Here is a 57,671-nt window from a genome sequence, read left to right as displayed (position 1 = left end):
GCTCCCCGACCCTCCGCCGAGTCACTGGAGCCTGACCGCGGTGCCGTACGACCCGGTCGCCCATCTCGATGTCGAGGGGCCGATCACCACGTTTGAGCCGACTCCCGAGTCCCCTGAATTGCCCTGACCATGGAGCCGAGTCGTGGATCACGCCCCTGACGACTGCCCCCGCTCTGGCGATCGCCGGAAACGACCGACACGCCCCTGGGATGCCTTCCGATCGCCGGCCCGACGACAACGGCATCGACGGGAAGCGGATCTCGGTCCCTTTTCCTTCGTCGATCGCTACGACAAATCGCTGGGAATCATGATCCTCTCGCTCTTGATCCTGACACTCACCGACGGCGTGCTGACGATGATTCTCATCGACCTCTTTTGTGAAGAGGCCAACCCGCTCATGGCGGTCCTGATCGAGCACGGGCCGATGACCTTCGTCCTGGGCAAGTACCTGATGACCGCCGTCTGCCTGCCCATCTTGCTGATCTTTCAGCATCACCGGATGTTCGGCACGCGATTCCGGGTCCGACACTTCTTTCCCATCTTCATCGCGCTCTATCTTTCACTGCTTGCCTATCAGCTTTTTCTGCTGCGGAAAACCTCTGAGGCCATTCATCGGCGTTCCCCTCCAAGCTTTGCGACCGATGCGGACCGGTTCTCCTGCCCGAACCTGATGACCCGATCGTGTTGAGTGTTCTGCGGGGAAGGGAGCGGGATTCGGCAGTGTTTTGCGAGCTGCGCGTCCCGGCTTCCCGGGGTCGGACCAGAACCCTCGCCCCTCCTCGTCCGGCTGGCGCGAATCGCCCCGAGGGAGTGGTCGTGCCGGATGATCCTTGAGTCTTCGCCAGGAGCGGTTCGACTCGGGTGGCGCGTGGCGATCACCCAGGCCGATAGGAGCTTTCGGTACGCCCCCGTCGTCCGGCGGACGCCAGGTCTCGGCGCGCGCAACGTCTCGTCGCCAACGGCCCGTCGAACCGAGGAGGGCCCGTCGAACTCAGGAGGGCCAATCGCCGATGAGCACGCCGCGACGATCTCGATTCCGTCCCGGGACCTGGGATGCGCTGGAAGAACGCATCGTTCTCTCCTCGATTGGCTTCCGAGAGCCCCTGGCGCGCCCTGCGCTGCGAGACTGGGCCCAATCCCTCGCCGCGATCCGAGCGGCCAACCGACCGACCCCGCCATCACCCCGCGTCCTTCAGGCTCCGAGGATCGCGCGGTTGCCTCAGACGCCGATGGCCGCGCGAGTGCCTCAGGCACCAATGGCCCGGACCCTTCAGACACCGTCGGTCGTCATCAACGAGCAATACGACCGCTTCCGGGCCGACCTTGCCGGGGCGATCAACCAGTACCTCCGGACCTTCGACGTCGAGCCTTCCCAGACGGTTCAGCTGACCCTGGTCGACGGCTACGAGCCCGGCAACGGCCTGTTCTCGGTGCCCAGCGGGATCAGCCTGCCCCCGGCCAGCGCCGAGGCGCCGCTGGAGGTCGCGGCCCGGGCCCCGGGCGAGACTCCGCGACTCTACCAGATCACCGGCACCGCCTCGGGCCTGCTGACCGGCGTCCAGGCGTACAATCCCCTGTCCGGCGGCTTCGGCAGCATCATTACCGCGGAAGGGACCATCATTCCCGCTCCCGACGCCCCCCTGCCGGCCGGCTCGACGCTGGAGATTGTCCTGCTGACGCCGTCGCCGAACGTCGACAACCTGGCGAACCAGTACCTCAGTTTCGTCGCCGACCGGACCTCGAGGCTTTCTCAGGACCTCGTCACCTACTTCAACCGGCTGCCCATCCGCCTGCCTCGAATGCCCGGGGCGTACCACACGCCCCGGCCCGAGACGGCCATTCAGTTCTTGCTGGCCAACCAGATCGCCGGGCAGGGGCCGCAGTTGTTGCTCCAGCAACTTACCTCGCAACCCCTGCCGTCGGGCTCGGATGCCGCCGTGGAACTGTACCTGGCGACGATCGACACCATCGTCGAGAGCTCTCGGGAACAGATTCTCGAAGGAGTCCGCCTGCTCTTTGCCGGTCGGAGTGTGCTCGGCACCGGTCAGATCACGCCGGTGATCCCCGTTCAACCCTGACCAACCGCCCGGATCGCAAACGGAACCTCCTGACGGGAACGAAAAACGATCGGCGGGCGGAATCGGCCGATGGTTCGGCGTGATCCGACCCGCCGATCGTGATGGAGCATCCACTCCAGTCTCGGATCCAACGAGGGCTTACCGCGTTCCGAAGAACGGGAACCGGCGCCGGCGGTTCGGTTCGGCCGAGGCTGGAGCGACCGGCTCGGCCGGACTCTGCGTCCGGAGGGTCGTCTGCACCGCGTCGATGTAGACGCGTTCCAGCACCTCGGTCGGGGGAAGGATGAGCGTCATCCCCGGCTGCAATCCCTCGGGGGCCGGCGTGGTATGCCGGTTCACGGCCCAGAGCGCCGCATGCAGGGCCGGATTGCCGTAGTAGCGGTCGGCGATCGCCTGGAAATTCTCGCCAGGACCGACGACATGCTGCGCGATTCCCACCGCCGTGACCGAGGCGTCCCTGGCCGGGCTCGCCGCCGGAGCGGCCACCGGAGCGGCCGGCCCCGCGGATTGCGAGGAAACCTGGACCCGCGACGGGGCGGGACCTTGCATCGTGGGCGAAGGGGAATCCGGCTGCTTGCGCCGCTGAGCGATGCGGGAGAACATGGCCCGGGTCAGGTCCCCCGGTCGATACCCCCGTTCCGTCTCGTCCGCCGGGCTTGCCTCGGGGGTGGTCGGTGAGGGCGAGGGGTCCTTGGGCGTGTCGTGCGTCACCTTGGTCGGGGCCGAGCGGCGCGGATCCCACCACGGCCGGTCGTCTTGAGCCGGTTGTTCCGCCTCTGGCGGTTCGGTCGAAGCGTCCCGAGCCGCGGTCATCTGAGCCGCCTGGAGCATCTCGTCGACCGACGAGGGGGCGGCGCTCCCGAAATCGTTGCTGATCAGCTCACGCAGTCCCGAGGCCGCTCCGAGGGTTTGCTGAGACGATCGCCGCATCAGGACATCCGGATCGAGCAGAGTCGGCGCCAGGACGGGCATCTCGCACCCGGCCTCGACAAAGTAAGGTTGCCCCGGCATCGGCCCCGAGTTCGGCACGCCCGAGGGTCCCACGGGAGGACTGCCCGGGACCGGTTTGGGGAGGCCGCCGTCTCGGTTGATGATCCGAGGAGTGAGCAAGACCAGAAGCTCTTGCTTTCTTGCCTGCATTGTTCGGGTCCGGAACAAGGGGCCGACAAAGGGCAACCGGTTCAGGCCGAGGACCCCGTCTTCCCGGATCTCGTCGGTGTTGTCGATCAGGCCACCGATGACGATGGTCGCGCCATCAGGGGCCATGATGTTCGTGGTCAGCTCCGAGGTCGTGAGCTGAGGGATCCCGTTGGCGTCGATGAATCCGGAGCTTCGTTCCGGATGGATTTCCAGCCGAATCATCCCTTCCTGCGAGACAAAGGGACGAATCGACAGCAAGGTCCCGATCGGGATGAACTGGACCTGCTCCGAGGCGGTCGTCAGGTTCGTGAAGGTGGTCGCATAACCCAGTCGCTGACCGAGCTGGATTTCGGCCAGTTGCTTGTTCAACACCAGGAGCCGAGGGCTGGCAAGAATGTTGATCTTGTTGAGTGTTTCCAGGGCCCGAATGAACCCGGCCACACTGTTGCTGACAAAGCCGTATTTCAGGCCTTGATCGGCCAGGTAGGCCGGCAGCAACTGGCCGGGGCGATCGCCGAGATATGCTCCCAGCTGCGGAGGAGCCGGAGGAGATGCGGCGGCGGAGAGGACCTGAGCCGGGCTAAACCCGCCGGCCAGGTTAATGGCCGTTCCGCTTCCCGAAACGATCGCCTCGGTCGCCAGCTTGTCGACCACGGCAAAGTTCACCCCGAGCTCCTGGCCATCGCGTAACTCGACGCTGATAATCACCGCCTCGATGAGAACCTGTAACGGCTCGACGTCGAGTCGCGCGACGATTTCATCGATGACCTTGACATTCTCCGGGAAGTCTCGCACCACAACCATGTCGTGCATGGCGAAGGAATCGCCTCCGGTCGAACGGCCGCCACCGACCGGGCCGGGGAATCCCCCGCCTGCCATGTTCCCGCCGAGGGCCATGCCGCCGGCGGTTCCGCCGGCACCGGCGCCTCCCGGGCCGACCAGTCCACCACCACCGCCGACCAGCCCCACGCCTCCGGCACCGCCCACGATGCCGCCGGTCGATCCCCCAAAGGCTCCCGCTCCCCCTGCGCCCGTAATGCCCTGGGCGCTGGGAGGCGTCAAGGAAATGGTTCCCTGAGGGCTCAGGAAGGGGCTAATCATGGCGAAGATGTCAAACGCTCGAACATAATTGAGATGATAGACCCGAACGATCGGCTCGTTTTCTCGGAGACGCAAGTCCTCCGCCTCGGCCGCCGTGTAGACGAAGATCAGGTTCCCCTCGCGCCGTGCTTCCAGGTCGGCGATTCTCAGCAGAATGTCCAGCGCGCGATCAAACGTCACGTCTTCCAGCGTAATGCTGACCGAACCGCTGACCCCCTGAGACGGGATGATATTGACCCCGGCCTGAGCCGCCAGGAGTTCCAGCGCCTGACGAATGTCCTGGTTGTTCACCCGAAGCGAGAGCGTGGGTTGGTCCGCGTCGGGGAGCGCTTCCGGCAGTCCACCTCCCCCTCGTGGCTCCGTCCTCGGCACCCACTGGGGTTGCGGAGGATACTGCGGCGGAACTTGAAGGGGATACTGCGGTTGCGGCGGAATCGGCCCGACGTTTGACGGCGGATTCGGGAACCCCTCCGGCAAGGGGAGTTGCCCCGGGACAAACTGAACGGTCAGCTCCGACGTCACGGTGGCCGGCTCGGGACCGGGGGGGGGGGGGATGGGACCACCGGGCGCCGAATTCCCTTCGATCAGCGGCAGTTCCGGGGCGACCTCAGCCCCTTCGCTGGCGGTTGCAAAGGGGTCGGAGGTGATGGCCGCGGGCGAGGAGTCGGGCATCACAACGCCGGCGGGACGCGACGGTTCCTCACCGACCTGCTCGACGGATGGCACTTCGGGAGGCGAATCGGGCAGAGCCGGAATCTCCTCGGTCAAGGGATCGGCGGCGATCGGGCCAAGCTCCATCACGGGGATGGCGTCCTGATCCTGTTCCACCGCCTGAATGGTGCTCGCTTGCGAAGGTTCCAGAGCGGCCATCCCAAGCAGGAGAGTCGCGGCCATGCCGAGTCCTGCGAGGCCGAGCCGCCGGCCTCGACCCCTCGGTCGATTCGATTGATCCATTCGACACCATCCTCGGGGCAGCAAGAACACGATCAAGACCGTGCCCGGGCCGCATTCCTTGCAACCGGCCACGGTCGGCTCACCCCAAGAATCGGAAGCGTTTCGTGCGCACCTTGAGCAAGAGCGCGATTCGAACGGTCTTTCCGGTCAAAATGATCTTGACGCCCCGCGCAAAGCCTTCCCAGCCGTCAAACTCGACCGAGTCGGCCGTTGGCCAAGGCCCTTACCACCCGTGTCGAGGGCCGCGAGGGAGCCGATGTCCGAACCAGCGGCCCATCCCATGAACGGGACGCTGATCGGTCCAGGCACTGGGATACATGCCCAGGCCGTAGCCGGGGCTGCCCAGCATGCCATAGCCCCGAAACCCCGGCTGCAAGGCCGCGCCCCCGAGATTGATCAACGGACCTCGCCCGTAGGCGAAATCCTGATAGCCATACACCGAACTCTTGGTGTGGTAGGGTTTCGCGTACCAGGCTCCCTTGCCGTACCCCCTGCCGGCCAACCCTTCCGGCCCGTAGCCAATCGCCTCATGCCCGACCGGAGGATCGTAATCGGCCCGAGCTTCGCTCCAGGGGCTAATCCAGGCCAATGCGGCCACGATCCCGACGCCGAGCCAGGCGATCACCGACCTCATTTGCCGTTTCCATTCCGTTCGCATGGCGTGCTCCCTGCCTCGATTCGATCAATCGCGATGGGAAAGTCTACCATGCGAATCCAGGCTCCGAGGGGTCGGACGACTTGCCGAGCCTCCGGAAGCCCCGCGGTCTGCCCAGCATTTTCCGAACAATTGCATGCACGTGCAATTCTCCGAAGATGGCCCCGAGCGCGTTACGGGATGCGGAGGGCTCGACAGGTGTCCTCGTAGCTTCCTTCCAGGTCGAGCGGCACGGCCAGATCGGGGGCCAGCCAGAGGGGCAGGGTCGGCAACTCCTTGTCAAGTTCCAGCGGGTAGGCCCACGACTCAAGAATTCGGGCGTCGCCGCGCCGCATCCAGCGGCATGAGGCGGCCGAGATCACGGGGGGATCGTGCCCGAGCATGGGGTCGGCATGGCCGATCATCGCCAGCAGCTCGCCGTACAGGTTGACCGCCCGGGTCGTGACCACATCGACGATCGCCACACAAACGCCTTCGGCGAGCATCGCGGCGCACTGGATCACAAACGCCCGGCGATGTTCAGGACGGTCCTCGTTCGAGGGGCTCACGAACTCCACCGCCGCCACCAGCCGACGCCCCCGCCTGGTGTCGTAGACCCGCACCTCGTACTCGTCGGCCTTCGGCACGTCGGCCCTGATCGCCAGGGTCGGCTTCGGCGGTGCCCAGGTTGCGGTCATCGTTGCCGTGGCCGTCGCCGTCCCCCCCCCTTCGTCCGATCCGGCGAAGGGCTCCGGCTGTTCCTCAGGTCGATCGAAGGTCGCGACGTCCACCTCGATTGACGATCCCAGGTGAATATGAGGCGCGGCGAGATAGCCGTTCGGCAATCGAGCTGAGAGCGCCAGGACGATCATCGCGGGCCATTGACCGTGGACCCCGTCCCACGACATGAACTGATCCATCGGCGGACGGAAATGATCGCGGAGCGGCATGATGGAAATCCTCCCATCCTTCATTCTAGCGGATCGCGTCCCGCTGTCTGCCTGATGCCTTCCGGCATGCCACGCGTCCGGAGGGGCCGCGCCAATGGCCTGCACCCTTGCCTTTGAGCCATTCCGAGACTCTTTCCAGACCCGGTGGCCTCTGACATTCGGGAGGCGATTCGACCCGTTCGCGCTCCCTGGACTCCGGATCGACCACGCCAAAGGCTTGACGGACCGGGATGGGTCGGGAACGATCGGATATTGAGCAATCGTGTTTGATGAGGGTTCGGGTCGGGTGGGTCGATCTTCGATCCTTGAAGCCGGGGGAGTGTGCGGAATGCGCCTTGCTCTGATCGTCGCGGCGACCCTGTTGTATGGCCCAGTGGCGATCGGCCAGCCGGATGCCCCACCGGCGTTCGAATTCGATCAATCGGTGGCCCCAATCCTGGCCGCGCGATGCCTCGACTGCCATTCCGGCCCGGATCCGAAAGGCGGGCTTGATCTGTCACGCCAGGCAGGAGCCCTCAAGGGGGGCCACGGCGGCGCGGCGGTCACGCCGGGGAACCTCGATGAGAGCCTCCTCTGGATCGCGGTTGAGGACGGTCTCATGCCGCCGGACCACCCCTTGCCGGAGGACGAGGCTGAGCAGCTTCGTTCCTGGATTGAACGCGGAGCGCCGTGGGGCTCGGACCCGATTGACCCCTTCGCCGCCTCGACCGATCGCAGGGCCGGGCGCGACTGGTGGTCGCTGGCACCGCTCCGACGACCGGATCTCCCGGGGTTGGCGCTCGCGGAGGAGTCAACGCCGATCGATGTGATGATTCGCCACCGCCTTGACCAGCAAGGGCTTCAACCGCTCGGAATGGCGGATCGTCGTACGCTCATTCGTCGGGTGACCTTTGATCTGACCGGCCTGCCTCCCGATCCGGACGCGGTCGAAGCGTTCGTGGCCGACGACCGGCCCGACGCCTACGAGCGGCTGGTCGATCGTCTGCTGGCGTCTCCGCAGTACGGGGTCCGATGGGCCCGAGCCTGGCTCGACCTGGCCCGCTTTGGCGAGAGCAACGGCTTCGAACACGACGAATTCCGGCCCGACGCCTGGCGCTACCGCGACTGGGTCGTGCAAGCGCTCAACGCCGACATGCCGTATGACACCTTCGCCCGCCTCCAGATCGCCGGCGACCTGCTGGCCCCCGACGATCCGAGCGCGATCGAGGCGACCGGCTTCCTGGTGGCCGGTTCCTACGACTCCGTCGGCCAGGGGCAGCAGAGCGAGGCCATGCGGAAGGTGGTGCGTCAGGACGAGCTGGAAGACCTGGTCAGCACCGTCTCGCAGACCTTCCTCGGCCTCACGGTCCACTGCGCCCGCTGCCACGACCACAAGTTCGACCCGATTCCCCAGACGGATTACTACCGGATGGCCGCGGCGCTCGACGGGGTCCGCCACGGGGTGCGCGACCTCTCGGCGATCGACCCGGACACCCTGGCGGCCCGTCGCCGATTCGCGGCACTTTCCGATCGCCTGCGCGCCCTCGAGCAGCCCGTGCGCGAACAGTTGCGCACGCGATGCAGTCCGGAATCCCTCAATGCGGTTCCGATCCCCACGCTTCGATGGGAGTTCGATCGCGGCCCGACCGACCTCCAGGGCGGTCTGCCCGGCACGCTTCGAGGCGGTGCGCGCCTCGACCCCGAGAGCCTGATCGTCGATGGCTCCTCGGGGTTTCTCGCCTCGGCGCCGTTGACGGAGGATCTCGGAGTCAAAACGCTGGAAGCCTGGGTCCGGCTCGATGACCTCACCCAGCGCGGCGGCGGGGTGGTGAGCGTGCAGACGCTCGACGGCCAGACGTTCGATGCCATCGTCTTCGGTGAACAGGAGGCGGGGCACTGGATGGCCGGCAGCGATGGCTTTTCCCGGACGAAATCGTTCCAGGGGCCTCCCGAAGACGAGGCCGACCGCCGCTTCGTTCACCTCGCCCTCGTCTACGAGGCCGATGGCACGATCACCGCCTATCGCGACGGCCAACCGTATGGCTCTCCCTACCGATCGGCCGGTTTGAAGACGTTCGAGGCCGGCCAGGCCCAGGTCGTCTTCGGCCTGCGGCACGGCGAACCGGGGGGGAACCGGATGCTCGCCGGCCGGATCGCCCGGGCCGCGGTCCATGATCGGGCCCTGACCGCCGAGGACGTCGCCGCCTCGTTTCAACACGGGGCCCCGATCGACCCGCAGGCAATCGCCGAGGCTCTGCCCGCCGACCTTCGCCGTGATCGTGACCGCCTCCTGGCCGAACGGGACCGGGTCCAGGATCGACTCGCGTCGACGCGCACCGCCTACGCGGTTTCGCCCCGAGAGCCGGGGACCTCGCATCGCTTGATCCGGGGTGATCCCGCGACCCCGGCCGAGGTGGTTGCTCCCGGTGGTCTTTCGGCAATCGATGCCACGATCCCCAGCGCGTTCGGGCTCGATCCTGAGGCTCCCGATGCGGAGCGCAGGACCCGCCTGGCCGCCTGGATCAGCCACCCGGAGAACCCCCTGTTTGCCCGGGTGATCGTCAACCGGATCTGGCAAGCATCCTTTGGCACTGGGCTGGTCGCGACTCCCAGCGATTTCGGCTTCAACGGGGGCGATCCCTCGCATCCTGACGTGCTCGACTGGCTCGCGCGTGATCTGATCGAGCACCACTGGAGCCTCAAGCACCTGCACCGCCGCATCCTCACGTCCTCCGCCTACCGGCGGTCGTCGCGCTTCGACCCCGAATCGGCTCAAATCGATGCCGACAACCGCCTCCTCTGGCGCAACCCTCCGAAGCGGCTGGACGCCGAGATGGTCCGCGATGCGATGCTCGCCGTCGCCGGAGCGCTCGATCCGGCGATCGGTGGTCCGGGGTTCCGCGATTTCGCGATCGTCCGGGCCGAAGGGACGATTACCACCCATTACCAGCCGACCGATCCGACCGGGCCGGGCTCGCAGCGCCGGACCCTGTTCCGCACCTGGGCGCGGGGGGGACGCAGCAGTTTCCTCGACGCCCTCGACTGCCCCGACCCCTCGACGACTGCCCCGGTCCGCACCGTGACCAACACGCCGCTGCAGGCTTTGGCGATGCTGAACAACGCCATGGTCCTGGACCTGTCCGCGCGCTTCGCCGATCGCCTGGAGTCCGAGGCGGGGCCGGGCCTCGAGGCCCGGATCGACCGGGCCTACCTGCTCGCCCTCGGCCGCGGTCCTTCTAAGGCCGAACGATCCCGAGCGGTCCAGGTCGCCAGGGACCACGGCCTGGCCACCGTTTGCCGGGCCCTGTTCAACAGCAACGAATTCCTGTTCATCGATTGACTCATTCCTCGATTCGTCGGCAGATCGCCGGGGCAGGCAAGATGGACCGTCGCGACTTCCTCAACTGGGCCCGCAATGGCCTGGCCTCCGCGGCCTCGGCCTCGCTCCTGCTCCGCGATGGGGCGCTCCGGGCCGGGACGCCGGACGAGCCCGGCGCGTCCGGGGTGATCCCCCCGCATTTCTCCCCCCGGGCGAGCCGGGCCATCCACATTTGCCTCTGCGGGGCAATGAGTCATGTCGACTCGTTTGACCACAAACCGGAGCTGATCCGCGCGCACGGCCAGTCCCTCGTCTCCGACGAGCGTCCCGACGTCTTCTTCGGGCAGGTCGGCCGCCTGCGGGCGCCGGACTGGACGTTCCGGCCGCGTGGTCAGAGCGGACTCATGATCTCCGAGCTCTTCCCCGAACTCGCCGAGCTGGCCGACGAGCTGACGATCATCCGTTCGATGTATGCCGAAACGTCGAACCACACCCCCGCCATGTTCCAGGAGAACAGCGGATTTCGGCTCAACGGCTTCCCCGCGCTCGGCTCGTGGCTCTCCTACGGGCTCGGGTCCGAGGCCGACGACCTGCCCGCGTTTGTCGTCATCCCCGACGCCCGGGAACTGCCCGCCGGCGGCGCGATCCACTGGTCCAACGGCTTCCTGCCGGCCCAGCACCAAGGGGTGATGATCCGCTCCGAAGGGGCACCGATTGAGGATCTCTTTCCTGATCGCCCCGTGGATCCCGGCGCCGAGGCCGCCTCCCGATCCCTCCTCGAGGCCATGAACCGCGACCACCTTGCCTCCCGATCCGGTGATGACGCCTTCGCCGCGCGGATCCAGGCCTACGAGCTGGCCGCCCGCATGCAAGCCGCCGTCCCCGAGGTCGCAAGCCTCGCGGCCGAAGGTCCCGAGACCCTGGCCCTCTACGGCATCGACCGCCCCGAATCGGCCCCGTTTGGCCGCTCCTGCCTGCTCGCCCGACGACTCCTGGAACGCGGCGTTCGGTTTGTGCAGCTTTTCTCCGGCGGTACCTTCGGCAGCCCCCGCCGCAACTGGGATGGTCACGAAGACGTTCGCCAGAACCACGGCCAGGAAGCCGCGCGGATCGATCGGCCCGTCGCCGGCTTGCTCCGCGACCTCCGCCGCCGCGGCCTGCTCGACGACACGATCGTCCTGTTCACGACCGAGTTCGGCCGCACCCCCTTCACCCAGTCCGCCGCCGATGTCGTCGGCACCGGCCGCGATCACAACCAGTACGGCTTCTCCGTCTGGCTCGCCGGCGCCGGGCTGAAGCCCGGCATCGCCTACGGATCGACCGACGAACTCGGCTGGAAGGCCGTCGAGTCCCCCGTCCACTGGAACGACTTTCACGCCACCGTGCTGCACCTGCTCGGGCTCGACCACGAACGCTTGACCTTCTATCACAACGGCATTCAGCGCCGTCTGACCAACGTCCACGGTCGGGTCCTCCGCGACCTTCTGGCGTGAACGCTCACACCATTGTTTAAGACGAGCCATTCTCCCTCGAACTCCTTCTGATCGCCCCAGAAGGAACCTCGGCAGATCGGATGCGCAGGGAGGTCCGCCTCATCCGGGTGAGAGGGGTGTCACATTTGACCAGTCATCCTCGTTTTCCCTGAAACCCTGCGTCCCTGATCCTGGTTCTCAGACGGTACGACTCTTGGACCAGGCACGCTTTGCAACCGTTTGGTTTTGAATCACTTGTGACGACTTGCTCGAAGGATTCGCTCCGCTGACCTTGATTCGCATCGCCGCATCACAAGGGGAAGAATCGAGCGTTTTCGCACTCCAGCGTGAACGATTCACGCAGTCCGCCTGTTCGGTTTGACCTCGGCCAAAGCAAACGGCCGGTCCCTGATGAAGCTGGACAATCCCGGTTCGTGTGATTTGCAAGTGCATGCCATCCGCCTTCTGTTCTGAGTGTTGAGGATCATGAAGACGAACGAGAATCAGGCAACCTGCTCTCAGGCAGAAATCCACCCATTGCGGCTTGGGCAGACGATCGCAACACAGCATTCGAGAACCCGAACAGTCGTGACACGGTCACCCGAGCAAACCGAGCCCGCTCCGCTTTCGTTCGTCCAAGAGCGCCTCTGGCTTCTTGAGCAACTTTCGATCCCACCAACCACCTTTCAGAAGACGCGAGTGCTCCGAATCGTCGGACCACTCGATGCGAACCGACTTCGTGGTGCCTGGCTCGAACTGCTTCGACGTCACGAGGTGCTCCGGTCACGGATCCAAACCGTGGAGGGAGTCCCCGGTGCCGTCGTGGTTGACGTCGATGACTGCCCCTCGCTCAGTGTTCATGATCAGAGCGGTTGGCCCGACGCGGGCCCTGAGGCTGATCGCCTGATCATGGAACAGGCGCGCCATCCGTTCGATCTGGCGGCGGAATTGCCCATCCGGGCCACGCTCATCCGCGTCTCCAGCGAAGACCACCTTCTTGTCCTGTCCTTCCACCGAATCGCGGTGGATCCCTTCTCTGAAGACCTCATCTTGCGGGACCTTGGGACCCGTTATCGCGCTCTCGACGACGCCCAAGCGCTCTGCGGCTTCACCTCGTTCCCACGGCAATACCGCGCCTATGCCACCTGGCAACGGTCTCCGGCTCAGGAGGAGACGCGGCGGCGAGCCCTTGCGTTTTGGACCAACCACCTGGCGAATGCGCCTGATCCGCTCGAACTGCCGTTCGACCGGCCCCGACAGGTTGATCCGGGAACGACCACGGCTCGGCTCGCGTGGTCGCTCGCTGGGTCAAGGCTCAATGACCTGCGAGCGCTTGGCGATGCGGAAGGAGTTCCGATCGCCACCGTGATCCTGGCGGGGTTTGAGATCCTCCTGGCTCGGATGGCGGGGAGCGAGGAGCTGGTTGTCGGCTACCCTGACGATGGGCGTCAGCATCCGGATCTGCAGGACCTGGTCGGACCGGTGACCAACGTGCTTCCGCTCCGTGCCAATCTCTCCGGCAGCCCGACCTTTCGGGAACTCGTGGCCAGGAATCACGGCTGGATTCACGAAGCACGGGCCCATCACCTGCTTCCCTCGGAAATCCTCGTCGAAACGATTCGGCCGGTACGATCGCCAGCCCATCATTCCCTCGTTTCGGTTCAATTTGCGGTCGAACCCCAGAGCGATCTTGAGCCGTCCTGGTCGGGATTCTCCCTGGTTCAACGCGAGATTCAATCAAGTCCGACCGGGCTCGAACTGAGTTTGAAGCTGACCGACGCCGGTGACACTCTGTTGGGTGTTCTCGAGTACGACACCGGCCTGTTCGATCCCGAAACCGCGGATCGCGTTCTCGGTCGGCTCCAGATCATCCTCGATGGCGCCGTGGCCGATCCCGATCAGACCATCGATCGCCTCCCAATTTTAAGCAAATCCGAATTGGATCGTGTGGTCCATGAATGGAACGCCACGCAGCGTGACCTCCCCATCGAAACCACCCTCCATCACCTGATCGAGGACCAGGTCCAAAAGACCCCGACTCAGGTGGCGGTGCTGTTCCCTGATGTGGACGACGACGGTGGGGTCATTCCCGCCGCACTGACCTTCGCGGAATTAAACCAACGAGCGAACCGCCTGGCGCATCACCTGCGATCGCTCGGGGTCGGCGCGGAAACCACAGTCGCGGTGGTCGCGGAACGGTCTCCTGAACTGGTGATCGCCTTGCTCGGGGTCCTCAAGGCGGGAGCGGCCTATCTTCCGCTCGACCCGTCCGCTCCCGCGTCCTACCTCAAAGGGTTACTGGACGATGCTCAGCCGAACGCCATCGTCACGCAACCGTCCTTGATGGAAACCGTGATGACCCTGGGTCAACCTGCTCCGCTTGTGGAGTTGAGGTTTCCTGACATCGAACCACCGGGATCCGACGAGAACCCCGAGCCGATCAACACCCCGAATCATGCAGCGTATCTGATTTACACCTCGGGCTCGACCGGCCTTCCCAAGGGTGTGATCAACGAGCACCGGGCCATCTGCAACCGATTGCTCTGGGGCCAGCTCACGTTCCCGATTGGCCCGGGAGACCGGGTCCTGCAAAAGACACCGTACACCTTCGATGTCTCGGTCTGGGAGTTCTTTTGGCCCTTGATGACCGGCGCCTGTCTGGTCCTCGCTCGGCCGGATGGACATCGCGATCCCTCTTACATTGCTCGACTCATCACGCGAGCCCAGGTCACGCACTGCCACTTCGTCCCCTCCATGTTGGGTCCCTTCCTGGACGATCCCGGCGCCCCAGGCTGTCTCTCAACACTCCGCCACGTCTTTTCGAGTGGTGAGGCCCTCACGGCGGACCTCCGCGATCGGTTCTTCGAGCGGCTTGGCTCCAGCGTGGAGCTGCACAATCTCTACGGGCCAACCGAAGCCGCGGTGGAAGTGACCTACCACCATTGCCATCCTGACGACCGCCCAGGACCCGTTCCGATTGGCCGACCCATCGCCAACGCACGGACGTACATTCTCGACCCCCACGGGCAACCGCAACCGATTGGCGTGGCGGGGGAGCTGTTTCTGGGGGGACTCTGCGTCGCCCGGGGATACCTCAATCGTCCTGAGCTGACCATCGAACGATTCCTCGTCGATCCCTTCGAACCGGCAGCCAACGCGCGGCTCTATCGCACGGGCGATCGGGCCCGCTGGTTACCGGATGGATCGATTGAGTACCTGGGTCGTCTCGATCATCAAATGAAGATCCGAGGCGTTCGTATTGAGCCCGGTGAAGTTGAGGCCGCACTGCGTCGCCATCCGGACGTGTCGGAGGCGGCGGTCGTGGCCTATGAGGATTCGGTCGCTGGTTCCTGGCTTGCGGCCTACCTGGTTGCTCCGCCTGGAACGCTCCCCCCGTCTGCCGCGGTTCTTCGCCGTTTTCTTTCCGAGGAACTCCCAGAGGCGGCGATTCCCTCCGCCTACGTCCCCCTCGAAGCCCTTCCGTTGACGACCAGCGGAAAGCTCAACCGCAAGGCATTGCCATCGGTGCAACGCGGCTCGTTTGGAGGGACCACCGAGACCCCCCCGCCTCGCGATCCCGTGGAAACCGCTTTGGCCGATTGCTGGTCCGACATCCTGGGTGTTGAGGCCATCGGCCTCGGGGACGATTTCTTCGAGATGGGCGGCCACTCCCTGGCTGCCGCGCGCGTCATGGCTCGCATTCGTCTCATCTTCGGCGTCGAGTTGCCCATCCGGGCCCTGTTCGAAAACCCAACGCTCGCCGCCCTGGCGCGTCGTGTCTCCGTTGCGCTGAGGGACTCAATAAGTGTGGGCGAGTCGGTTGCAGCCGCCGGCCCCCTTCGACGAGCCCAGGGATCGCCGACGCCCGTTTCGCCTTCGCAATGGCGTCTCTGGTTTCTGGACCAAATCTCCCCCGGCCTCCCAAGTTACAATCTCAGCTCGGCCGAACGGCTCACTGGTCCCCTCGACGAGCCCGCCTTGAGCCGGTCCCTGGGTGAGGTCGTGCGTCGCCACGAGGCCCTTCGGACGGTCTTCCGCCTCGATGCGGACACGAACCCGATTCCCGTGGTGCTGCCTGACAATCAGCCCTCGTGGCCCTTACCGATCGAGGATCTGTCATCGGTTCCCGACCACGAGCGTAGGTCGGTGCTCACGAAGCGGCTGAACACAGAGGGAGAGGTTCCCTTTGATCTGAGTGTCGGCCCTTTGTTCCGAGCCCGGCTTGTTCGACTCGGCCCGGAAGACCACGTCCTGCAATTGACCGTTCACCATATCGCCTGTGACGGCTGGTCACTGGGATTGATTTGGCGAGACATCGCCGCCTGTTATCACAACCAGACCACCGGACAGTTCGCACCATTGCCCGAACTCGCCGTGACCTTCGGTGACTTCGCGGCCTGGCAAGCCGGTCGGCTCGAGGGTGACGCCTTTCGCAACCGAATGGATTCCTGGATTGACCAACTTGAGGATCTTCCGACCGTCCTGGAATTGCCCACCGATCGACCACGACCCTCCGTGGCTTCCATGAAAGGAGGCCACGTTCCCATCGAGGTCCCTGGAGCGGTTGCCCAAGGACTGACGAACCTCGCCCGGTCTGAAGGGGCCTCGCTGTTCATGGTCCTCCTGGCCGCCTTTGCTGCACTCCTGCGTCGCTACTCCGGCCAAACCGATCTCGCAATCGGCTCTCCAGGAGCCGGTCGACCACACCCTGATCTCGACGAGGTCGTGGGGTGTTTTGTCAACTTGCTCGTCATGCGGGTCAAGCTTCCTGGAGATCCAACGTTTCGCGAGCTGGTCCGCGAAGCCCGGGAAACCACCTTGGAGACAATGGCGCACCAGGACATTCCGTTCGAACGCATCGTTGAATCGTTAAACCCACGTCGTGATCCAGGCCAGCACCCCCTGATCCAGGCCGTCTTCACCGTGCAGGATTATCCCCGTCCAGCCCTCGGCTGGGGGACGCTTCACGCTTCGACAGTTGAATTTGAGCTCGATGTTGCAAAATTCGATCTCACCTTGATGATGACCGTCCACCGGGGCACGATTCGCGGCCAGCTTGGGTATAACGCGGAGATCTTTGATGGCAACACGGCTTCCCGGCTGGTCGACCACTTCCAGATCCTGCTCCGTGACGCGGTCGCGCAACCCGACCAACCGCTTTCCGCGTGTTCGTTCTTGACCGACCAGGAACGCCGGCAACTGGCCTCCTGGAATGAGACCACGACCGATTACCCTCGAGAGCGATCGCTCGTCGAACTCTTTCATGAGCAGGTCGCAGCCCGCCCCAACTTCCCCGCCATCGAGGATGGTGACCGCATCCTCTCCTACCGAGAACTGCGGGCTCACGCCGACCGCCTGGCCACCCGACTTCGAGCTGCCGGCGTATCGGTCGGCGATAAGGTTGGTCTCTTGATCGATCGGTCGGCCGACGCGGTGATCGCCTTGCTCGCGGTGCTCAAAACGGGGGCCACGTACGTCCCCGTGGCGCCCGACACCCCCGCGCGGCGTCTGGAGTATCTGTTCCGCGATTCTGCTGCTTCCGTGGTTCTTGTGCGTCAGGGTGAAACCGATCGCGTTCCCCAGACGTTCACGGGAAGCGTGATCGAACTGGGCAACGCCCCCTGCGAGCTCGACGCACTGGAGGTCGTTGATCCACCTGTCGACGCCAGTGCCCCGGCTTACCTCATCTACACCTCGGGTTCGACCGGACTCCCCAAGGGCGTCCTCGTTCCGCACCGTGCCGTTGTCCGCCTGGTCGTCGGAACCGACTATGCCGCACTTGATGCCTCTGATCGGGTTGCGCTGGCTTCAACCCTGGCCTTCGATGCCTCGACCTTCGAAGTCTGGGGAGCCTTGCTCCACGGCGGCACCCTCGTGGTCATCGCTCGGGAGACGCTTGTCAACCCTGCGGCCCTTCGCAACCTTCTGGTCTCGAAGCGGATCACAACCCTCTTCCTGACCACCGCGTTGTTTCACCAGATCGCCCAAAGTCAGCCCTCGACCTTCGGATCGCTTCGTCATCTCCTCGTCGGCGGGGAGGAGCTTGATCCCGCCGCAGCTCGGGCGGTTCTCCAGTCATCTCAGCCTCCCTGCCGCCTGCTCAATGTTTACGGACCCACGGAATCAACCACCTTTGCCACCTGGCACCCGGTCCAGGTGGACGAGGTGGCCGAAGGGGTCCACTCCGTACCCATCGGCCGACCGATCGCGAATACAACGGCCTACGTGCTCGACGAGCATCACCGTCCGCTCCCCGTCGGTCTCCCAGGAGAACTTTGGCTCGGAGGTGACGGACTTGCGCTCGGCTACCATCATGCGCCGGAACTGACGGCTCAGCGGTTCGTCCCCAACCCGTTCGGAGACGGTTCCGAACCCCGACTCTACCGCACGGGGGATCGCGTTCGCCGCCTCCCGGACGGAACTCTCGTCTTCCTCGGCCGACTCGACAACCAGATCAAGCTACGGGGATTCCGTGTCGAACCTGGGGAGATCGAGGCTGCGTTGCGACGCCATCCCGGTGTGCTCGACGCGGCGGTCGTTCCTCAACCCGACGGCTCGGGGGGAATGCGCCTGGTCGCCTTCGTGGTGCTTGACGGCTCGGACGGAACGGCCGATCGTCTGCGCCCAGCGCTGCGAGACGAACTGCCTGAATTCCTCGTGCCATCGCTCGTCGTCGCGGTCGAGGCGTTGCCGATGACTTCCAGCGGCAAGATCGATCGCCTCGCCCTGATCAGTCGGAAGCTGGACGATCCCGAACCCACCGGTGCGCCCTCGGAAGCGCTGACCGAGGATGAGCAAACGCTCCTGCGTCTCTGGCAGGAGGTCCTCCCCAATCGTGCCATCGGACCTGACGACGATTTCTTCGACCTCGGCGGCCACTCCTTGCTCGCCACGCGGCTGTTCGCCCGGATCGAGGACGAGTTCGGAATCCGCCCTCCTCTGACCACGCTCCTCGCTCAGTCAACCGTGCGTCGGTTCGCCGCAACCCTCCGGAAAACGATCCCCTCCTGCTCTCCCTCGCGGCTTGTCGCGATCACGCCCGTCGACGGAGCCCAGCTTCCCCCCTTCGTTTGCTTTCCAGGAGGCTTCGGCCGAGACGGCATGCTCCTCGGGCACGGCCTCTCTTTGGCATCCCTTGCCCGGCGTCTGGGACCAGATGCCCCCTTCTTGAGTGTGACCCTGGGCCAGGTTCCGTCGGGACAAACCTTCGCCGCACTGATCCCTGCCCTTGCCGAGCAGTTCCTCGACGACCTGAAAACCGTCCTCCCTGAGGGGCCATACTATCTGGGCGGATACTCCCTGGGAGGTCTGTTGGCGCTGGAGGTGGCACGGCGCCTCATCGCGGAGGGACATTCCATGGGGATGCTTGCGCTGATCGACGTGTTTGGGCCGAATTATCCCAAACGGCGCAGTCGACGGGAGTGGATCGGAGCCCACCTGAAAAACCTGCGGAACCGCTCCACGACGGATCGATTCAAGTATTTCTCCGAGAAAATTCAGAGCAAGATCCGCCCCGGAACCAGGCTCAAAACCACCCCGCACTCCCCTGAGCCTCGTGACGAGATTCTCTGGAACTCGTTCGAGGCTTACCTCCAAGGTCTCGAGCCCTACCCCGGTCGGATTGTCCTGTTCCGCGCAGCGACCCAACCCCAGAAGGCCCGCGTCTCCCACGAGGATGCGACCAACGGATGGGGAGCCATCGCAAACGGAGGTGTTGAGGTGATTGAATGCCCTGGAAACCACCTCACAATGCTCCAGCCACCTCATCTGGGGTTTCTGGCCACAGCCCTCAGAGAAGCCCTCAGAAACCACAGCCAATGACAAGCACCTTGCTAAGCAATTTCCAAATCTCGAGATGTCACCCGTTGTGCGCGTAACCGGAAGGGTTCGCCTCCGGTCGCCACGGCGAGCGCCACAAGATACTCCGGAGCCACTTCGACCAAGGCGAACCGCCATGCCGCCGGATCATCTTCAAACCCAGGTGCGAACCAAATCCGGATCGGATCATCGGCCCTGGAATTGTCCTCGATCGTGATTGCAAAGGTTTGAAGGGGCCGAGTCAGCCCCACCCCCATAGCTTTGAGATAACTCTCCTTCAAGGTCCAAAGCATCATGAAGCGGGCCGCCTGGTCCTGGTCTGGAAGCGCCTTCAACGCAGCGAGCTCGGAAGGGGCAAAGTACCGATCCGCGATCACGAGATTCTCGGCTCCCTGATCCCATCGCTCGACATCGACCCCAAGCAACTCGTACGTGCGGCTCACCGCACAAACAATCATCCCTCTCGTTCTCGAAAGGTTGAAGTACAGCGGAGGAACAACGGACGGTTCCGCAAGTTTGGGCTTGCCGTAACGTCCGGTCGCAAATTGCCAGTCTGAGGGGGCAATGGCCTCGTAACGAGACAGCACCGCCCGAACCAAGATCCGAGTCGCGAGAAATGTCCGCTGGTCTCGAATCACGCGAAACCGCTGAGCTTTCAGCAATTCATCGCGTGAAATCCACCCTTCGAATTGAGACAGATCTTCAAATTCACACCATTCGCGTTGTGGGAACACCCAGAGATCGACCCCACCCGGACCGAGGGCCTGAACACCCAACTTCTCCACAGAATCAAGTTCACAAAGGGTTTTGATCAATTTTGCACTCGCAATTTCAACAACAATCGCTCCTTGATCGCCCATAAACCTATTGAATGAAAACCATTTTCCGAGTTTTCACGTCTCTTGAAATCTCAAAACCACCTCGATGATCTGTGTTGCGACTGCCCCCCGGAAGACCGGCTTCCAGCCCACAAAATGACTCAGGAGGAAGGGAATGCGTTGCGTTGCAATTCCTTCCTCATCGCCTCGAATAAAAAACCTTACGATTGGGCAAAGGTTGATGCAGGGGAAACCTGATAGCAGACCGCCAGGTGGGGTGTCTCGGATCGTTCGCCACCGTCACCGAGGGACCGGACACAGGACTCGACCAGACCGGTGGTCAGCAGCGTTCGCTCAATGGGATATGGGGATTTCCCCGTCAGGAACGTTTCCTCAGCCTGGGACATCAGAGCGGCCGAGTAGACGACGTTGGGGTTCGGCGGCAGGTGGAAGAGGGTCGAGAGGGGCTCGGAGGCTCCCTTCAGTCGCGCGGCGAAGGTGAAGTCGCCGACCAGGCCGTTCATCAGGAGCATGGTGGCTCGGGTGCCGTCGCGGTACTCGATCCGGTAGGCCACCGGATCCTGGACCCAGGCCTGGATCTGCTCGGGGGTGGGATAGCGGTGGCTGAAGGTGTCGGGCTGGGCCAGGGTGTGGCTGCGCGACAGGCAGGCTTCGAATAAGCGGGGGTCCCAGCCTCCCGAGGCCCAGTCCCCCGTCCGCATGGCATTCCAGACCGCCTGGCCGCGCAGGCCCTGCACCGCGGCCACGCCGGTCTCGCCGCCACGCCGGCGTTCGGCCATGCACTGGATCGTCTCCAGGGCATGGAAGTCGTAACTGTCCACCCCGCCCATCGCGACGCAGAGCATCTCCTCGACCTCGGCGCCGTAGGGCAGGTCGATTGAGGGCATCCGCCAGGTCACCGGCAGCGACGAGCCGGCGAGGAAGGGGAAGTCGAGCTCTCGGGAGAGGCCCACCATCTCCTGGGCCCAATCCCAGCGCCACGAGAGGTGCTTGTCATTGAAGACCGGCACCGACCGGCCCTCCTGGCGGAAGACATCGGTGACCGCCTTGAAGAATTCGTAGCGCGGGTACTGGGTCTGGCCGTACGCGTTGCGGGGGTAGTTGCCGTGCTCGCCGATGATCAGCACGGCGTCGACGGCCAGCTCATCTCCCCCGGCGCGCAGCGTTTCGGCAATGGTCGGGAAGATGGGAAAGCCGAATTCCTCGGAGCGTTGACGGCTGAGATCGTTCTCCGGAAACTGATCGACATACACCGAAACGACATCGAGGGGAGGCCGGTGCCAGCGACCGGCGATCGGATAGCCGTGGAGAAACCGCTCGGCCATGTGCCAGGCATGCGAATGATAGCGCCACTCGGTCGTGACCACCGCCATCCGCTTGCGGGCGGCAGCGCCGTCTTGATCCTGCGCCCCGACTCGGCCGACACGCGCCCCGAGCATCGGACCCGCACTCATCGCCCCCAGAAAGGTTCGTCGCGTCAGCATGTCGTCTCCCACGTCACGGAGAAAGCCCCAAGGCATCGCAAGGTGCAAAGGAAGGAACAACGCCCCATCAAGCCTGACCAGATGATCGGTCCTCGTCCGATTCCGACGGTGTGTGATGCGTTACCGGCTGGAACGAATCGCCTTGCAAGGCGTAGCCGACAAGATACTTCTCAATCTCGACCACGGTATAGAGCGCGATGCCGAACCCTCCGATGATCAGCCAGACATCCCACGGCAGCGGCGCGGTACCGAAGAGCTGATTCATCGGGGGAGCGTGGGCAAACAGAACCTGCAAGGCAAGCATGCCAAGTGCTCCGCCAAGGGCCGCCTTGTTGGCGAAGACACCGATCTGAACCATCGACCGGGTCAGGGATCGGCAGTTGAACAGATAGAACAGCTCTCCGATCACAAAGACGCTTGCCGTGACGGTCTGGGCCTCGGCCAGAGACGCTCCCCGGAACTCGATCATCCACTCGAAGAGGCCGAAGGCACCAAGCAGCAGCAGGACACTCACAAAGGCGATCCGTTTGAGCAGGTTCGCGTTGAGGATCGAGCTTTGCGGGTCGCGGGGCGGGCGGTCCATGATCCCGTGCTCCTTGGGCTCGAAGGCCAGCATCATCCCCAGCATGATGGCGGTGGTCATGTTGACCCAGAGGATCTGCACGGGGGAGATGGGCAACTGGGTGCTGAGCAGCACCGCCGCCATGATCACCAGTCCCTCGCCGCCGTTGGTCGGCAGGGTCCAGACGATGAACTTGGTGAGGTTGTCGAAAACCCCCCGACCCTCCTCAACCGCGGCCTCGATCGACGCAAAGTTGTCGTCGGTCAGCACCATGTCCGAGGATTCTCGGGCGACGTCCGTGCCCGCCTGGCCCATGGCCACGCCAATATCGGCCTGCTTCAGGGCGGGGGCATCATTCACACCGTCGCCGGTCATGGCCACGACATGCCCTCGGGCCTGGAGCGCTCGGACCAGGCGAAGTTTTTGCTCAGGAGCGACCCGGGCAAAGACGGCCGTTTCATCGGCCGCGTCGATGAGTTCCTCATCGGTGTAGCGGACGAGTTCCTGGCCCGTGATCGCTCTGGGCAGTTCGGTCGATTCGGTCGAGGACGAGGTCGAGGACGAGGTCCCCTGCTCCAGTCCGAGCTGCCCGGCAATGGCCGAGGCGGTCAGGGCGTGGTCGCCGGTGATCATCTTGACCCGCACCCCGGCACGTTGACAGATCCGGATCGCCGCCAGGGCTTCCGGTCGGGGTGGGTCGATCATGGCCTGAAGCCCGAGGAAGGTCAGACCCGATCGCAGATCCTCATGCTCGATGCCCGAGGTCTCGGTGGGCAACTCCTTGCGCGCAAAGGCCAGGACGCGGAGCCCGCGAGCGGCCAGGTCGGCCACCTGGGCATGGATCGCGTCCGGGTTCAAGGGATGCGGGTGCGCGGTCGCATCCATCACCGAGTCACACCGCTGCACGATCGCCTCGACCGAACCCTTCGCGTAGACCACGCGGGGTCGGTCAAGGCCCTGATCGTGCAGGGTCGCCATGTACTGATGATCGGATTCGAAGGGGATGGAGTCGACGCGGGGGTTTTCCTCGTGCAACACCTCCGGCTGGAGACCGGCCTTGGCGGCCACGACCAGGAGCGCGCCCTCGGTCGGATCCCCCTGAATGTCCCATCCGTGTTCCTTCTGAACCCGTTGCGAGTCGTTACACAGAGCGCCGGCGCGCACGCATTCCAGCAAGGCGACCCGTCGGTGCAGGTCGTTGACCGACAGGTGCATGACCTTCGAAGCAGGGTCGGTCATGTCTTGCCCGTCCGACGGCTCGCCAACCGTCGCCTGGATGACTCCTTCGGGCTCGTAGCCGACCCCCGTGACCGGGAAGTGTTCCGAGGCGGCCACGATCGCGGTGACGGTCATCTGGTTCTGGGTCAAGGTGCCGGTCTTGTCCGAGCAAATGACCGTCGTGCTTCCCAGGGTCTCGACCGCCGGGAGTTTGCGAATGATGGCCCGCCGCTGGGCCATCCGGCCGACGCCGATCGCCAGGATGATCGTGACGGCCGCCGGAAGCCCCTCGGGAATCGCCGCCACCGCCAGGGCCACGGACGCCATGAACAAATCAACCGGTTCCTGACCGCGGACCAGGCCGAAGGCGAAGTTGATCGCAGCCAGCACCAGAATGATCACGACCAGGACCTTGCTGAACTGCGCGATCCGACGCGTCAGCGGTGTCTGGAGTTCCTCGACCGACGCCATGAGCTGCGAGATGCGCCCCACCTCGGTCTGGTCGCCCGTGGCCACCACCACCCCGGCCCCCTGGCCGAACGTCACCAGGGTCGACGCATAGGCCATGTTCTTGCGGTCGGCCAGGGGGATCTCGTCCGGCAACGCGCCGGAGGCTTTTTCGACTGGAACCGATTCGCCGGTAAACGCCGCCTCGGCGATCTGCAAATCCCGGGCACGGAGCAGGCGCAGGTCGGCCGGCACCTTGTCTCCGGATTGCAGCAGGACCAGGTCACCCGGAACAATCTCGGTCGAGTCGACGCGCACCTTGTGGCCGTCTCGGATCACCGTGGCCTCGGCCACCAGCGTTTTGCCCAGCGCCTCGATCGCCTTGAGCGCCTTGCCTTCCTGAACGAACCCGACCACGGCATTGATCAGGACGACCCCGAAGATGACGGCGGCCTCGATGTACTCCTCGAGCACCAGGGTGACAATCGTCGCCACCAGCAGGATGTACACCAGGGGCTGGTGAAACTGGAGCAGGAACCGAACCAGCGGTCCCTGCCCTCGGGCCGGCGTGAGGATGTTCCGTCCATAACGTTGCTGACGCTGCGGCACTTCACCGGACGCCAGTCCTCGATCCGCATGGCTCTCCCAGTATGCAATGACCTCATTGGCCGCCAGTTGATGCCACGGCCTTGGATGTGGATGGTCCATGTTCGATCTCTTTCTTGCGCGGGTCTGTCACAGTCTCCAGCGAAGAACCCATCACCACGCGCGCTTTCACCTCACCGGTTCCAGTTCGTTCCCATGACGATCGAGTGTAGCAAAACCGCAGGATCATCCGGTGCCTTTTCGGAGGAAATCCAAGCTGTCCTGCCCTTGAACAGTCGTTCGTTTGGCTGGAACGCTCATGCAGTTTCACAAACACAAGAACACCTTGCAGTGTCCATGGGAATGCCACGACCGCCACCGAGCCGACGGCCCCCGCGGCGTCGAGGGGACCGTCGGACGATCGATCAGGCCGCCACATCAGGTTGCGTTTCAAGAGTGCTTTCGGGCTGAGGCTCCGAGCCGGTTGCCGAATCGGGTCGCTCGGAACGCGGATCGATCCGATCGGCGTGATCGAGCAACAGTCGAGCCGCGGCGCGGTAGCTCTCAGCGTCGAGGCCGCGCGCCTTTTCGAGCGTCACCTTTCCTCCCCCGGGGACGCGGAAGACCTTCGCGGTCGGCAAGCGGGGCGCCGCCTTGCCCCTGGAACGGGAGGACGCTCCCCCCCTGCCCTTGCCCTTGGTCTTGCCTTTGCCGGAGGTCCGATTTTCCGAGACCTCCTCGGCAACCTCCCGAGCCGCTCGAACCTCGGCGACGACCTCGTCCCGGGTCAAGCCTTCGGAGGCGACCCGATCGGCCAGGGCGCGCTGGTCTTCGGGACGGTCGAGACGACCGATCTCGTAGGCAGTTCGAGGGGCAAGCTCCCCCTGGTCGACCCGATCGCGGAGATCGTCCGGCAGGTCGAGTAAACCAAGCGCGTAGACAACCTTCGCCTGGGCCATGTGCAGGGCCTCGGCCAGGTCCCGGGTGCTCCAGCCGTTGGCCTCCATCAAGGCCCGGAAGGCCGCCGCCTGCTCGACCGGCCGCAGATCCTCGCGCACACAATTCTCGACCAGCTGAATCGACAGACGATCCGAGTCGTCCGGCTTGCGGTCGAGGATCTTGCATCGCAGGGTCGTCAACCCTGCCCGCCGGGCAGCGCGCCACCGGCGCTCGCCGGAGACAAGCACATACGACCCGAGATCGTCCGACCAGTAGACGACGACGTTCTGAAGCTGGCCCCGACCTTTGAGGGAGGACGCCAACCGATCGAGTGCCTCGTCGTCGAACTCGCGGCGCGGCTGGTCGGGGTCGGAGACGATCCGATCAACCCCGATGACCGCCGCTTCCCGGTCGTTGATCACCCCGGTCATCCGGGCACCGACGGCCCCACTCGGCGGAGCCATGCCGGCCGGCGTGCCGGGGGTCCGGTTGAAGCCGAGGCTCGACTTCATCGACGCCCCGTATTTCGCCAGCGTCTTTTCCTTGGCCTTGTCGGCCTTCGATGGCTCGGCGCTCATCAGGCGGCCTCCCTCGACGTGTCGTCCGACTCATCCGTCCGAAGGCCCAGATCGGCCAGCCGCGTGAGCAGTTCATTGGCCACGGCGTCGATGGCCCTGGCCGCCGCTCCGCGGGCTTTGTGGTAGTGGATCGGCTTGCCGGCGGCGATCGCCTCCGGGAAGTCGGCCGACTCGGGCACGGTCGCCTCGAACAGTTCGGGGCAGCCGTCGGCCAGCAGTTCGGCAAACGTCCGGTGCATCGCCCGGCGGCCGTTGAACATCGTGACCAGGACCCCGGCGATCGGGAGCGACCGGCCCCAGGTCTGCTCGACCAGGGCGACCCAGTCGCGGACCTCGGCCAGCCCCTGCGCTCCAAACAGCTCGGGCATGGTCGGGATCAGGGCCGCATCGGCCGCGAGCAAGGCCGACCAGGTCGCCCGCTGGAGATTCGGGCAGCAGTCGATCAGCGTCACGTCGAACCCTTCGGCGATCGGCCGCAGGGCGTCGCGCAAGACGGCCTGTTCCCGGGGGTCGATCAGGTGCGGGTCCGGCACGTTGAAGCTGATCGACGCCGGCGACCCGGCCAGCAGGGCCAGGCCATCAAAGTCGGTTGCGCGAACGAGCAGGTCTTCCGGTGTCGGGATCCCGGCATACAGGGCATAGACCGTCGTGACCGGGTCGAGGGCCCGCGCCGGTTCGTCGCCGAGCAGGCCCTTGGTCAGACTCGCCTGAGCATCATTGTCGACCACCAGGACCCGGAGCCCGCGCCGGGCCAGGGCCCCTCCCAGGTGCATCGTCGTGCTCGACTTGCCCACGCCCCCCTTCTGATTCACCATCGCCACAATGGCCATCATGTGCTCCTTTGCCTTGCTCGGGTTTCCGGAGTTGGTATCGACCGTCGCCGCGCTGCTCATGAAGTCCTTCTCCCGAGGCGCGATCACACGGTGATCACCCCGGCCCGAACCGCCTCGACGACCGTCGGCCTCCCCCCCCTGCTCGCTCCTCCGAACAGAGTCCGGATCCGCCCCGATCACCGGGTGATCACCCCTCCGAACGACCGGCCGCTGCGCCCCCGTTCTGACGCTCGATTCCCCTGTCGTCCGACTGGGGCCTTCGCCTCGCATTCGACCTCGCTCCGAGGCTTGCTCAGGGCGTGATCACCGGGTGATCACCCCGTCGCCGCTCCGGTGGTCGGCCCCCTCCTTCGTGGGCCGAATCGTGCCCCGATCGCCCCTGATCACCGGGTGATCACCGAGGCTTCTCGCTCGACCATGGTCCACCTGCCAGCTCATCCATCCCCCTGCGATCATTCGGCCGGCGAGGCCGTTCGCGTGGACCAAACCCTTCGGCCGATCACCGGGTGATCACCCCACCCGTCCGGTGATCGGGGCATGGCCGGATTGCGACCTCAATCGCCCCTGATCACCGGGTGATCACTCCGGCTCGTCCGCCCGCCGGCAACGTCCTGCCCGCCCGCCCATCCTCCGGGACTCTCCCCCGCCGATCGGCCTCCTCGGCCCTCCCATTAACCGGTGATCATCCTGCCCGTCCGGCGAGGTTCCGAAGAACGATGGGTGGTCTGATCACCGGGTGATCACCTCCCTGCCTCAAGGCCAATCGCCGGGCGTTCTGAACACCGTCCGGCGCGGAATCGTCTCCTGGTCCCCGGCGATCACCCGCGCATTCCCAGGAGGTCCGACCAACGAGGGATTGCTCGCCCGGGACACCAGGGATCGGGGCGGGATCACCCGGTGATCACGCCCTCTGTGACCGGGCGCAAGTCAAGTCGAAACGCATCTCGCGACCGGCATGATTCCCGCGTGATCACGCGGTCGGTCTCCGCCTCCGACGGCTCGCGGGTGGAGGTCCGACCGGATCGGACCCGACCGGGGTGATCACCCGGTGATCGAGGCTGTTCCGTTGCCTTGATCATGGGGGAGGAACCGCCAACGGTCGCCCGCATTCCCGGGGGGGCAGATCGCGGGCGCGAGCTGCCCCAAGGATTGGCCCTCCTGAGCCCCCCAGGGCCGACGCCTCAGGAGCGGTCGTCTTGGAGGTCTGCGGGGTGGTCCTGCGGAGGGGGCGTCAGGGTCCTGGATCCGCGGTCCCTCTGGACATCATCGGCATCGCCCTCTGTGCGGTGATCCCCAGCGCCGAGTCCTGGCCGGCCGTCGAGCGTGATGGTCATGCCAAGCGGCAGTGGCCGGCCAGCGTGTCGGCTGCGTGAGGATCGTTGGGGCCACGATCTCCGCGCTCATTCGGGGAGAGGTTTCGGTCTGAACAACGACGGTCTCGGACGGAACGGCTCAGGCGAGCCCTACGGGGACTCGGAGTCGAGGAGGCGATCGAGGTCGCGGGCGACGTGCAGGACGCGGACCAGTTCAATCCCGTCGGGAGTCGCTCGGTCAAAGATCAGGTGCTTGCGAAACCGGGAGACGGAGGCAACGCGGAGGTCGGCCAGGCGAGGGTGATCGCTCTCCCAGCGGGCTCCGAGTCCGGGCATCCTGGCCAGCCGATCGGCCGTCGCCTCAACCGCGGCGAGGAAGCGATCGGCGGCGGCCAGGCTCGTGCGGCGGGCGATGAAGTCGGCAGCCTCGATCACGTCGCGGACCGCCTCGGGCCTCCGCTCGACCTTCGGCGGGTTTCCTGCCATCGGATCATCCCCGCCGTTCGGCATCGCGGCGATGGACCTCGTGCCGGATCGCGTCCCAGTCGTGCCGGGTCATCGGCGTGGCCGGCCCGGAATCGAGCCCTTCGAGGAGCAGGTCATCGACCCGCCTCCGAGTTTCCTGGCGCTTGCGGTCTTCCCGGATCAGGGCGCCCATGTACGCCGCGACGCTCGTGAAGCCCCTGCGGGCCGCCTCCTGCTCGAGGAACGCCTTGTCCTCATCCGGGAGCGAAATCGTCATCGTCGCCATGCCAGGCCTCCTTACGATTCCTCCTGTAGCATATCATCGGCGAAGCTCGGCAGGCCAGGTCGGGTGTCCAAGGCGATGACCGGCTGCCCCCCTTCGCCCGCTGCCAATCACTCCCAGGTGGGCGAGAATCGCTTCCGCGTGAACAGGGACACACCACTGGCCGACGACCCCGCCGATCGGCGGAGGATCGTGTGAGCGTTCGCCAGCGGGGAGAATCATCATGAGCACGCACCACATCACGCGGCACGGGCCGGGACGTGGCTCGCGACCGGATCGCGGGTCGCGTGCTGGGTCACGAGATGGCCGCCGTCGACGACAAAACACAGGCGGGGTTCCGGTTCCGAGTCGAGGGCCTCGGGACCCCGCCTCGACTGGATCGACACGGCCTGCTGCCTCGACTCTGTCCCGTCCGAGGACGCCCGCGTCATCGACCGGGACACCCCCCTCGCGGGCCGAAAACGGCGCCCAGGCAGGGGACGTTCTTCCTCGACACCTCACGCTCGTTCCTGGTCCTCTGAGAGGAGAGCCTGGCCGACGCCCTTGCCGGCCGGGCTGAGCGTGACAGGTTCGACGCGAACGTCCTCAAAGGGGATCGCGTAACGCTTCGCTCGCCTGTTCAAGGATGGCCTGGAGCACGTCGAACTCACCCGCGGATCACCCCATGAGCGGCTTCCGACGGGATCGGTTCCTCGGGATCACCAAGGGCAGGGGGGTGCGATCGGTTCGACCGCGACCCATAATTGTGTGCCCCCCGCGTCGTGCTGGGCGGACGTTCGTGTTTGCGTGCCGTTCCCATGAATGAATCGAGACGCAGTGCCATGGCGATGCTGAAGCCTTTGGGAAATCTGATCGTGGTCACCGGGGGAGCTGGATTTATCGGTTCCCATCTGGTCGAGGCCTTGCTGGAGGCCGGTGATCGGGTGCGGGTCGTCGACAATCTCGTCACCGGCCACCGCACGAACCTCGCCCCCCTGGAGGGCCGCTACGAGTGGATCGAAGGCGACGTGTCCGAGTTCGAGGTCTGCCAGCGTGCCGTCGACGGTGCGGACGCGGTCCTGCATCAGGCCGCGATTCCGAGCGTCCCCCGATCGGTCCGGGAACCCCTGGCCTCACATGCGAGCGGCCCAACGGCGACCCTGAACGTGCTGGAGGCCTCCCGGCAGTCCGGCACCGTCCGCCGCGTCGTCTTCGCCGCCTCCAGCAGCGCCTACGGCGACACCGAGACCTTACCCAAGCACGAGGGAATGTTCCCTCGCCCCTTGAGCCCCTACGCCGCCGGCAAGCTGGCCGGTGAGCACTATGTGAGCGTCTACGCGAAGACCATGGGGCTCGATGCGGTCAGCCTGCGCTACTTCAACATCTTCGGTCCCCGGCAAGACCCCTCGAGCCCGTACAGCGGTGTCATCTCCCTCTTCTCCCGAGCCCTGGCCGAAGGGCGAACCCCGATGATCTACGGCGACGGCCATCAAACCCGGGACTTCACCTTCGTCGCCAATGCCGTGCACGCCAACCTGCTCGCCCTCCGCTCCGAGCGTCCGCTCGGCGGCGCCGTTTACAACGTTGGCACCGGCCGACGCATCAGCCTGCGCGAACTCGTCGATTGTCTCAATGAGGCCCTCGGTACCGCCATCGAGCCCGAGTTCGCTCCCCCCCGCGACGGCGACGTCCGCGACTCCCAGGCCGATCTGACCGCCATCCGCGAGGGGCTCGGTTATGCCCCCATCGTCGACTTCGAGGAAGGCCTCCACAGGACCGTCGACTGGATGGTCTCGACGGCGCAAAACCTCCGCTGAACCGCCACTGCGGACAGCTCAGTGGGCTTCGGTGGGACCGACCTGGACCAGGTCAACGATCAAGGGACGGTGATCCGACCCCACATCCGGACCGACCAAAACGCGGACCGGCTGCCAGGAGGGGCCGGTCAGGACGTGGTCGATCCGGGCGCCAAACCATCGGGTGTACTTCGTGGCCCCGAAGCCGCGGCCAACCGTCCCAAAGGCGTTCTGCTCGACGGTCCAGTAGCGGCGGAAGATCGGACTGTCGGCGGTCAGGTTGAAGTCGCCGGTGATGACATCCGGGCCTCCCCGATCACGGATCAGGGCGCGGGCCGCCTTCGAAACACGCCATCGCATGTCGATATTTTCCCGAAATGCGGGCACACCGTCGATCCCCTCGTAGCGGACCGCTTCCAGACCGCCCCGGGGGGTTTCGAGATGGAGATTGACCAGGTGAATTGGCCCGCCTGGGGCGTCGAGCTCGAACCAGACGAGAAAGCCCCGGCCCGCGAGCTGGGAGCTGGTGAGTGGTTCGGCCGATCGGATCGGCACGCGGCTGGCCAGCCCGAGGCCGGGCCGATCGGTTCGGTAGTGCCAAGCGTCGTCACGAAAGACCTGCTCCCGGTTCAGGTCCGACCATTCCTGGAGCGCCACCACGTCGGGCTGGAGCTGATCGATCAGATCACCGAGCGCCTCGGGATCGAGTTCCAGCCCCTGGGTGTTGCAGGTCAGAACCCGAAGGACCGGTCCTTGGGGGGCAGGAGCGATCCAGGATCGCCAGGGGACGACGAACCCCATCACCGGGCCGAGCAGCAGGATCGTGCCGAAGAGCAGGGGGCGGATTGCCGGACGGTTCAGGAGCAAGGCCAGCGGGAGCAAGCCCCCCAAGGGCAGTCCCCAGAACCAGCGCGGGCCGTAGAGCAAGATCGTCCCCGGCCACCAGCGGTCACCGAGAATTGCCTGGACGGCCCAGACGACCGCGAGCAGGATCGGGTAGGACCAGCAGGCTCCACCGACCAGCCTCCGGAGCCCGCCCCTCGCCCCCTCGGAGATCGAATCCGGGGTCCGGGTCCGGGAGGCTCCCGGGGCAGGGGGGGTGGCGCGAGACGTGGCCTCGTTGCGATGGGGGAAACGCTCGGTTTGGCTCATGAGCCCCCTGAAAATCAAACCTCGCGGCCCGACCGTGATCGCGGGCCCCGGGTCATGATGATACCCGATCCGCCAGCAGGCTCCGCAAGTAGGGCTCGCGAATGGTGTCCCGGAAGAACACCGCACGCAGCGAGGCGGGGGTCATGGCCTGATAGGCATCCGCCACCTCGGCCTCGGCCGCGGCGAGGGCCTGCTCGTCGATCCGGGCGCGTTCGTCGGCCCCCAGTTCCTCCCAAAACCGGTCGATCGCCTGACGGGCGGCCCGCTCCTGCGAGGCTCGCTCGCGCTCCCGAAGGCGATCCTGATGGGCCTGGCTGAACAGGTCCTCGGCCTCCCGACGCTTGGCCTCCCGATCAGCCTTGGTGGCAAAACCGCGAGGTAAGGCGTAGTCCTTCCGGATCGCCTCGACCAGATATCCCGCCGGACTCAGGCGAATGCGACGGTCCTCGCGCGCCACGAGCCAGTCGAATGCCTCGATCTGCCGGGCAATGGCCTCGGCCGAATACGTCGCGGCCAGTTCGACCGCCGTCGCCGCCGACACGCCGCGGTCGATCAAGTGCTGGACCACCGGATCGGCTCCGACCTCCGGGGGAGGGACAGCGATCGCCTCCTCGCGGGCTCGGGCCATGCGGATCAGCCACCGGCGCCCTTGCTTGAGAAACCGCTCGTCTGGCGGCAAGGGCTCCAAAAAGCCCACCTGCTCCAGCTCCTCGATCCCCCGCCGCAGCTTCTCCTTGATCTTGCCCGCATCGCGGTAGGTCCGGCTCAGGCCCACGTGCTCGAAGGCGAAGTCCTTGAGCTCAAACTCCCACTCCGACTTGTGATAGAACCGCTTGTCCAGGAAGCGGTACATCCGCCGCGCCGGGTGACTGGTGAGCCGGATGTACAGGTCGTAGTCAAGCCCCTTGAGATAACCGGCCTGGCAACTCTTGAAGAATTCTCGACCCCAGACCACCCGGCACCGCGAGGCCCGCCCCCCAGGGGCCCGGCCATCGCCGAGCTTGTAGCTGTCGATGATGTGGAAGCCGCCGCTCGTCCAGCGCCGTCCCTCGTTGTCCCACCAGGCGTTCTCATACTTCAAATACGTACTCGCCCATCGGTCGAGCGAGGCGGTGATCCGGTCGTAACTCCTCCCCTTGTCGGGCCATCCGAGCAGGTCGATCAGCTGCAGCCTCGTGAAGTGGACCTCCGGCTTGGCAAAGCCGTTCTGGCGTCGGGTGAGCTGGATCAGGGCCAGGATCACGTCGTCGTCGATCGCCGTTGGCAGGCCGTACTCCTCCGGCGCACTGATGACCAGCCGGCGATCGATTTCCCGGTTCGTCCCCGGGTCGAAGATGCGGTCGGAATACTCGATCCGCCGCTGGCCCCTCGGCGCGCGGTCGGCCAGGAGCGTGATCGGGAACTCGGCGATATTCATCTCATCGCGCCCTCCCGTCCCCCGGTCCTGGAGCACTGCCTCGATCTGCTCCTCCGGCGCCTCGTCGCGCATCGCCTGGCCCCCTTCTTTTCTCCGAATCAATTCGGAGACAGCAACTTCTAGTTACTCAGTTACACCAGTTAAAGAGTTATAAGAGTTACCCGAAAAATAGCCTATACGCCACAATGACTTATGGCAAATTTCCTCCCTCAATGGTCGGAGAATCCTCCCTCAATGGTCGGAGAATCCTCCCTCAATGGTCGGAGAATCCTCCCTCAATGGTCGAGAAACCCTCCCTCATTGGTCGTCAGGAGCCTCCCTCATTGGTCGTCCTCCCAAAGGTCATCCTCCCTCAAGGGTCGGACGAATCCTCCCCCGGAGGTCGGACATTCCTGGTGCTGCGTCGGTCGCGCGAATGACTGCGGACCGGAGAATCCTCCTTCAGAGGTCGGAAGTCGCGGCCTCGATGCGCCTTGGAATCCTCCCCCGAGGGTCGTTGCCGAAGCGCAATTCCTCCCTCGAAGGTCGGGTGTTCGGGACGGGGGAGGCGTTCCCAATGAGGAGGAATCCTCCCTCAAAGGTCGGATAGTCGGGTGGGCGCCCCTGCGAGGCGCTCCCGGCAGGAAACTCCCATCGCCTCCCTCGGAGGTCGGACAATGCGTGAGGTGGGGCGGGCCTCCCTCAGAGGTCGGACTCTGTTCAGTCGGCAGGGATCAGCACGCGTCGGCTGACCTGAAGACATCCGCCGCGTCCGCGTCTGGAGGAAGACCCAGTCCTGGGATCCGGGGCGTTCCAGACTCATCTGGAGACGCAGGGCCGAGGATTCCGTCATGAGGGAGGCGTGCATCGACGGCCCCAATCCCGAATAATAGAACTCCTGGGAAGGTCGATGAGCAAGGCGGAGTCGTGATGGTCGACCCGCATCATGCGTTCTAGGGTCTTTGTGCCGTGGATCAACGAACTGAGCGTTTGTTCTGGAATGCCTGTGGGGCCAGCGGCCCGTTTCATCTGAAGGTCGCGGGGCCTCCGGGGCTCACCCCCCAGGAGCATGCCCTGTCCCAGCCGTTTGCGGTGATCGGCCGGGATCCGAAGGCGGACGTCTCGCTGGATCACGACGCAGTCAGCCGGCGCCATGTGTATCTTCAAGTGATCGCTGGCCGGGTCTTCTGGTACGATCTGGGCAGTCGGCTTGGCGTCTCCCGGGGAGGGGTGGTCGGACCGTCGGGATGGTTCTCGGAGCGGGAGCCCATCGGGGTTGGGCCGTGTTGGATCCAGGCTTCGGTCAGCTCCCTCGAGCACTCCGCCGCGGAACCGACCAATCCTCTGGCTGATCGGGGGCCTTCGTCCGGGCCCGATGCGGTCCTGGAATTCCGGGGCCGATCCGACGGCCCGAGCCGATGGCGGATCGGCCGCACCTTGACCCTGGTCGGCCGCGCGGCGGAGTGTCGTCTGAAGATCCCGGACGACGGGATTTCCCGATTTCACTGTGCCCTCGTCCGGACGCCTCAGGGCCCCTGGATCGTCGACCTCTTGAGCCGTGAGGGAATCCGCGTCTCCGGCGCTCGGGTCCGGGCCGCCCCGTTGCACGAGGGGGTCCACCTCCACGTTGGCCGATACCGCATGGTGGTCCATCTGGTGGAGGCCTCGTCCTCGGAAGCGCCCGACACGACCGGAGCACACGTTCCGCTCCTGGACCCGGACCAGCTTCCCGCCCTCCACCGGCGGCCGTCCGCGCCAGCGGCGATCCGAGTCCCAGGGGCGCCCGGGGAGCTCATCGTGGAGTCGACGTCCAGGGACATGGTCTCGAATGCGGAATTCGAGCGGTTCGTCGGCCGCATGGAACAGATGCAGTCGCAGATGTTCGACCAGTTCCATCAGGCCATGATGGCGATGTTCCAGGCCTTTGGCACTCTGCAACGGGATCAGATGACCCAGGTGCGTGAGGAACTGGATCGCATCCGCGCCTTGAGCAGTGAACTGCAGTCGTTGCAGGCCGGAAGCCCATCATCACCCCCCGATTCATCGCCTGGGGACCGCTTGAGCGCGACGACGTCGGAGAGCCCGGCGTTGGCCGATCGAGGCCCGGCTCGATCCCCTGACTCGCCGAAACGACCATCGGCCGCTCGCTCGGAACCCGACGTTGATCGTGAGTATCACGAAGTCATCACCCGACGGATCGCAGAACTTCAGGGAGAACGGCAGGGGCGCTGGAAGCGAGTGCTCGATTTGATCAAGAACGGGAGCAGCGACTGAACGCCCACCGAACACGTCGCAGGCCGCCACGCTAGCCAAGACGAACCAGAGAACGCTTCAGAGCGTCGAGCCACGAGCGCTTCCTCCGAGGTTCGACCCTTGGCTCGATCGCTGCCAAACGGCGTCGGAACCCTTGCACATGGTCGCAAGCCAGTTCGTGGAAGGCCCGCTGTGCCTGAAGCAAGGCAGGGCTGTTCGGCTCAAATTCGAGGATTCGCTGAGCGTCCGCGATGTCCAGCGCGTAGTTGAATTCAAGCAGATGGATGATCAGGGCCAGTTCTGATCGGAGACGTTCAGAACGATCTTCGGCCTCGCTGACGGCGCGGAGCAGCTCAAGATAGATGGGGTCAACGGCCAGCGTTTCGAGAACGTGGCCCCCCGCCAGGCCTTCCATGGTCTGTGCTGTGGCTGGCGAAGGGACGAACCACAACTGGCCATCGGCCAGGAGGAGGGGAACTCCTCGAAGGAATCGAGTGCGTCGGTGCGTTTCCTCAGAGGTCATGCGGAAACTCGCCGTGTGTGAGCCGCGACTCGGTGTTGCAATCCGTCAACAGCTCATTTTGATGAAAGTCGCCAAACAAAGGAAGTCCTGCACGTGGGCTTTCTGCAAGTTTGGCTGAAACGCCATCAGGCACCGTCGGAGTTTCCTGCAAAAACAGAAGGATCGCCGATCCGACTCGCCCTCTGGGATCACGCATTGTTCTGGCGCGAAAGGGGTTTCTGACGCCACTGATGAGTTCGATAAGGCAGAGATGAGTGATTGATTCCGATCAGAAGGGAGTGGTGAGCGGACCTGAGCTGTTGAATTGGTCGTCACAATGCCTCAGAATGACCCGCACTCTCATTGGGGAGATTTGCGAACCAACCTGACTCAGGCAGAGCTTGAATGTGTTGCTTGAGCATGAAGACCAGTGGAAAAGAAAGAGAATGTTGTTTTTCTGCCTATTAAAAGGGCAGGCAGGATTTGCATGCGAGATGCTTGCGATTGCGATCGCTCTCGATCATACTGGCTCGCATCCATGAGGGATTCTTTGGAGACGTGGGCAGGTGGGTCCATTTTGTGGCTGAATGTTCAATTCACAATGATGAGAGAGTGACGATCGTGATTGGGTCGGACGTGTTTGGACCAGCGGAGTGAGATCGTCGTCGCGCGTTGTGTTGATTGGTTCTGGGCGCTTCCTGCAAGGTCGTCAAGAAATGAAGCTAGGATCAGAGTGAGGAGCCAGCTGTCTCGACTCCGTTTTCGCAACTTCTGGATGATCACCACCAAGGAGATGACGAATGTGCGGACATCATCTTGATTCAGGAACGCTGCTGTGTCGAACGATGGCTGGGCTGTGCTGATACGGCATTCCCACTCACCGTTTCCGGTGTCTGGTCTCGGTTGCTCGGCGATCCAAGCCTGCTCGCCTGAGCTCGCGCAACGACGACGTGCCGTAAGCACTGATCAAGAAGGTGGCGTGTCGACCCGGCGTGGGAATGGATGAGTCCCACTCATGGGTTCAAGACCAGCGGGTGCAACCCACGGGCACGAAGTGCGCGCAGAGACGGGTTCAGAACAGGTCCTGTGATTCTTGGCTCCCAAGTCAGTAAGGTTGCGCTTTCATGGGCGAGATGACTTCGACAACCGAAACCCTTTGGCCAGGACGACGGACCGCCATGGAATTGGTCGTGTTGCTTGCCTGCCTGGGCTGGGTTTGCTGGCCGGTGCTCGGCGACATGATCCATCGCTGGTCAACCGACCCGCGCTATGGGCACGGCTACCTGGTGCCGCTCTTTGCCCTGGGATTGCTCTGGATGCGTCGACCTTCCTACGACCTGGATCGGGCGCGAGGTAGTCTCTGGGGGGTGGTGCTGGTCGCAAGCGGATCGGCGGTGTACTTGCTCGGAGGCTATGTCGGTTCCGGCTGGATCGAGGGACTGTCGTTGCTGCCCGTCTTGACGGGGCTTTGCGTTCTGTTTGGCGGCACCACGGCCCTCCGCTGGGCCGCACCCTCCCTGGCGTTCCTGTTCTTCATGATCCCCTTGCCCTGGCGTTTTGAAGTGGCGTTGGGGGCCTCGTTGCAGCGGATTGCGACCAAACTCAGCACGGTTTCCCTCCAGACCCTGGGGTTCGTGGCCTACTCCGAAGGCAATGTCATTGTCATGGAAGAGGGCCGGATCGGCGTCGTGGAGGCCTGTAGCGGCCTGGGCATGCTCATGACCTTCATTGCGATCTCGACGGCGGTGGCGATCGTCGTGCAGCGGCCGTGGTTCGACCGGATCCTGATCGTGCTCAGTGCCATCCCGATTGCGCTGATCGCCAACATTGCCCGAATTACGCTCACGGGCGTCTTGCACGAGACGGTCGGGGGGGAATGGGCCGATCGCTTCTATCACGACCTGGCCGGCTGGCTCATGATTCCCTTCGCCCTGGGCCTGCTGATGATCGAACTCTGGGTCCTCTCGCGTCTCTTTGTCGAACTCGAAGCCGAGGAACCGGTTCCGGGCCTGGCGATGATGGGGTTCGCTGGGAACGCGGGGCATCGCGGCGTCTCGAATCTCCGTGCCGGCGAGCATGCGGCCCCTCCATTGCCCGGCCCGACGCGATCGACTGACTGACGGTGGAACCGACCATGAATCAACACCACTCCACTGCCCAGCCTGGCACAACACCTGCCTTGCCCTCGCCGCTTGGGCCGGGGGTTCCGCCGGTGGCTCGGGCCGGGGCCCACGCCGTCCAGCGGGCTCCCCAACTCCCGCCGAGCCTGACCGGACCGCCGGATCCGCTGGGATTGTTGCGGGCCCTGCATCGTCGCTTGGGCATTGCACTGACGCTGGGAATTCTCGTCGCCGCCGTGGTGGGAGCGACCGCCTGGTTTGTGGTGCCCCGTTCGAAGTACACGGCCGAGGCCTTGCTCCATGTGCGGGCGATGCCCTACCGAATCCTCTTCAAGACGGTCGAAACCACGGATCTGGGGCGCGACGAATATGACCGGTATCAGAAAACCCAGATCGCCAAGCTCAAGAGTCGCGTTGTCATCAATGCGGTCCTACAGCAGCCTAACATCGCAAAGTTCCAGATGATCCGGGCTTACGAGGATCCGGTGCTCGGGCTCCTGGACGATCTGGAGGTGGGCTTTTCCAATAAATCGGAATTGCTCTCGATCAAACTCTCGGGCGATGAGCCCGAAGAACTCGCGGCCCTGGTCAATGCCATCAAGGATGCCTACCTGGAACTGCGTGCGAATGAAGACCACAAGGATCGCCTGGCCCGCTATGACCGCCTGAAAGCCCTGAAGCAGCAATACGCGGATCTGCTGAAGGCCAAGCGACAGGCCATGGAGCGCCTGGCCAAGACCGTCGGCACCAATGACCGTGAGACCATTGCCCTGAAACAGCAATTCGCCCTCCAGCACCTGGCGACGCTGGAGAGTGAGTTGCTTCAGGTCCGTTCCGACAAGCGGAAGCTCGAGGCGGAACTCGCGATCATGGAACGCGAGGCGTCGAGCGGATCGGACACGGAGGTGACGCTCACCGCAACCGAGCTCGAGCAGCTGATTGATGCCGAGCCCTCGGTGGTTCAGCTCAACAGCTGGCTGGCTGAGGCGCAGGTCAACTATGATCGCGCGGTGGAACAATTGCAGCGTGTCTCACGCCGCTATCAGAGTGATCCGTCGATCGTGCGTCGCCGCGCTGAGGTCGAACGGGCGAGGCGGGCGCTGGAGGACCATCGCAACGAACTCCGACCGGTGATCGTCCAGCGGTTCCGAGCGAATGCCAACGGCAGCGCCCCGACCCGGGGCTATGAAATCCGCCAGGAAATGGCGTTGTACGAGAATTTGGAGGCTCGCCTCGCGTCAGAGATCGAACAGCTGCAACAGAACAGTCAGAGCCTCAACATCAACACGCTGGACCTCCAGGCCCACCAGGACGATCTCAAGCAGTATCAGGCGACGTTCGACCAGATCAACGGCGAGGTCGAGTCCCTGAACGTTGAGCTGCAAGCGCCTCCGCGTATTCAGACCCTTGAAGATGCGGTGGTGCCCAAGCAGAAGAGCGAAAAGAAACGCTATATGATGATCGGCATGGCCACGATGGGGAGCTTCGCCGCCTGCCTCTTTGGGGTCTCGTTCCTGGAATTCCGGACCCGCAAACTTCATTCGGCCGAGGAGGTCGTCCTTGGTCTGGGAATCCCGATGGTCGGCGCGCTCCCGCGCCTGCCACCTCGGGCCCGCCGCAACGATCTCGCGGTGCGCACGCCCCAGGACCGCTACTGGCACAATCTGCTCCTGGAGTCCGTGGATGCGACCCGGACCATGCTCCTGCACGCTGCCCGGACCGAGGGGCACCAGGTGATCATGGTCACCAGCGCCATGGCCGGCGAGGGCAAGACCTCGCTCTCCTGCCATCTGGCCATCAGCCTGGCGCGGGGAGGGCAGCGCACCCTGCTGATCGATGGCGATCTGCGGCGTCCCGGTGTCAGCCGCCTCTTTGATCTGCCCCTGAGCCCCGGCCTGAGCGAGGTCCTCCGGGGTGAGGCGACCCTGGACGATGCGATTGTCCCCATGCCGGTCGAGGGGCTCGACGCGATCCTCGCGGGCCAGTGTGACGAGCGAGCCATCCGTGCCCTGATCTGCGGCGAGATCCAGCCCCTCTTTGGCCGCCTCAAAGCGCGCTACGACTTCGTGATCGTCGACTCCTCGCCGGTCCTGCCGGTCGCCGAGGCCCAGATCATCGCCCAGTCGTCCGACGCCGTCCTCTTTTCGGTGCTCCGCAACGTGAGCCGTGCGCCGAAGGTCTACGCCGCTCACCAGCGCCTCGGCGTGCTGGGGGCCCGGATCCTGGGAGCAGTCATGACCGGAGCGCACGGGGGGCTGTACGGCAACGATTACCGCTACGCTGCCAGTGATACGCCACCACCCAAGGCTGCGACAAAAGCCGCGTCCGGCCGGGAAGGAGCATCCTCATGAGAACCGTCCGGATGGTCGTGGCGCTGGCCTTGTTGATCTCTGCGGGGATCGTCCATGGTTCCTGGACCAATCGCTGGAAGCCATCGCGCGCCCTCGCCGAGCTGACCGGGCGCATCGACTCGGTGCCCATGACCGTCGAGACCTGGCATGGGGCGTCCTTCGAGATCAGTGATCGGGAGCTCGCCGGCGCCGGCGCCGTGGGCCACCTGGCACGGCGCTATCAGGACTCCGACCGCGGAGTCGCGTTGACGACGCTTCTGGTCAGCGGCCTTCCCGGTGATATTGCCGCACACACCCCAGACGTCTGCTATCCCGGCAGTGGCTTTGAACTCAGCCCCCCAACCCGGATCGACGTGCCGATCGGCTCCCCGCCGCAAACGGCCACGTTCCTGACCTCGGTTGCCAGCCGCCAGGGCCCCGGTGGTCTGGATGCCTTGCGCATCTTCTGGGCCTGGAATGACGGCACGGGCTGGAAGGCCCCTGAGGATCCGCGCTGGTCGTATGCCGGTGCTCCCGCCCTCTCGAAGCTATATGTCATCCGGGAAACCTTCGGGGAGCCGTTTAATCCCGAAGCGGATCCCTCTCTCGAGTTCATGAATGAGTTCTTGCCCACCCTGGATGGGATTCTGTTTGCGAATGCAGCGGAATAGGCCCCATTCGTCCCGGAACGTGCTGACCCCGTGAGTTTCTTTCAGGACCCTAGAATGTCTGTGAACTCCAATGCCTTAAGTGTGAGTCGACCTGCGCCTGAGGTGGCATCGCTTCGTGACGATCGGCTCGATGCCCGTGAGGCCTTCAAGCGGATCACGGATCGGGTCTCGGCGACGCTCCTGCTGATCTGGATGTCGCCCGTGATTGTCTTGGCGATGCTGCTGGTCAAACTCACCTCTCGCGGTCCGGCGATCTACGCGCAGGAACGGCTCGGCCGCGGCGGCACGCCATTTACCATCTACAAGATTCGCACCATGACCCACGACTGCGAGCGGGACACGGGACCCACCTGGTGCGTGCCGGACGATCCCCGCGTTACCCCGATCGGCCGCATCCTGCGTCGGACGCATCTCGACGAACTGCCCCAGCTCTGGAATGTGATCCGCGGCGAGCTCAGCCTGGTCGGACCCCGACCCGAGCGCCCGGCGATCGCCGCCAAGCTCGAACTCACCGTGCCGCGCTACCGGGACCGCCTCCTGGTCCGCCCCGGCCTGACCGGGTTGGCCCAGGTCCAGCTCGAGCCGGACACCGATGTCACCAGTGTCCGCCGCAAGCTCTTCTATGACCTGTACTATGTCCGCAATGCCAGCCCCTGGCTCGACCTTCGCATCACGGCCAGCACGTTCTTCTACATCGCGGGCGTTCCGGCATCCCTCCTCGCCCGTGTCTTCGGGTTTCCCCGGTTGGACACGGAGCAGTCGTAAACGCGGATGACGTCGTGCCCCGGAATAAATCGAGGTCTTTTCTCACCCTCTCCGCTCCTCGATGGTCATGCCTCTCGAGCCCCCGACGTCTCCCCAACGACTGACCCGGACTGAGCGCGAGCGTCCCCGCACCACCGATCGGGGGATGCTCACCAGCCCGGATCGCACTGCCGCGCCGTTCGGGGTCGGACCCGCAGCACGTCCGGCATCCACAGCGAGCGCCTGGCCGTTTGTCACGGTCATCGTCCCGGTGCGGAACGAGGAACCCTTCATCGCCCGCACCCTCGAGCAGTTGATGGCCCAGGACTATCCGCCTGAGTGCTTCGAGGTGCTGGTTGTGGACGGCCGCTCAACGGATGCGACCCGATCCATCGTCACCTCCTGGGCCCAGCGGTTCCCTCACCTGCGGCTCCTCGAGAATCCCCGACGGCTCTCCAGCGCCGCCCGTAATCTCGGCATCGCACAGGCCCGTGGGCAGATCATCCTCATCGTGGACGGCCACTGCGAGCTCGACGGCCCGACCTACCTCCGCGCCGTCGCCGAGGCGTTCGATCGCAGCGGCGCCGACTGCCTTGGCCGCCCTCAACCGCTCGACGTTCGTCAGGCCACGACGCTCCAGAAGGCCATCGCCGCGGCCCGCTCAAGCTGGCTCGGCCACCATCCCGCCTCCTTCATCTACGCGGACGCCGAGCAGTTTGTCCCGGCCAAGAGCGTCGCCGTCGCCTACCGCCGTGCGGTCTTCGACCAGGTCGGCCCCTTCGACGAGTCCTTCGACGCCTGCGAGGACGTCGAGCTCAACCACCGCATCGACCAGGCCGGCCTCCGCTGCTACTTCACCCCCCGCATCCGCGCCCGCTACGTTCCCCGTTCGAGCCTTGCTGGGCTTTTTCGGCAGATGGCCCGCTACGGCCGCGGCCGCATGCGGCTGCTGCGCAAGCATCCGGAGACGTTCTCGCTGGGGAGCTTTGTCCCGGCCTTCTGGCTCGTTGGCGTGCTCGGCGGATTGCCCGTCTGCATAGTCTGGCCCGCGTTGCGGCCCATTTATTTGGGTGTGTTGCTTGCGTACGGGTTCCTCCTCCTGCTGGCATCGGCCCACGTGGGACTCCGGTCTCGCCAGGCTCGGCTCGCCGCGATCGCTCCGCTCGTCTACCTCACGGTCCATGCGGGGACCGGATGGGGCATTCTCCGCGAATCAATCCGATTCGCTCCCGAACCAGGGGTGCCTTCGTGAGTGGCTTGCACGTTGCGATCGTTGATGAGGAGTTGCCCTATCCTCCCAATTCGGGCAAGCGCATTCGAACCTTCGAGGTGGTTTCTCGGCTGGCCCAGCAGCACCGGATCAGCTACCTCTGCCACCGCAACACCGACCCCGGCGAAGGCCGTCAGGCTGAGCACGCCTTCCGCGACCTCGGAATCGAGCCGATCGTCGTCGATCGCACCGTCCCTCCGAAGGCCGGTGCCCGGTTCTATGCCCGTCTGGCAGCCAACCTCGCATCGCCGCTGCCCTATTCGGTCGCCTCGCACATGAGTTCCGCCCTCCACGCCGCGGTTCTCGGTCTGAACGCTCGCGAACGAATCGACCTCTGGCAGGCCGAGTGGACCCCGTATGCGAAGCACCTGATTGACGCGAATGTCGCGCCGCGACTCATCATGGCGCACAATATCGAATCCCAGATCTGGAAGCGCTACTTCGAGCACGAACGCAATTCCCTCCGCAAGGGATACATCGGCCACCAGTGGCGCAAGTTCGAGCGATTCGAACGCCGGGCATTCGCGCACGCAGACCAGGTGGTGACGGTCAGCGAGGCAGACGCCAGGATCGCCCGCGACTTGACCGAGGTCGCTCGCGTCGATGTCGTGGACAACGGCGTCGACGTCCGTCGCCATCAGCCTCCGCCCGGAACCACGCGCCTCCCCGATCAGGTCCTCTTCCTGGGAAGCCTCGACTGGCGGCCCAACCTTGACGCGATCGACCAGCTGCTTGAAGTCATCTGGCCCACGATCCGAGCTGCTCGGTCCGATGCCCGGCTGTGCATCGTCGGCCGCAATCCCTCCCAGGACTTGAGACGGCGGATTTCGGCCACCCCGGGGGCCGCGCTCCACGCCGACGTCCCCGATGTCCGGCCGTTCCTCTGGCAAAGCGCTGTCATGATCGTCCCCCTACGCATCGGGGGCGGCTCGCGGCTGAAGATCCTTGAGGCTTTTGCCGCTGGCCTGCCGGTTGTCTCGACCCAAATCGGTGCCGAGGGGCTTTGTGCCCGCGCCGGGTCCGAGTACTTCGGGGCCGACTCGGTCGCCGAGCTGGCCGGGGCCACCCTTGCCGCCCTCGGCGACCCGGCCCGGGCCCGAGACCTCGCTGACCGGGCCCGGCAGCTCGTCCACCAGCGGTACGACTGGGCTGGCCTGGCCGAGCGGCTGGAACGCATCTGGATCGAGACTGCCGACCCGTCTTGCGCGACGCATCGCACACCGAGTCTGGCGCCAATGATTTCATGACGACGACCATCCTCCACCTCACCGCCTCAACCTTCTTCGGCGGCCCCGAGCGGCAGATGCTTGGCCTGGCCGACGCCTTGCCGCCCGGCTACGCGACCCGGTTCGCCCTGTTCCGCGAAGGGGGACGCGCTGAGGCCTTCCTCGAACGACTCCGGGCGAGCAGGCACGCGGCCACCGTCCTCGAACACGACACCCCCCAGTTCGCCGCGGCGATCGCCGAGCTGAGCAAGGTCATCCGAGCCGATCGCGTCGACCTGCTTTGCTGCCACGGCTACAAGGCCGGGCTCCTGGGCCGCATGGCCGCGCGGCGGGTGGGCGTCCCGGTGATCGCCGTCTCCCGGGGGTGGACCTACGAGTCGCTCAAGGTCAACCTCTACGAAGGGCTCGATCGCCTCAATCTCCGGGGCTTCGACCGGGTCGTCTGCGTCTCCGAGGCCCAGGCCCGCAAGGTCCGCCGCGTCGGCGTCCCGCGTCGGAAGATCGTCGTCATCCCCAACGCCATTGACGTCAGCCGCTTCGCGACCCCCGATCCGGCCGCCCGGGCCGAACTTGAGGCCCTCTTTCCCCGCCCCATCCACCATCTCGTGGGCGCGGCCGGCCGGCTCAGCCCGGAGAAGGGGTTCGACCTGCTCATCGACGCCGCGGCGACGGTCCTCCGCCACGCCCCCGACACCGGGTTCGTCCTCTGCGGCGAGGGGGGACAACGCGCAACTCTTGAGCGACGCATCGCCGATCGAGGCCTCCAGGAACGGTTCCTCCTGCTCGGCCTTCGCCCCGACCTGGATCGCCTGCTGCCCGCCTTCGACCTCCTGGCCCAGTCCTCATGGACCGAGGGGATGCCCAACGTCCTGCTCGAGGCCGGTGCCGCCGGCGTCCCGGTCGTGGCCACGGCTGCGGGAGGGACGGCGGAGATCGTCGTCGATGGCCAAACGGGTTGGCTCGTCCCCACGGGCGATGCGTCGGCCCTGGCCGATCGCATCGGTTTGACGCTGGGCGATACGTTACGACGGACGAACCTCGGCCGTAACGCTCGTCAGCAGGTCCGCGGTCGCTTTGATTTCGTCAACCAGGCCAGAGCGTACGTCGAACTCGTCGATCGGTTGACCGATCACGCCCAGTCTCGCTCGGAAGAATCGCACCCTGTCCCACCCACGGAGCCGGTTCGGGCATGACCCTCGCGACTCGACACGAACCGAGGTGTTCGAACCTCAGTGAGGAGGGCACAGCCACGCGTTCCGACGGTCGGCCGATCCGCGTGGCCTTCCTGATCGATCGCCTTGGCGTCGGAGGGACCGAGACGCAACTGCTGGCCCTGATCCGGCACTTTGATCGAAGTCAGGTCGAACCGTTCTTGATCCTCCTGAAGGGGGAGGATGAAGAATCGCGTTTCATGGAGCCGGACGACATCCACGTCTTGCGTCTGGGTGTCCGGTCGCTCCGTTCCGGGAAGGCGCTTCGGCAGGTTCGCGTCCTGGCCCGGTTCCTCCGCCAGGAGCGGATCGATATCCTCCAGATGTACTTCCCCGACAGCACTTACTTTGGCGTCCTCGCGGGGAAGCTGGCAGGAGTGAAGGCGCTGATCCGGACCCGGAACAACAGCAACCACTGGATGACGCCGACGCATCGGGTGCTCGGGCGCCTGCTCAATCGGTTCGTCACGCTGACGGTCTGCAACAGCCAGGCAGGCCGCGAGGCGGTGCTGCGCGATGAGCGGCCCGACCCGGCCAGCGTCCTCGTCATCGAGAATGGGGTCGACGTCGAACGCTTCGCCCAGATCCCTCCTGTGGACCCCGACCCGGATCCGGGACGAAGACTTCGGGTCGGGATGGTGGGGAATCTCCGCGAGATCAAGGGAGTCGACCTCCTGATCCGAGCGGCTGCGAAGGTGGTTGAGCAATTTTCGAATGTGGAATTCGTGGTCGTGGGCGAGGGGGACCAGGGTCCCGACCTGGAGCGCCTCATCGCCGAAACCGGGATGACCGGTCGCTTCCACCTCCCGGGCCGCTCGGAAGACATCCCCGGCTTCTTGGCGACCCTCGACCTTGCCGTGCTGAGTTCCCGTTCGGAGGGGACACCCAACGCTGTGCTCGAATACATGGCCGCCGGCCGGCCGATCGTCGCCTCCGCGGTCGGGGGGATCAGCCACCTGATCCGGGACAATGTCGACGGCATCCTCATCCCTCCCGGGGATGTTGAGCGGCTCGCCACAGCGATGATCGGACTCCTTCACGATCCGGAACGTCGCGTCGATCTCGGCCGGGCGGTTCGCATGCGTGTGGTCGAGTTTGACCGATCACGGGTGGCAAATCGTTTCGGAGAACTTTTTCGAACCTCGGTCGGATGCGTCACGTCGGATGAAGGATAAGCGACGAAACGCCCTCCGTGGCATCTTCAGAGACACAGCCACCGTCGTCTTCATCGGCTTTACTATGCCGTTGTGGGTGGCATCCTGGCTCGAATGGTCACTCAGTCGTTCTGAGACCATTTTTACTACATGTTCTCAGATCTTGAGTCTCATTCCTGGTCCGATCGGAATCTTCTGTCGGCGTGGGTTCTATGTCATGACCCTGGATCATTGCTCCTGGGATGTCGGCTTCGGATTCGGCACGATCCTGGCCCACCGCGAGGTCCGGGTGGGTCGACGCGTTTCCTGCGGAAGTTATTGTACGATTGGCATGGCTGTCTTCGAGGATGACGTGATGCTCGGCAGCAACGTCGATCTCCTCAGTGGTCGGCGGCAGCATCACACCGACGATACCGACCGCCCTATCCAGGACCAGGGGGGAACCTTCACTCCGGTTCGGATCGGCCGCAACTCCTGGATCGGGAACAGCGCGGTCGTCATGGCCGACGTCGGTTCCGATGCGGTGGTGGGTGCCGGGAGCGTGGTGGTCAAACCCGTTCCGTCCATGGTTGTTGCGGCTGGGAATCCGGCCCAAGTGATCCGGCAAAGACGTGAAGGGGCTTCAGAGGCATTCGCCGGGGTGTCCCTGAGAATACATTGATCTATCTCCTCATCGGCTACATGTGGCTATTCATCCACCGGCCGTTCGAGATCTGGCCGGTGCTGGCCACGATTCGCCTTGAGCGGGTCTACATGATCGCCACGATTCTGGCGTGGCTTGGTTCAGGGCGGTTTCAATGGAAGTCGAGTGGGCTGAGTGTGGCTTATTTTTTGTTCGCAGTCAGCATGATCATGTGTTGGGTCTTAAGCCCCTGGTCGTCGAGCGTATCCAGCCAAACCCTGATCGAGAACTATCTCAAAGTTCTCATTTTCTTTGTGATCCTCATCACAACAATCCAGAGTGAGCGTGAGCTGAAACTCATTCTCTTGGGATTCCTGGGAGTCAACGCACTCTACATGCTGCATTCCTTCCGGGAGTATCTCAGCGGACGCCATGTCTATCGCATGGGGATGGCACGCATGATCGGGGTCGATACGTCTCTAGGGGATCCCAACTCGTTCGCGGCAAGTGTGATGTATGCGTTGCCGCTCGTCACCCTGATCGGCGCCATCATCCCGGGTCGAAAAGGGCGTCTGTTGACGGTCGGTTACGTGGGACTCTCGATGGCTTGTATCTTCTTGAGTGGTTCCCGATCCGCATTGGTAGGGTTGATCATCTGGGCGACCATGATGAGTCTGAACGTCAAACGCAAGCTGCGTTGGATCGTCTTGATCGCCGTTCTCGGGCCGTTGTGCTGGTCGCTTCTCCCACCAGATCACCAGACTCGGTTCTATACCTTGATTGACCCTTCGGTCGGTCCGGCGAACGCCCAGGAATCCGCGGAAAGTCGGGGCGAAGGATTTCGCCTGGGACAGAAACTCTTTGCAGAGTATCCCCTCACCGGGTGCGGCCCAGGCGCATGGATACCCGCGACAGGGAGCCCAGTTGAATCCCATAACCTCTACGGCCAGGTCATGGGGGAGATGGGGCTGATCGGCGTCATGACGTTCAGCACCATCGTCTTCCTGATGACGTCCCATGTCCTCTCGATCCGCTCACTTCGACGTCGTACTCTCCCCTGCACGAGCAATGACTTCCTCCGGAGCCTGGCCGTGGCGATCGGCCAGGCGCTGATTCTTCTCCTCGTCCTGGGATGGGGTGGGCATAACCTCTTCAGGTTCACCTGGCTCTGGTATGGTGCGTTTCTGATCGTGGCGAAAGACATGGCACTCAAGCAGGCCGAGGCGAGTGCCTTCCAGGACTGGGATTCTCATTGCGAATGGAATGGGGTCGACGGCGACCAACCGGATTCGAACTCCTGGGGAACTCGATGAATCTCCATGCCGTTGCGATTCGCAACCTGATCGGCCCGCTCTGGGCTGCTCATGAGCGTAGCCCCTATTTGAGGCACTATTCCCGGTTAAAGCAGACACAATTCGAAGGAAAGGACCGCGTCGAGGCCGATCAACTCCAGAAATTGAAGCGTCTGCTCATCCATGCAAACGAGACGGTTCCGTTCTATCGCAAACGGTTCGCCGATGCTGGGTTTGATCCAGCCAATTTCCAGTCGCGAGCGCAACTCGAGGTCGTCCCCGTACTCACCAAGTCGGAAATCCGTACGGTGGGCCGAGCATTAATCTCCGAGGCCTATCGCGATCGACCCGACTTAAGGCGCAAGACGACCTCGGGCTCAACCGGGGTTTCGCTGGAGGTCTGGGTGGACGAGGAGGCGATGCAGTTCAAGCGAGGCTGCACCCTTCGCTGCGATGAATGGAGCGGCTGGCGATTCGGGGAGCCGGTCGCCATGGTCTGGGGGAATCCGGATTACTTGAAGCACGGCTGGCGAGGTCGGCTCCGGAACGGCTTGCTGGAACGCGCTTGTTACCTGGATACGCTCAAGATGGATGAAGCGACGATGGCTCGCTTCGCCGACGACCTGGTGAGGCGGCCGCCGTCGCTAATCTTCGGCCATGCCCACTCAGTGTATCTCTTCGCTGCCTTCATGCGGCAGCACCGGACGGGCTCGATTCGTCCCCGGGGCATCATCACCACGGCGATGGTCCTGCACGACTGGCAGAGGCAAGTGATCGAGGCCGAATTTTCCTGCAAGGTGACGAACCGTTACGGTTGCGAGGAGGTCAGCCTGATCGCCTGCGAATGCGAGAAGCACGAGGGGCTGCACGTCAACACCGACGGGCAGTACGTCGAGCTGATCCGTGACGGTCGCCCCGTCGGCCCCGGCGAGCCTGGCTCGATCATCGTCACCGATCTGGTCAATCACGCCATGCCCCTGATCCGCTACCAGGTCGGCGACGTCGCCTCCTGGGCTGGTCGCCCGTGCTCGTGTGGACGGACGGGAATGCCCCTGCTCGCTCGCATTGAGGGGCGCGAAGCGGACTACGTAACGACCCGGCGCGGTGAGCTGATCTCGGGCATCTCGCTGACCGAGAACTTCGCCATGCTCGTGCCGGGGATCGAGCAGTTGCAAATCATTCAGGAGTCACTGGAACGCTTCACCTTCCGTATCGTCCGTGGCCCTGACTACGGACCTTCCAGTGACGCCCGCATTCAGGAACTGGCTGCGGAAAGATTCGGGGATGACGTCGCGTACGATTGCGAATTCGTCGAGCGGATCCCGCCGGAGCTTTCGGGGAAATATCGGTTTTGCATCTCGAAGGTGCCTAACGCCTTTTCCATGTCAGCGTTGACCGAGATTTCGTAGAGATGACACTCCAACCAACTCCTGCAGTGAGTGTCGTGATCGCGACCTACAATTATGGTCGGTATCTGGCAGGAGCGATCGACTCGGTCCTGGCTCAAACCTTCGCCGACTTCGAGGTAGTGGTCGTCGATGACGGATCCACCGACCAGACGCCCGAGGTCATCCGCCGGTATCTCGAAGACTCTCGCATCCGATATCTCCGGCACGAGCACCTCGGCCAGCCGCGAACCAAGAACGCCGGGATCCGAGCGGCTCGAGGCCGCTATGTCGCGTTCCTGGACGCCGATGACCGGTGGCTCCCCTCGAAGCTGGAGAAGCAGGTCGCCTTGTTTGAGGTTGATCCGAATCCTCAGATCGGGGTGGTCTACTCGCGTCGGGGATGGATCGACGATCAGGACAGGCCGATTCATCGTGGCGAGCGGACGCCGCTCCGGGGCGATGTGCTCGCGCCCCTCTTCCACCGCCCGTTCGTCTGCTTCTCCTCGAGCATGGTGCGGAGGTCAGTCCTCGACGAGGTCGGCCTCTTCGACGAGACGACCCAGTATTCCATCGACTACGATCTCTGGCTTCGCATCGCGCTGAAGTACCATTTCGATTTCGTGGACGAGCCGCTCATTCTTTACCGAACGGGCCATGCGAACATGTCCAGCCGTCAGCATGAACGCGTCTGGTGTGTCCGCAGGATCCTGTACCGCTTCCTCGACGAATACGGGGGGAGAGGCCGGCTCGATCCGGAGTTGGTCGATCTGACCCTCGCCGAGCATTGCTGCGACGTGGCCGCTGCGGCGGGCCAGGGACGACCCATCTTCGCCCTGGCGTGGTATCTTCGGGCACTCGGGAAGCGGCCAGTGCACGCCCAGGCCTGGCGTGCACTGGCATCATGCTGGATCCCAGCGCGTGCCAGAGCCTTCGGGAGGGGGACCGCCAGGCGACTTTTCGCGTCGATGGATACGTCCCGATCGAAGCAAAGTGTCGCAAATTAAAACATCAATCATGACGATGACTCAAACGGTGAATCAGACAACTGTGAACGCGATCTCGGCACCTCCGGACGAGGTGGTCTACTCTCCTCACCAGCATCTCGGGCTGGGGTGGGGCAGCCTCGTCAATACGGTCCAGGAACTCTGGGATTCCCGAGAACTGGTCTGGAGGCTCTTTCGGCGCAACCTGATCGCTCGGTATCGGCAATCGGTCCTGGGGTACTTCTGGGCCGTCTTCCCCTCGCTCATCATGGTTGTAACGTTCTCCTACCTGAATCGCTCGCAGCTCGTCCCCATCGCGGCGACCGATCTGCCATACCCGCTCCACGTCTTGTTGGGCATGACCGTCTGGCAGCTTTTTGCAGATGGCCTGTCCCGAGGCGGCCAGTCGCTCGTATCCTCCTGGAGCATGGTCACCAAGATCAACTTCTCCAAGGAGTCACTCGTGCTGGCGAGCCTCGGCGAATCGCTGCTCGACTTCGCCATCCGCCTCGTGCTGCTGGCCGCCATGTTCGCCTGGTACGGCATCGTCCCGGCCGCGACGATCGTCCTGATCCCGGTCCTGATGGTCCCGCTCCTGCTGCTGACCTTCGGGTTCTCCTTGATCCTCGCCCCGGTCAACGGTGTCTTCCGGGACATCGCCAACTTCATGCCGACCCTGCTGACCTTCGGCGCCTTCCTGACGCCGGTCGTCTACCCGCCGCCGACCTCCTGGCCTCGCGTGCTCATCAACTACGCGAACCCGGTCAGCCCGTTCGTCATCGCCTTCCGCGACCTCGCAACCGAGGGCACCCTGAGCATGCCCGGCGCATTGGCGTGGGGCTGCCTGGTCGCGGTGGCGGTCTTCCTTGTCGGCCTCCGCGTCTTCCGCCAGGGAGTCGCCCGGATCATCGAAAGGGTCTGACCCGATGAGCAGCGACGTGATCCTTCGGGCCGAGGGCGTCTCGAAGAAGTTCTGCCGAAGCCTCAAGCACGCCATGTGGTACGGCTGCGGCGACATCGTCCGCGACACGATCGGCGTGCGGTCCCGGTGCGACCAGCTCCGGAACAACGAGTTCTGGGCGGTCGACGACGTCAGCTTCGAACTGCACCGGGGCGAGTGCCTCGGCCTCGTCGGCCCGAACGGCGCGGGCAAGAGCACTCTGTTCAAGATGCTCAACGGCATCCTCCGCCCCGACCGCGGCACCATCCGCTACCGAGGACGCATGGGGGCGTTGATCGAGGTCGGCGCCGGCTTCCACCCCCAGCTCACCGGCCGCGAGAACATCTACGTCAACGGCGCGATCCTCGGCATGTCGCGCCGCGAGATCGACCGCAAGCTCGACGCCATCATCGCCTTCGCCGACATCGGCGACTTCCTCGAAACCCCCATCCGCTTCTACAGCTCGGGCATGATGGTCCGCCTGGGCATGGCCGTGGCCGTGCATACCGAGCCGGAGATCCTGTTGATCGATGAGGTCTTCGCAGTCGGGGATATGAACTTCCAGGCGAAGTGCTACAACAAGATTGGGCAGCTTCGCCGCAATGGGACGACGTTTATCCTCGTCTCGCACAACATTCACCATATCGGCGCCTTCAGTAACCGAGTCATGGTCCTGGATCATGGACGGATACTTACCTGTGGGCCCACTACAGAGGCAATAGCGTCTTACATTGATCTCATGAATGGGCGTCTGCAAGATCAGCAAGCACAAATGCAGAGTGAGGAGCTGCCCGTAGGGACTGGCCGGATCGAGTTCTGTGGTGCGAGTGTCTGCGATGAGGATGGGCGAGCTATCGAGCAGATTTCTGCCACAGAACCTGTCCAGCTACGTCTAGATTACCGATCGCAAGTTCTTGCCGAAAATTGTTGTTTGGACGTAAACGCATACTCAGACAAATTGAGTGGTCCGTTCTTGCAAACAAGCAGTCACATGGTTGGTGAATTACTTAGAATCGAGCCTGGCTCGGGCACTTTGGTTGTCAATTTTCCCTGCTTTCCCGTCAACGGTGGCAAGCTTGTGTTTAGCGTCTCTCTCTGGAGTCATGGTCGCCAAGAACTGTTTAGCTGGTTGCGCCTTCCCCCGTTCAAAATTGAGGGACATCCCCTGAGTAGCGGTGCCGCGTGGTTGCCCTGCTCAATACAATCATATTCAAAAATGTTTATTCATAAATCATAAAATCTTGACGTTTTCAAGTGTAACGGTCATGTCGGTGTGATTCCGATTTCGTTCTGATATTCACACAGGTGTTCAGTAATGAGTGGTGTTGCGGAAATCAGTCTATCCGAATACATAAGGTCGAATCAGATTGAGCCAGTCAGATTGCATCTTGGTTGCGGCGGTGTAAGATGGCCTGGTTTCATCAATGTGGACATGAATCCACACGATGAATCTCGTTCGGATAGTTCGCGAAACGGTTGTGTGGCCGAGGTTTTTGCGGACATGCGTTGCTTAAACCTAGGCGATGCAAGCGTTGAAGAAATTTTCACATCTCACACAGTGGACCATTTCACACGATGGCAGGCAATGGATATGTTTGCCGACTGGTATCGAATGATCAAGCCTGGTGGCAAGGTTGCAATGGAACTGGCCGATTTCAACCGATGTGTTCTCTGGTTATTTCATCCGAGTCGGCGTAAGCGGGAACTCGCCCGTAACCAATTCTATGGAAATCAGTGGGATCGAATCGATTACGAAACCCATCGCTATGTATGGAGTGCGGGTGAATTGAAGAAAGCACTCAAAGAGATCGGGTTCAGTAGGGTAACTATCTCTCATGCAACGCAAACTCACCACCCTGGACGTGACATGCGAATTGAAGCAACAAAATGACTAAGCCTCGCCAAGGTTTTCGTGTTCTATTCGTAGCCGATTCGCTCTACTGGGTTACGGCTACAATCGCCCGCGAGATCGCTGCGCACAACCCGTGGATCGAGCCCACAATTTGCTCCGAGGGCGTAGTCCGCTCGCTGCTGGAGCAGGGGGTGGATCTTCCTGGCCGTGTTGACATCGCGCACTTTTTGACGCCGCACATAGGCACCAGACTGCTGAGTACTTTCAGGGATCGCACGCCGTGCATAACGTCGATCTATCACGTCGAGGATGAGCGGAGTGTCGAGGCTGAGCCGGCGAGCGATGCGATCATGACGATCTGCCGCCAATGGCACGACCACCTCGTTGCCATAGGAGCCGACGCTGAAAAGATCGTGATGCTTCCCATGGGTATCAATATTGAGATGTTCCGACCGGCGAGGCGAGATGAGAAGACTCGGCAGCGGAAAAAGCTTGGGATCCCGACCGACGCGGTCGTTGTCGGCTTCAGCGCTAAAAAAAGTAGCAATACCTACAACCGAAAAGGGTCCGACACACTAGTCCAGGCGATTGCTGAGTTATCTCATCGTCGTCCGGACGTTGTCTTAGTGATGATCGGCCCCGGCTGGGGCGAGGTAGTCGAGCAGCAAACGAGACTCGGTGTTCAGTGTATCCATCTTCCATTTCTACTTGAGCAGGAAGACGTCGCTCGGGTCCATCGATGTTTGGATATCTTCTGGGTAACGGCTCGAATTGAAGGTGGCCCCGTACCCTTGCTCGAGGCGATGAGTAGCGGGACCTGCTGTGTGACCACCCCCGTAGGTGTCGCACCCGAACTGATCTTCGACGAGACCAATGGGTTTCTCGTGGGGTTTGACGACGTTCAGGCGATAGTTGATCGAACCGAACGGCTCGTGATCGATGCGACCCTGAGGAGTCGGATGGGTGCTCTGGCGCGACAAACCATTGTCGATCGATGTCGCTGGGAGCAAACTGCGCTTGCCGCTCGACCCTTGTACGAGGTTGCTTTATCCAGATTCCAGAAACGCCAGCCCTCTTCAGGCAACAAGCAACTTCCGCCAACGAGCCTGTCTCCCGCCGCCTCGGTCGGTCACCTTCATGCAGTCCCTCCAGAATTGCGCTCCCAAGTCTCCGCCAGTGAGCATCGTGTGTTTATGGACCAGCTTCTCTCGATGGGAGAGCGTCGTGCGGCTATGCGGGTCGGCTTCAGAGCGCTTGCGGCGTGCCCTCAAAGTCGCAGTGTCTGGAGATCAGTTGTTCGTTCGACACCTTTGTTGCCGATGAAGAATCTGAGAGAATCTGTTCGAAAGAGACTGCGAAAAGTTTCTGGAAATACTTTACACAATTCGATTTAAGTTAAATAAGTAATTGAAAATGTGCTTGAAATTGATTGAGTGTAATAACGATTCGCAACGTATCGCGTTCCTCACCCCCGAATTTGTGACCGAATATCAAGACGGGGGCGGGCTGGGAAACTATCTGAATCGGATCACACGAGTCCTGCATGAGGCAGGCCATCGTCCGGAGGTCTTTGTCATCAGTAAAGCCGATCCCGGCACCATTGATCATGACGGGATACAGGTGCATCGAGTTCGTAAAGTTGAACATGGATTCATTTATGCCATAGCTCGTCGTTTGATCTGCAAAACAAGGCTGTATCCATATAGTTCGATTGTCGAGAATTTGGCTGGAGCCTGGGCTTTGGCGGAAGCATTGAAAGTAGAGGAGCGGCGCTCGCGTTACAGCTTTATACAGAGCTCTGATTATCTGCTATCAGGGTTCTTTGTCCCGCGTCGATCAACTCGTCCGCACTTGATTCGTTGCAGTTGGGCATGTGATCTGTATGCCGACGCCGATGGAAAAAAGGATCAAGTAAGTCGTTTGCAGAATCAGTTCGAGATTCGCATGCTCAGGAGCGTGGATCGAGTCTACTCGCCGAGTGTCTTCGTTGCAGACCATTATCGTCGCAGCTATGGGATCGATGTCCAGGTCGTCCGACCGCCCCTGATCCAGGATTCCACCGAGTATTGCAATCCCAGTCTCGAAATACCACCAAAGTTTTTCGTGCATTTCGGTCAGTTGCGTGAACGAAAAGGGACCGACTGGCTCGCGAGGGCTCTTGTGTCAGCCTGGGATACAGAACCCAGGATCGAAGTCGTGATGGCGGGCCATGCGAACGAGGATTTAATCTCGAGCTACGAAAAACTCTGGGGAAAACACTCTCCGAAAGTGCACTGGGTCGGAGCTCTGAAAAAACCAGAACTGTATGCCGTTCTCAGGCGTGCTGATGCTGCGGTACTTCCTTCCATCGTCGATAACTTGCCGAACACAGTGATCGAGAGCCTCATGCACGGTGTGCCTGTCATTGGAACGGATGGCGCAAGCATTAACGAATTGGTCGAGACAGGAGTCACAGGGGAACTGGTGGCCTCGCATGACATCGAGGGATTAAGCCAAGCCCTTGTTAAAGCCTGGAAAGGTGACTGGAAGGTCAGACGTGGGTTTGATTGGCATCGCCGGCCGATAGCAACCGTGATGCAACCGCGGATGGCTGTCGAATCACTTCTCGACTTGGTACAGGATTGTACTGTTGAGAACCCATCTGAACAAACTTTGTCAAAGGTCTGAATGATGCGTATTACGGTTGCAATCTGTACCTGGAACAGGGCTGGCCTGCTCGACCAGACCTTGGGCGAGATGCGCCAACTTCGGATTCCCGTAGGAGTCACCTGGGAACTACTAGTCGTCAACAATAATTGCACGGACAACACCGACGAGGTGATTGTTCGCCATTCGCCTCACCTTCCGCTTCGTCGGATCTTCGAATCGAAGCCAGGACTCTCTCACGCTCGAAACCGTGCGCTGGAAGAGGCTTCGGGCGAACTTCTGATGTGGACCGACGACGATGTTCTTGTCGATCCCGATTGGGTTTCATCGCTCGTGAACGCTGCCATTCGTTATCCCTCGGCTGCCGCCTTCGGAGGCCCCGTTGCTCCCTGGTTCCCCGTCGAGCCTGACCCTCAGCTCTTGCTCGCGTTCCCAGCCCTACGTATCGGATTTTGCGGCGTGGATCACGGACTGTCCGAAGGGGCACTCCCGCCTGGGAAGACAATTTTCGGTGCCAACATGGCCTATCGATCCAGTTCTGTGGGCGACCAGCGATTCATGACCGAACTCGGGATGAAGCCCTCGGTATCAGATGGCCATTATGCTGTGGGTGGATACGAAGAAATCGAGTTTCTCGATCGACTACGACAACAAGATTGCCAAATCGTTTGGGTTCCAGAAATGCGGGTGAAGCATTATGTCGGTCCGGATCGGATGACGGAGCAGTATCTCGCTCGCTATATCAGGGAGCTTGGCCGAAATAAGGCGAAACTTACCGATGAGTATGAAGGGCGCCGGATACTCGGCGTTCCACGATGGGTTTATCGGAAGGTAATCGAGAGCAGGCTGCTGATGGCTTGGTATCGGATGACTCAGGACCGGCAAAGACGCTTGATCTGCGTCCGGACAACGAATTACTACCATGGCGTAATTCAAGGTCTCAGGGAGAGAAACCAAAAGGTGAAAGACGCCCATGCAGCATTCTGATCTGGTGGTGATGAAGACGGTATCCGTCTGCCCCTGCGTCCTCATCAGTGGCAACAGAACGATGAATGCTCCGTGTACTATCGAGAAACGTAAGAATAGGAAAATCACGTCCGGATTGTTGTGTAGTTATTATAGTGGACCCCTGATTTCGGACTACTCGATACGA

39 protein-coding genes (1 of these 39 running past the window's edge) are annotated in these 57,671 nt (G+C 63.4%); 26 read left to right on the top strand and 13 right to left on the bottom strand.

Annotated elements, in window-relative coordinates; all coding sequences use genetic code 11:
* The 3 genes from GA615_RS24750 to GA615_RS24740 all read left to right on the top strand — a co-directional run.
* Positions 1–127: the final stretch of a hypothetical protein gene (locus GA615_RS24750; protein ID WP_152054027.1), read on the top strand. The gene continues 335 nt to the left of window position 1, outside the view; 127 of the gene's 462 nt are visible here — the last part of the coding sequence; its start codon lies off the left edge, out of view; the stop codon is at positions 125–127.
* Positions 128–142: 15 nt separating this feature from the next.
* Entirely contained in the window at positions 143–688 is a 546-nt protein-coding gene (locus GA615_RS24745) for a DUF5658 family protein (RefSeq protein ID WP_152054026.1), read from the top strand.
* A 322-nt stretch (positions 689–1,010) separates the two neighbouring features.
* The gene (locus GA615_RS24740) at positions 1,011–2,078 is read left to right on the top strand and encodes a hypothetical protein (RefSeq protein WP_152054025.1); all 1,068 of its coding nucleotides are present in this window, start codon (positions 1,011–1,013) and stop codon (positions 2,076–2,078) included.
* Between the two features lie 138 nt (positions 2,079–2,216).
* Here the strand turns inward: GA615_RS24740 and GA615_RS24735 are convergent, their stop codons facing one another.
* The 3 genes from GA615_RS24735 to GA615_RS24725 all read right to left on the bottom strand — a co-directional run bounded on the left by GA615_RS24735 (position 2,217) and on the right by GA615_RS24725 (position 6,857).
* Positions 2,217–5,213: a secretin and TonB N-terminal domain-containing protein gene (locus tag GA615_RS24735; RefSeq protein ID WP_161602547.1), complete on the bottom strand. Its 2,997-nt coding sequence runs from the start codon at positions 5,211–5,213 to the stop codon at positions 2,217–2,219.
* Positions 5,214–5,496: 283 nt separating this feature from the next.
* Positions 5,497–5,931 carry a hypothetical protein gene (locus GA615_RS24730; protein ID WP_161602546.1) on the bottom strand — a complete coding sequence of 145 codons (435 nt, stop codon included), beginning with the start codon at positions 5,929–5,931 and terminating at the stop codon, positions 5,497–5,499.
* A gap of 170 nt (positions 5,932–6,101) precedes the next feature.
* Positions 6,102–6,857 (bottom strand): hypothetical protein, encoded by a 756-nt coding sequence (locus GA615_RS24725; RefSeq protein WP_152054022.1) that lies wholly within the window; start codon positions 6,855–6,857, stop codon positions 6,102–6,104.
* A gap of 328 nt (positions 6,858–7,185) precedes the next feature.
* On the opposite strand from GA615_RS24725, the gene GA615_RS24720 reads away from it, so the two are divergent.
* The 3 genes from GA615_RS24720 to GA615_RS24710 all read left to right on the top strand — a co-directional run bounded on the left by GA615_RS24720 (position 7,186) and on the right by GA615_RS24710 (position 19,448).
* Positions 7,186–10,176, top strand: a complete 2,991-nt coding sequence (locus GA615_RS24720; protein WP_152054021.1) for a DUF1553 domain-containing protein — start codon at positions 7,186–7,188, stop codon at positions 10,174–10,176.
* 41 nt (positions 10,177–10,217) lie between these two features.
* Positions 10,218–11,648 (top strand): DUF1501 domain-containing protein, encoded by a 1,431-nt coding sequence (locus GA615_RS24715; RefSeq protein ID WP_152054020.1) that lies wholly within the window; start codon positions 10,218–10,220, stop codon positions 11,646–11,648.
* A 567-nt stretch (positions 11,649–12,215) separates the two neighbouring features.
* Entirely contained in the window at positions 12,216–19,448 is a 7,233-nt protein-coding gene (locus GA615_RS24710) for a non-ribosomal peptide synthetase (RefSeq protein ID WP_161602545.1), read from the top strand.
* A gap of 11 nt (positions 19,449–19,459) precedes the next feature.
* Here GA615_RS24710 and GA615_RS24705 read toward each other — a convergent pair whose 3' ends face one another.
* The 7 genes from GA615_RS24705 to GA615_RS24675 form a co-directional block, all read right to left on the bottom strand.
* Positions 19,460–20,305 carry a 4'-phosphopantetheinyl transferase family protein gene (locus tag GA615_RS24705; protein WP_152054018.1) on the bottom strand — a complete coding sequence of 282 codons (846 nt, stop codon included), beginning with the start codon at positions 20,303–20,305 and terminating at the stop codon, positions 19,460–19,462.
* Positions 20,306–20,484: 179 nt separating this feature from the next.
* Positions 20,485–21,768 carry a hypothetical protein gene (locus tag GA615_RS24700; RefSeq protein ID WP_152054017.1) on the bottom strand — a complete coding sequence of 428 codons (1,284 nt, stop codon included), beginning with the start codon at positions 21,766–21,768 and terminating at the stop codon, positions 20,485–20,487.
* Positions 21,769–21,835: 67 nt separating this feature from the next.
* A complete protein-coding gene (locus tag GA615_RS24695) occupies positions 21,836–24,703 on the bottom strand; it encodes a cation-transporting P-type ATPase (RefSeq protein WP_152054016.1) in 2,868 nt (955 codons plus the stop codon).
* Between the two features lie 302 nt (positions 24,704–25,005).
* Complete coding sequence (locus GA615_RS24690) at positions 25,006–26,097, bottom strand: ParB/RepB/Spo0J family partition protein (RefSeq protein ID WP_152054015.1); 1,092 nt, start codon at positions 26,095–26,097, stop codon at positions 25,006–25,008.
* Positions 26,097–26,990 (bottom strand): ParA family protein, encoded by an 894-nt coding sequence (locus GA615_RS24685; RefSeq protein ID WP_161602544.1) that lies wholly within the window; start codon positions 26,988–26,990, stop codon positions 26,097–26,099. Before GA615_RS24685 ends, GA615_RS24690 begins: the two co-directional genes overlap by 1 nt.
* A 1,403-nt stretch (positions 26,991–28,393) precedes the next feature.
* On the bottom strand, positions 28,394–28,729 hold the full coding sequence (locus tag GA615_RS24680; RefSeq protein ID WP_161602543.1) for a type II toxin-antitoxin system RelE/ParE family toxin: 336 nt from the start codon (positions 28,727–28,729) through the stop codon (positions 28,394–28,396).
* A 4-nt stretch (positions 28,730–28,733) separates the two neighbouring features.
* Entirely contained in the window at positions 28,734–28,994 is a 261-nt protein-coding gene (locus tag GA615_RS24675; RefSeq protein ID WP_152054012.1) for a ribbon-helix-helix domain-containing protein, read from the bottom strand.
* 818 nt (positions 28,995–29,812) lie between these two features.
* Here GA615_RS24675 and GA615_RS24670 point away from each other — a divergent pair.
* Positions 29,813–30,787 (top strand): SDR family oxidoreductase, encoded by a 975-nt coding sequence (locus tag GA615_RS24670; protein ID WP_152054011.1) that lies wholly within the window; start codon positions 29,813–29,815, stop codon positions 30,785–30,787.
* Between the two features lie 18 nt (positions 30,788–30,805).
* Here the strand turns inward: GA615_RS24670 and GA615_RS24665 are convergent, their stop codons facing one another.
* Complete coding sequence (locus GA615_RS24665; RefSeq protein WP_152054010.1) at positions 30,806–31,918, bottom strand: endonuclease/exonuclease/phosphatase family protein; 1,113 nt, start codon at positions 31,916–31,918, stop codon at positions 30,806–30,808.
* Between the two features lie 52 nt (positions 31,919–31,970).
* Positions 31,971–33,407 (bottom strand): replication initiator protein A, encoded by a 1,437-nt coding sequence (locus tag GA615_RS24660; RefSeq protein ID WP_152054009.1) that lies wholly within the window; start codon positions 33,405–33,407, stop codon positions 31,971–31,973.
* A gap of 876 nt (positions 33,408–34,283) precedes the next feature.
* Between GA615_RS24660 and GA615_RS24655 the strand changes: the two genes are divergently transcribed.
* Positions 34,284–35,588: an FHA domain-containing protein gene (locus GA615_RS24655; protein ID WP_152054008.1), complete on the top strand. Its 1,305-nt coding sequence runs from the start codon at positions 34,284–34,286 to the stop codon at positions 35,586–35,588.
* 31 nt (positions 35,589–35,619) lie between these two features.
* Here GA615_RS24655 and GA615_RS24650 read toward each other — a convergent pair whose 3' ends face one another.
* Positions 35,620–36,090 (bottom strand): hypothetical protein, encoded by a 471-nt coding sequence (locus tag GA615_RS24650; protein WP_152054007.1) that lies wholly within the window; start codon positions 36,088–36,090, stop codon positions 35,620–35,622.
* A 1,157-nt stretch (positions 36,091–37,247) separates the two neighbouring features.
* Between GA615_RS24650 and GA615_RS24645 the strand changes: the two genes are divergently transcribed.
* The 18 genes from GA615_RS24645 (at position 37,248) to GA615_RS24560 (ending at position 57,505) form a co-directional block, all read left to right on the top strand.
* Positions 37,248–38,189, top strand: a complete 942-nt coding sequence (locus GA615_RS24645; RefSeq protein ID WP_161602542.1) for an exosortase/archaeosortase family protein — start codon at positions 37,248–37,250, stop codon at positions 38,187–38,189.
* Positions 38,190–38,203: 14 nt separating this feature from the next.
* Positions 38,204–40,540 (top strand): polysaccharide biosynthesis tyrosine autokinase, encoded by a 2,337-nt coding sequence (locus GA615_RS24640; RefSeq protein WP_152054005.1) that lies wholly within the window; start codon positions 38,204–38,206, stop codon positions 40,538–40,540.
* Positions 40,537–41,190 carry an exosortase-associated EpsI family protein gene (locus GA615_RS24635; protein ID WP_152054004.1) on the top strand — a complete coding sequence of 218 codons (654 nt, stop codon included), beginning with the start codon at positions 40,537–40,539 and terminating at the stop codon, positions 41,188–41,190. The genes GA615_RS24640 and GA615_RS24635 overlap by 4 nt, the downstream gene beginning before the upstream one ends.
* 102 nt (positions 41,191–41,292) lie before the next feature.
* Positions 41,293–41,955, top strand: coding sequence for a sugar transferase (locus tag GA615_RS24630; protein ID WP_201750308.1), 663 nt, complete (start codon positions 41,293–41,295; stop codon positions 41,953–41,955).
* A 67-nt stretch (positions 41,956–42,022) separates the two neighbouring features.
* Positions 42,023–43,186: a glycosyltransferase family 2 protein gene (locus tag GA615_RS24625; protein ID WP_161602541.1), complete on the top strand. Its 1,164-nt coding sequence runs from the start codon at positions 42,023–42,025 to the stop codon at positions 43,184–43,186.
* On the top strand, positions 43,183–44,451 hold the full coding sequence (locus tag GA615_RS24620; RefSeq protein WP_152054001.1) for a glycosyltransferase family 4 protein: 1,269 nt from the start codon (positions 43,183–43,185) through the stop codon (positions 44,449–44,451). Before GA615_RS24625 ends, GA615_RS24620 begins: the two co-directional genes overlap by 4 nt.
* The gene (locus tag GA615_RS24615) at positions 44,448–45,623 is read left to right on the top strand and encodes a glycosyltransferase (protein WP_152054000.1); all 1,176 of its coding nucleotides are present in this window, start codon (positions 44,448–44,450) and stop codon (positions 45,621–45,623) included. The genes GA615_RS24620 and GA615_RS24615 overlap by 4 nt, the downstream gene beginning before the upstream one ends.
* Positions 45,620–46,816: a glycosyltransferase gene (locus GA615_RS24610; RefSeq protein ID WP_152053999.1), complete on the top strand. Its 1,197-nt coding sequence runs from the start codon at positions 45,620–45,622 to the stop codon at positions 46,814–46,816. The genes GA615_RS24615 and GA615_RS24610 overlap by 4 nt, the downstream gene beginning before the upstream one ends.
* A 196-nt stretch (positions 46,817–47,012) precedes the next feature.
* Entirely contained in the window at positions 47,013–47,456 is a 444-nt protein-coding gene (locus GA615_RS24605) for an acyltransferase (RefSeq protein WP_161602540.1), read from the top strand.
* Between the two features lie 92 nt (positions 47,457–47,548).
* Positions 47,549–48,730 (top strand): O-antigen ligase family protein, encoded by a 1,182-nt coding sequence (locus GA615_RS24600; protein ID WP_161602539.1) that lies wholly within the window; start codon positions 47,549–47,551, stop codon positions 48,728–48,730.
* Complete coding sequence (locus tag GA615_RS24595; RefSeq protein WP_152053996.1) at positions 48,727–50,118, top strand: phenylacetate--CoA ligase family protein; 1,392 nt, start codon at positions 48,727–48,729, stop codon at positions 50,116–50,118. Before GA615_RS24600 ends, GA615_RS24595 begins: the two co-directional genes overlap by 4 nt.
* 2 nt (positions 50,119–50,120) lie before the next feature.
* On the top strand, positions 50,121–51,101 hold the full coding sequence (locus GA615_RS24590) for a glycosyltransferase family 2 protein (protein WP_152053995.1): 981 nt from the start codon (positions 50,121–50,123) through the stop codon (positions 51,099–51,101).
* A gap of 28 nt (positions 51,102–51,129) precedes the next feature.
* Positions 51,130–52,002 (top strand): ABC transporter permease, encoded by an 873-nt coding sequence (locus tag GA615_RS24585; RefSeq protein ID WP_161602538.1) that lies wholly within the window; start codon positions 51,130–51,132, stop codon positions 52,000–52,002.
* Between the two features lie 4 nt (positions 52,003–52,006).
* Positions 52,007–53,257 (top strand): ABC transporter ATP-binding protein, encoded by a 1,251-nt coding sequence (locus GA615_RS24580; protein WP_152053993.1) that lies wholly within the window; start codon positions 52,007–52,009, stop codon positions 53,255–53,257.
* A gap of 78 nt (positions 53,258–53,335) precedes the next feature.
* Positions 53,336–53,911 (top strand): class I SAM-dependent methyltransferase, encoded by a 576-nt coding sequence (locus GA615_RS24575; RefSeq protein WP_152053992.1) that lies wholly within the window; start codon positions 53,336–53,338, stop codon positions 53,909–53,911.
* Positions 53,908–55,266 (top strand): glycosyltransferase family 4 protein, encoded by a 1,359-nt coding sequence (locus tag GA615_RS24570; RefSeq protein ID WP_152053991.1) that lies wholly within the window; start codon positions 53,908–53,910, stop codon positions 55,264–55,266. Before GA615_RS24575 ends, GA615_RS24570 begins: the two co-directional genes overlap by 4 nt.
* Positions 55,267–55,291: 25 nt before the next feature.
* On the top strand, positions 55,292–56,539 hold the full coding sequence (locus GA615_RS24565; protein WP_161602536.1) for a glycosyltransferase family 4 protein: 1,248 nt from the start codon (positions 55,292–55,294) through the stop codon (positions 56,537–56,539).
* Positions 56,540–57,505, top strand: a complete 966-nt coding sequence (locus GA615_RS24560) for a glycosyltransferase (RefSeq protein ID WP_152053989.1) — start codon at positions 56,540–56,542, stop codon at positions 57,503–57,505.
* Positions 57,506–57,671: the final 166 nt, after the last annotated feature.

Source organism: Tautonia marina (assembly GCF_009177065.1).
GTDB lineage: Bacteria > Planctomycetota > Planctomycetia > Isosphaerales > Isosphaeraceae > Tautonia > Tautonia marina.
Note: the sequence above shows the minus strand (reverse complement) of the source record. Positions and strands in the feature narration are given on the sequence as shown.

What these genes read in the sequence shown, in the direction of transcription:
- GA615_RS24740 (WP_152054025.1), top strand. Translation starts at nt 1,011, where the DNA reads ATGAGCACGCCGCGACGATCTCGATTCCGTCCCGGGACCTGGGATGCG.
- GA615_RS24735 (WP_161602547.1), bottom strand. Translation starts at nt 5,213, where the DNA reads ATGGCCGCGACTCTCCTGCTTGGGATGGCCGCTCTGGAACCTTCGCAA.
- GA615_RS24730 (WP_161602546.1), bottom strand. Translation starts at nt 5,931, where the DNA reads ATGCGAACGGAATGGAAACGGCAAATGAGGTCGGTGATCGCCTGGCTC.
- GA615_RS24725 (WP_152054022.1), bottom strand. Translation starts at nt 6,857, where the DNA reads ATGCCGCTCCGCGATCATTTCCGTCCGCCGATGGATCAGTTCATGTCG.
- GA615_RS24720 (WP_152054021.1), top strand. Translation starts at nt 7,186, where the DNA reads ATGCGCCTTGCTCTGATCGTCGCGGCGACCCTGTTGTATGGCCCAGTG.
- GA615_RS24715 (WP_152054020.1), top strand. Translation starts at nt 10,218, where the DNA reads ATGGACCGTCGCGACTTCCTCAACTGGGCCCGCAATGGCCTGGCCTCC.
- GA615_RS24705 (WP_152054018.1), bottom strand. Translation starts at nt 20,305, where the DNA reads ATGGGCGATCAAGGAGCGATTGTTGTTGAAATTGCGAGTGCAAAATTG.
- GA615_RS24700 (WP_152054017.1), bottom strand. Translation starts at nt 21,768, where the DNA reads ATGCTGACGCGACGAACCTTTCTGGGGGCGATGAGTGCGGGTCCGATG.
- GA615_RS24695 (WP_152054016.1), bottom strand. Translation starts at nt 24,703, where the DNA reads ATGGACCATCCACATCCAAGGCCGTGGCATCAACTGGCGGCCAATGAG.
- GA615_RS24690 (WP_152054015.1), bottom strand. Translation starts at nt 26,097, where the DNA reads ATGAGCGCCGAGCCATCGAAGGCCGACAAGGCCAAGGAAAAGACGCTG.
- GA615_RS24685 (WP_161602544.1), bottom strand. Translation starts at nt 26,990, where the DNA reads ATGAGCAGCGCGGCGACGGTCGATACCAACTCCGGAAACCCGAGCAAG.
- GA615_RS24680 (WP_161602543.1), bottom strand. Translation starts at nt 28,729, where the DNA reads ATGGCAGGAAACCCGCCGAAGGTCGAGCGGAGGCCCGAGGCGGTCCGC.
- GA615_RS24675 (WP_152054012.1), bottom strand. Translation starts at nt 28,994, where the DNA reads ATGGCGACGATGACGATTTCGCTCCCGGATGAGGACAAGGCGTTCCTC.
- GA615_RS24670 (WP_152054011.1), top strand. Translation starts at nt 29,813, where the DNA reads ATGGCGATGCTGAAGCCTTTGGGAAATCTGATCGTGGTCACCGGGGGA.
- GA615_RS24665 (WP_152054010.1), bottom strand. Translation starts at nt 31,918, where the DNA reads ATGAGCCAAACCGAGCGTTTCCCCCATCGCAACGAGGCCACGTCTCGC.
- GA615_RS24660 (WP_152054009.1), bottom strand. Translation starts at nt 33,407, where the DNA reads ATGCGCGACGAGGCGCCGGAGGAGCAGATCGAGGCAGTGCTCCAGGAC.
- GA615_RS24650 (WP_152054007.1), bottom strand. Translation starts at nt 36,090, where the DNA reads ATGACCTCTGAGGAAACGCACCGACGCACTCGATTCCTTCGAGGAGTT.
- GA615_RS24645 (WP_161602542.1), top strand. Translation starts at nt 37,248, where the DNA reads ATGGAATTGGTCGTGTTGCTTGCCTGCCTGGGCTGGGTTTGCTGGCCG.
- GA615_RS24640 (WP_152054005.1), top strand. Translation starts at nt 38,204, where the DNA reads ATGAATCAACACCACTCCACTGCCCAGCCTGGCACAACACCTGCCTTG.
- GA615_RS24635 (WP_152054004.1), top strand. Translation starts at nt 40,537, where the DNA reads ATGAGAACCGTCCGGATGGTCGTGGCGCTGGCCTTGTTGATCTCTGCG.
- GA615_RS24625 (WP_161602541.1), top strand. Translation starts at nt 42,023, where the DNA reads ATGCCTCTCGAGCCCCCGACGTCTCCCCAACGACTGACCCGGACTGAG.
- GA615_RS24615 (WP_152054000.1), top strand. Translation starts at nt 44,448, where the DNA reads ATGACGACGACCATCCTCCACCTCACCGCCTCAACCTTCTTCGGCGGC.
- GA615_RS24610 (WP_152053999.1), top strand. Translation starts at nt 45,620, where the DNA reads ATGACCCTCGCGACTCGACACGAACCGAGGTGTTCGAACCTCAGTGAG.
- GA615_RS24605 (WP_161602540.1), top strand. Translation starts at nt 47,013, where the DNA reads ATGACCCTGGATCATTGCTCCTGGGATGTCGGCTTCGGATTCGGCACG.
- GA615_RS24600 (WP_161602539.1), top strand. Translation starts at nt 47,549, where the DNA reads ATGATCGCCACGATTCTGGCGTGGCTTGGTTCAGGGCGGTTTCAATGG.
- GA615_RS24595 (WP_152053996.1), top strand. Translation starts at nt 48,727, where the DNA reads ATGAATCTCCATGCCGTTGCGATTCGCAACCTGATCGGCCCGCTCTGG.
- GA615_RS24590 (WP_152053995.1), top strand. Translation starts at nt 50,121, where the DNA reads ATGACACTCCAACCAACTCCTGCAGTGAGTGTCGTGATCGCGACCTAC.
- GA615_RS24580 (WP_152053993.1), top strand. Translation starts at nt 52,007, where the DNA reads ATGAGCAGCGACGTGATCCTTCGGGCCGAGGGCGTCTCGAAGAAGTTC.
- GA615_RS24575 (WP_152053992.1), top strand. Translation starts at nt 53,336, where the DNA reads ATGAGTGGTGTTGCGGAAATCAGTCTATCCGAATACATAAGGTCGAAT.
- GA615_RS24570 (WP_152053991.1), top strand. Translation starts at nt 53,908, where the DNA reads ATGACTAAGCCTCGCCAAGGTTTTCGTGTTCTATTCGTAGCCGATTCG.
- GA615_RS24560 (WP_152053989.1), top strand. Translation starts at nt 56,540, where the DNA reads ATGATGCGTATTACGGTTGCAATCTGTACCTGGAACAGGGCTGGCCTG.